The organism is Rathayibacter sp. VKM Ac-2928 (assembly GCF_022815545.1).
GTDB classification, from domain to species: domain Bacteria; phylum Actinomycetota; class Actinomycetes; order Actinomycetales; family Microbacteriaceae; genus Rathayibacter; species Rathayibacter festucae.
The window spans coordinates 283,093-330,123 of the sequence record NZ_JALGRU010000004.1 but is presented as its reverse complement, the minus strand read 5'-3'; the positions used below and the strand labels follow the sequence as shown (position 1 = coordinate 330,123).

The window sequence follows — 47,031 nt, the reverse complement described above, 5'->3', positions numbered from 1 at the left end:
CGGCCCCGGCGGCCCCGCGGACCCGACCGATTGGCCCGTCCTTGAGTGAGCCTCTGCGCACACCCGCCCGCTTCCTGGTCGTCGTCGACGCCGACTCCACGCTGCTGCAGGACGAGGTGATCGAGCTGCTCGCCGCGCACGCGGGCTCCGAGGAGCGCGTCGCCGCGATCACCGAGCGCGCGATGCACGGCGAGATCGACTTCGGCGAGAGCCTGCGCGAGCGCGTCGCCACCCTCGCCGGCGTGCTCGACGACGTCTGCGCCGGAGTGAGCGGCCGCGTCAGGGTCACCCCGGGAGTGGAGGAGCTGATCGCCGGCATCCACGCCGCCGGTGGCCGGATCGGCGTCGTCTCGGGCGGCTTCCACGAGGTGCTCGATCCGGTCGCCGGGGCGCTCGGCCTCGACTTCGTCCGCGCCAACCGGCTCGGCAGCCGCGACGGCCGCCTGACCGGCGCGGTCGAGGGCCCGGTCATCGACGCCGCTGCGAAGGCCGCGGCCCTCTGCGAGTGGGCGGCGGAGTCCGGCGTCCCGCTCCGGCGCGCGATCGCGGTCGGCGACGGCGCGAACGACCTCGAGATGATGCGGGTGGCCGGCCTCTCGGTCGCCTTCAACGCGAAGCCCGTGGTCCGCGAGCGCGCCGACCTCGTCATCGACGGCCTCGATCTCAGCCAGCTGCTGCCGGTCCTCGGCCTGCGCGGCTGACGCCGGTGGGGCGGCGCCTCAGCCGCCCGCCGTCGCGATCAGCGCCGCCGCGCTCAGGGCCAGCGCCCAGCTGACCAGCGAGCCGACCAGGAAGTACTCGGCCTTCGAGCCGCCCTCGCCGTCGCGGGAGATCTCCGGGAAGCGCACGATGCCCTTCGCCGCGAAGACGGCGCCGGCCAGCCCGATCGCTCCGGCGAGGGTGAGCCCGGTCACGAGCAGGCGCTCGAGCGGCCCGATGGCGCGACCGCCGCGGAGATCCGGAACGCGCACCTCCTGGGGTGCCGGCCGGGCGAATCGAGCACGGAGCGAGAAGCGGCTGCGGGCGGCGACCGGCTGCGGCAGCTCGCGGTAGAGCGCGGCGCGCACGACGACGTTGGCGCTCTCGAGGAGGAAGAGCGCGGCGCCCCCGGCGAGCAGCACCTGGGCGATCGGCGGCACCGGCCCGGATCGCCCGAGCTCCGCGTAGGCGTCGACCAGGAGGCCGGCGGCGGGCCCGGCCGCACGATCCAGCACCGAGAGCAGGAGGACCGCGACGACGAGGCCGACGGCGGGTCGGAGCCCACCGGGCGGTCGAGTGCCCGCCGCGGTCGTCGTGAGCAGCAGCCAGGCTCCGGAGAGGACCGCGACGATCGCGACCCCGAGCGGCGGAGCCCCGAGGCCCAGCACTGCGGAGAGCACCGCTCCCACCCAGAGCACGACGATAGCCCCGGCAGCGACCGGCCTGCCGAGGTGCGTCCGAGCGAGGTCGGCCAGCCCGACGAGCGCGAGCAGCAGCGCGGTCAGCACGCGTCCGCCAGCAGCCGCGCGCCGGTGAGCAGGGCGCCCGCGCCCGCGCGCTTCAGCGCCTGCGACACCGCCGACTGCGTGATCGACTCCTGCTCGGCCAGGACCTTCTGCGGCAGCCCGCGCGCGGTGCCGAGCACGAGCCGCCGGTCGCGGTCGCTCATCTCGCCGACGAGGGCGTCGCGGGCGAGGAGGTAGGCGTTCACCGCGGCCTCCTGCGCGTCCGGGGCGTCCGAGGCGATGAACCAGCCCCGGGCGGTCGGCACGGCTCCGTCCTCGAGGGCGTGCGCCCGCTCGATGGCCGCTCGCGCGCGCCACCAGCCGGGCCCGTCCTGCAGGTCGCCGGCGACTCCGGAGCCGACCACCCGGACCTCGCCGCGTCCGAGACCGACCCGGCAGTCCACCCCGGGCGGCAGCGCCAGGCGCGCCTGGAGCGTCGCCCCGAGGGCCGCGGAGACGGAGGCGTAGACCGCCTGGAACTCGTCCCCGACCGTCGGGTGCAGCGGTTCGAGTGCCGGGACCGCCGCGTCGACCGCCGCGAAGCCGCGCTCGATCTCGCGCTGCACGGAGGACCGCGCGGTGATCTCCCGGGAGTCGACCAGGTCGAGCAGCACCGCGACGACGGGGGGTTCGGTCATCGCATAAGCCTACAGCTGATATCCATCGGATATAAGCTCCCAGCTGATACGGTCAGTGACCCATCCCGAGGCCGCCGTCGACGGGGATGACGGCGCCGGAGATGTAGTCCGCCTCGTCGCTCGCCAGCCAGCGGGTGACCTTCGCGACCTCGGCGGCCGTGCCGTAGCGGGCCAGCGGGATGCTCTTGCGGTACTCCGCCTGCTGCTCCGCCGGGAGCTCCGCCGTCATGTCGGTCTCGATGAACCCGGGTGCGACGACGTTCGCCGTGATGTTGCGGGCACCGAGCTCGCGGGTCAGCGACCGGGCGAAGCCGACCAGCGCGGCCTTGGACGAGGAGTAGTTGATCTGGCCCGGTCCGCCGTAGAGGCCGACGACGCTCGAGATCAGGACGATGCGGCCGAACCTCTGCTTCAGCATCGCCTTCGACGCCCGCTTGACGACCCGGAAGGCGCCGGTGAGGTTGGTGTCGATGACGGAGGTGAAGTCCTCCTCCGACATGCGCAGCAGCAGCATGTCGCGGGTGATGCCGGCGTTCGCGACGACGACCTCGACCGGCCCGAGCTCGGCCTCGATCTGCGAGAAGGCCGCGTCGATCGAGGCGGAGTCGGTCACGTCGGCGACGACGGTGAAGGAGCCCTCGGGACCCGAGCCGGAGCGCGCGGTGACCGCGACCCGGTGACCGGCCGCCACGAACTCCTCGGCGATGGCGAAGCCGATCCCCCGGTTGCCCCCCGTGACGAGGACGGTGCGCGGCGTGGTCATGGTGTCCCTCTCCGCCGGCGCGCGGGCGGCTCCGGACGACCCGTACATCTTAGAGGCGCTCGGCGCAACACATCCGCGGATAGGGCAGTCCGAGCCTTCGGTCAGCGCGCACGACGTAGTCTGATGGGGCTGTGAAATCACGCGAATCGCTCACCTCCCTCCCGCCGTCGCCCAGTGCCGCGCGTCGCTCCCGCGCGATCAAGTACTCCATCGCCATGGGCATCAGGATGGTCTGCGTGATCTGCCTGATCTTCGCCCAGGGCTGGTGGCTGCTCTTCTTCGCCCTCGGCGCGATCGTGCTCCCCTACTTCGCCGTCGTGCTCGCCAACGTCGGCAGCGCCGGTGAGAGCGGAACGGTCGAGCGTCCCGGTGCGATCGTGCTGTCCCGGCCGGTGCCGCCCTACCTGCCGCCCACGGCGGACGACGCGGCGCCCTCCGCCGACGCGCCCGAGGGCGGCGACCCGACCGAGGGACGACGGTGATCCCGCTCGGCGGCGTGCCCGATCAGCACGCCTGCTCGCGCGCCGGCTGCGCGCTGACCGCGACCTGGGCGATCGAATGGCGGAATCCGCGCATCCACACGGCGGACCGTCGGAAGACCTGGCTCGCCTGCGGGGAGCACCTCGACTACCTGCGCGAGTTCCTCGCGGCGCGGGAGTTCCCGCTCGAGGTGAAGCCGCTGCTGACGGTGGACCGCGGAGCCGCTCTGTGAGCGCGACGGCGACGCGGCCGTCCTGGCGCTTCGCCTTCTCGCGCCGCTGGTTCGGCTACCTGGCCCTCACGATCGTCTTCGCCGTCGCCTGCGTGCTGCTCTCGCGCTGGCAGGTCGCGCGGCTCGACGAGGCGGCGAGCACCAACCGGCTCGTCACCGCCAACTGGAACGCGGACCCCGTCGCACTCGACGGGCTGCTCCCCGAGGGAGCGAGCTGGGACGACGCGCTCGAGTACCGGCCCGTCAAGGTCAGCGGCGTCTACGAGACCGACGGCGAGACGCTCGTCCGCAACCGGCCGTACAACGGCAATCCCGGCTTCGAGATCCTCACCCCGCTGCGCCTCGCGGACGGCAGCGTCTTCGTCGTCGATCGCGGCTGGGTCCCGGTCGGCTCCACCCAGGACTCCCCCGACGTCGTCCCGGCCCCGCCCGAGGGCGAGGTCACGGTGACGGTGCGGCTCAAGCCCGGCGAGGGCCGCATCGAGGGCCGCGGCGCCCCCGCCGGCCAGATCGCCACGATCCAGCTCGACGACCTCTCCGCCCAGCTCGACGAGCCGCTGCGCACCGCCGGCTACGGGCTGCTGGTCCAGGAGGACCCGGCTCCGATCGAGGAGCGGCCGCTCGCCGCGATCAAGCCGGTCGCCGACGAGGGCCTGCACATCAGCTACGCGATCCAGTGGGTGCTCTTCGCGATCATGGGCTTCGGCGGTCTCGCCTGGGCGATCCGGCACGAGTACCGGATCCGCAACGCCGACGACCCCGAGGTCATCGCCGCCGAGGAGCGCCGCGAGCAGCGCCGCCTCCGCCGCGGCCGCACCGACGCCGAGATCGAGGACGAGCTGCTCGACGCCCGCTGACCGAGCGGGATCCACTGGGAGGACACGCCCGCACACATGCTGGTCGAGTAGCCCCGCAGGGGCGTATCGAGACCCGCCGTCACCAGCAGGGCGGGTCTGCCGACTCGAGCTCTGATGACGGTGGATCTCGATACGCCCGCTTCGCGGGCTACTCGATCAGCATGAGCGCAGTCCCGAGACCTCGAAGGCCGCGGATCAGGCCAGCATGATCAGGTCGAGGTAGTCCGCGGTCCAGTGGTCCTCGGTGCCCTCGGGCATGATCAGCACGCGCTCGGGGTTGAGCGCCTCCACCGCCCCCTCGTCGTGGCTGACCAGGACGACCGCGCCCTCGTAGTGCGCGAGCGCGTCGAGGATCTCCTCGCGGCTGGCCGGGTCGAGGTTGTTGGTGGGCTCGTCGAGCAGCAGCACGTTGGCGCCCGAGACGACGATCATCGCCAGGGCGAGGCGGGTCTTCTCGCCGCCGGAGAGGACTCCGGCCTGCTTGTGCGAGTCGTCGCCGGTGAAGAGGAACGAGCCCAGCACGCGGCGGGCCTCGGTCTCGGTGAGGTTCGGGCTCGAGGAGACCATGTTCTCCAGCACCGAGCGCTTGACGTCGATCGTCTCGTGCTCCTGGGCGTAGTAGCCGATGCGCAGGCCGTGGCCGGCCTCGATCACGCCGGTGTCCGGCGCGTCCACACCGCCCAGAATGCGCAGCAGCGTCGTCTTCCCCGCACCGTTCAGCCCGAGGATGACCACCTTCGAGCCGCGGTCGATCGCGAGGTCGACGGAGGTGAAGATCTCGAGCGAGCCGTAGCTCTTCGAGAGGTTCTGCGCCTGCAGCGGGGTCCGGCCGCAGGCGGACGGGGTCGGGAAGCGGAGCTTCGCGACCCGGTCCACGGCGCGGACCTCCTCGAGGCCGCTGAGCATCCGCTCGGCGCGCGCGACCATCTGGTGCGCGGCCGCGGCCTTCGACGCCTTCGCGCCGAAGCGCGCGGCCTGCAGCTGCAGTGCCCCGGCCTTCTTCTCGACGTTGACGCGCTCCTTCTTGCGGCGCTCCTCGTCGGCCGCGCGCTGGCGGAGGTAGTTCTTCCAGTTCATGTTGTAGACGTCGATGACCTGGCGGTTGGCGTCCAGGTAGAAGACGCGGTTCACGGTCTCGCCGACCAGCTCGATGTCGTGGCTGATCACGATGAAGCCGCCGCGGTAGTTCTTCAGGAACTCGCGGAGCCAGACCACGGAGTCGGCGTCGAGGTGGTTGGTCGGCTCGTCGAGGATGAGCGTCTGCGCGTCGGAGAAGAGGATGCGGGCGAGCTCGATGCGGCGGCGCTGACCACCCGAGAGCGTCTTCAGCGGCTGGTCGAGGATCCGGTCCGGCAGGTTCAGGTTGCTCGCGATCGACGCCGCCTCGGCCTCCGCCGCGTAGCCGCCGAGCGAGAGGAAGCGGTCGGTCAGGTTGCCGTACTTCTTCATCCCGGCCTCGCTGACGGCCGTGTCGCTGCTCGACATCGCGACGGTGGCCTCCTGCATGCCCAGCACCAGCTGGCCGAGGCCGCGGGCGTCGAGGATGCGCGTGCGCGCCAGCTCCTCGGGATCGCCGGAGCGCGGGTCCTGCGGCAGGTAGCCGATCTCGCCGCCGCGGTCGACCGATCCCTTCGCGGCGATGAGGTCGCCGGCGAGGACCTTGGTCAGCGTCGTCTTGCCCGCGCCGTTGCGGCCGACGAGGCCGACCTTGTCGCCGTCGCCGACTCTGAAGGACACGTTCTCCATCAGGAGTCGGGCGCCGACTCGGAGTTCGAGGTCGTGCACGCTGAGCACTGTGCTGTCCGTTCCCGCCAAGAAATGGCGTTCGGTTCGGGAGGTGTGGGGCAAGAGGCCGCGGAGCGGCAGCCCCCTAGTATATTTCCTGAGCCGCGGGGCGGATCCACGTCCGCTCACCGCGGACGCGCTCGCTCCTCGCTCTCGGGCGACACGGTCTTTGGAGAACAGACATGTCCAGCTACTCTCTCGCCCCGTCGCGACCGGTCCTGGCGGACCGGCTGCTCACCCGCTCGCTGGTCACCGATCTGGTGCTCGTCCTCGCCGCCGCCGCGTTCACGGCCGGCATGGCGCAGCTGTACATCCCGATGTGGCCGGTCCCGATCACGGGCCAGACCTTCGCCGTCCTGCTCGTCGGCACCACGCTCGGCGCCCTCCGCGGCGCGCTCTCGATGGGCGTCTACGCGCTCGTCGGCGCCCTCGGCGCCCCGATCTTCACCGAGGGCTCGAGCGGCTGGGCCGTCCTGGCCGGCCCGACCGGCGGCTACATCGTCGGCTTCGTCCTCGCCTCGATCGTCACCGGCTGGCTCGCGCAGCGCCAGTGGGACCGCCGCGTCGTCGGCACCGCCGTGACCTTCCTCGCGGGCACCGCCACGATCTACCTGGTCGGACTCCCCTGGCTCGCCACCGCGCTCGGCTCGATGGGCTACCCGGCCGACCTCGGCTCGGTGCTGACCGCCGGCCTCGTGCCCTTCCTCGTCGGCGACACCCTCAAGATCCTGCTCGCCGCCGCGCTCCTGCCCACCACGTGGGCGCTGCTCGGCCGCCGCAAGGGCTGACCCGCCCCGCACGCACGACGAAGGGCCCGGAGGATGATCCTCCGGGCCCTTCCCCGTACCTGACGCCGATCGAGCGGCGCGGCTCTAGATCGAGAAGCCGAGGGCGCGCATCATGTCGCGGCCGTCCTCGGTGATCCGGTCCGGACCCCACGGCGGCATCCAGACCCAGTTGATCCGGAACGCCTCCACGACGCCGTCGAGCGACTCCGCGGTCTGCTCCTCGAGCACGTCCGTCAGCGGGCAGCCCGCCGACGTCAGCGTCATGTGGATGACCAGGGCGTCGTTCTCGTCGTCCCAGCCCAGGTCGTAGATGAGACCGAGGTCAACGACGTTGACGCCGAGCTCGGGGTCCATGACGTCCTTGAGCGCCTCCTCGACCTGGTCGAAGAGCTTCGGGTCGAGCGTGGTGACCGCCATGATCAGGCCGTCGCCGGGGCGAGGAAGCGGTCGTAGCCCTCGTCCTCGAGACGGGTCGCGAGCTCCTTGCCGCCCTGCTCGGCGATCCGGCCGGCGACGAAGACGTGCACGAAGTCGGGCTGGATGTAGCGCAGGATCCGCGTGTAGTGCGTGATCAGCAGGACGCCGAGACCGGTCGAGGCGTGGGCGCGGTTGACGCCCTCCGAGACGATCTTGAGCGCGTCGACGTCGAGGCCGGAGTCGGTCTCGTCGAGGACGGCGAACTGCGGGGCGAGCAGCTCGAGCTGCAGGATCTCGTTGCGCTTCTTCTCGCCGCCGGAGAAGCCCTCGTTGACGTTGCGCGCCGCGAAGGACGGGTCCATCCGCAGGTCGGCCATGGCCTTCTTGACGTCCTTGGTCCAGGTGCGGATCGCCGGCGCCTCGCCCGCGATCGCGGTCTTGGCCGTGCGGAGGAAGTTGGTGTTGGTCACGCCGGGGATCTCGACCGGGTACTGCATGGCGAGGAAGAGGCCGGCGCGAGCGCGCTCGTCGACGGTCATGTCGAGGACCTCGACGCCGTCGAGGGTGATCGAGCCGCCGTCGACGTGGTACTTCGGGTGGCCCGCGATCGTGTACGCGAGGGTGGACTTGCCGGACCCGTTCGGGCCCATCACGGCGTGGATCTCACCCTGGTTGATGGTGAGGTCGACACCGCGGAGGATCTGCTTGGTCCCCTGCTCGGTCTCGACACTGACGTGGAGATCGCTGATCTGGAGAACGGACATTCAGACTTCCTTCGTGACGGTCGGGTCGATGTAGACGTCGCCGTCGATGACCTCGACGACGAAGACGGGAACCGGCTCGAAGGCCGGCAGGTTCAGGGGGGCGCCGGTGCGCAGCGAGAACGCCGAGCCGTGGGCCCAGCACTCGAGGGTGTCGTCCTCGACGAAGCCCTCGGCGAGGGAGACCTCGCCGTGCGTGCAGGTGTCGCCGATGGCGTGGATCTCGCCGGCCGTGTCCTGCACGATCGCGATGGCGATGCCGTCGACGACGTAGCGGACGGCCTGATTGGGGATCAGCTCCGAGGCGGCGCAGATCTTCGCGGCGTCGCTCATGCGGACACCTCCGGCGTGTACGCGCCGGTCTGCCCGGCGCTGCCGGCCAGCTCGGCCTCGATCGCGAGCTGGAGGCGGTCCTCGAGCTCGGTCACGCCGATCTGCTGCACGATCTCGCTGAGGAAGCCGCGAACGACCAGGCGGCGCGCCTCATCCTCGCGGATGCCGCGCGACTGCAGGTAGAAGAGCTGCTCGTCGTCGAAGCGGCCGGTCGCCGAGGCGTGGCCCGCTCCGGCGATGTCGCCGGTCTCGATCTCGAGGTTCGGGATCGAGTCGGCCCGCGTGCCGTCCGAGAGGACCAGGTTGCGGTTCTGCTCGTAGCTGTCGGTGCCGTTCGCGCTCTGGCGGATCAGCACGTCGCCGATCCAGACCGTCCGCGCGCCCTGACCCTGCAGCGCGCCCTTGTAGGTGACGCGGCTGCGGGTGTCGGGGGCGTCGTGGTCGACGTAGACCTGCTGCTCGAGGTGCTGGCCGCCGTCGGCGAAGTACAGGCCGAGGAGCTCGCCGTCGGCGCCGCGCTCGACGAGGTGCGCCGAGGGGTTCACCCGGACGATCGAGCCGCCGAGGGTGACGACGATGTGCTTGACCTTCGCGTCGCGGCCGACGCGGAGGAAGTGGTTCGCGAGGTGGCGGGCGTCGTCGGCCCACTCCTGCAGCGTCACGATGGTCAGCTGCGCGCCCTCGCCGACGAGGACCTCGACGTTCTCGGCGAGAGTCGCCTCGCCCTCGTTCTGCAGCACGACGACGCCGCGCGCGTACGGCGCGGCCTCGATGATCGTGTGCGCGGCACGGGGAGCGGAGCCGAGACCGGTGCGCACGAGCGTCGCGACCTTCTCGTCCTCGCCGGTCACCCGGATCGAGAGCGCCTGCTCGAACTGCGACCAGGCGTTCGCGGCGGCGCGGTCCTCGGGGAGGCCGGCGGTGCCGATCCGCGCGTCGTCGCGACCGACCCAGGAGACGTCGACGCCCTCGACCGCCGTCGACTCCAGTGGAGTCGGCGAGCCGTTGAGGGGGCCGTCGATCAGGTCGCCGAGGCGGGCGACCGGGGTCAGCTTCCAGGCGATCTCGCGACCGGTGACCGTCTCGAAGGCGTCGACGTCGGTGGACGCGAAGCGCTCGGAGCGGGTCTGCACGGGCGTGAACGCCCCGTCGGAGTGCGCGGCGATGCCCAGGCGCGCGGCGGCGTCCGCGCCGTCGATCGCAGGGGACGTCGGGGCGCTCGTGGGGACCGTCATCAGGCGGTGGTTCCTTTCGAAGGGTGCTGGCCGCCCGACTCGGGCGGCCTCGGGGCCGGTGGGGCGAGCGTCAGCCGACGCTGCCCTCCATCCCCATCTCGATGAGCTTGTTGAGCTCGAGGGCGTACTCCATCGGCAGCTCGCGCGCGATCGGCTCGATGAAGCCGCGGACGATCATGGCCATGGCCTCGTCCTCCGGCATGCCGCGGGACATCAGGTAGAAGAGCTGCTCCTCGCTGACCTTCGAGACCGTGGCCTCGTGGCCGAGCTGGACGTCGTCCACGCGGATGTCGATCGCCGGGTAGGTGTCCGAGCGCGAGATCGTGTCGACCAGGAGCGCGTCGCAGCGCACCGTGTTCGCGGAGTGGTGCGCGTTGGCGTCCACCCGGACCTCGCCGCGGTAGCCGGCTCGGCCACCGCCGCGGGCGATCGACTTGGAGACGATCGACGACTGCGTGTACGGAGCCATGTGGATCATCTTCGCGCCGGCGTCCTGGTGCTGGCCGGGGCCCGCGAACGCGACGGAGAGGGTCTCGCCCTTGGCGTGCTCGCCGACCAGGAAGATCGACGGGTACTTCATGGTGACCTTGGAGCCGATGTTGCCGTCGATCCACTCCATCGTCGCGCCCTCGTGAGCGATCGCGCGCTTGGTGACGAGGTTGTAGACGTTGTTCGACCAGTTCTGGATCGTCGTGTAGCGCACGCGGGCGTTCTTCTTCACGATGATCTCGACGACGGCCGAGTGCAGCGAGTCCGACTTGTAGATCGGCGCCGTGCAGCCCTCGATGTAGTGGACGTAGCTGCCCTCGTCCGCGATGATCAGCGTCCGCTCGAACTGGCCCATGTTCTCGGTGTTGATCCGGAAGTAGGCCTGCAGCGGGATGTCGACGCGCACGCCCTTGGGGACGTACACGAACGAGCCGCCGGACCAGACCGCCGTGTTCAGCGCGGCGAACTTGTTGTCGCCGGCCGGGATGACCGTGCCGAAGTACTCCTCGAAGATCTCGGGGTGCTCGCGGAGGGCGGTGTCGGTGTCCATGAAGATGACGCCCTGCTCCTCCAGGTCCTCGCGGATCTGGTGGTAGACGACCTCGGACTCGTACTGCGCGGCCACGCCGCCGACGAGGCGCTGGCGCTCCGCCTCGGGGATGCCGAGCTTCTCGTACGTGTTCTTGATGTCGTCCGGGAGGTCCTCCCAGGTCTGCGCCTGCTTCTCGGTGGAGCGGACGAAGTACTTGATGTTGTCGAAGTCGATGTCCGACAGGTCGGCGCCCCAGGTGGGCATCGGCTTGCGCTCGAAGAGGGCGAGCGCCTTCATGCGCCGCTCGCGCATCCAGGCCGGCTCGTTCTTGAGCGCGGAGATGTCGGAGACGACCTCGGGCGAGATGCCGCGGCGCGCTGAGGCGCCGGCGGAGTCCGAGTCGGACCAGCCGAACTCGTAGACGCCCAGGCTCGCGAGCTCGGGGCGGTCGATCAGGATGTCTGACATAAGTACCTCGTTTCCTACCCACTGGTAACCGGTCGGGTTCCGGAGTCATTCCCCGAGGGGGATCCGAGGAGCGCATCCGGGCCGATCACGCCATCGAGTCGATGGGCGGAGCGGAGCGGTGCGTCCCGGGAAGTCCTGAGGCTTGCGGTGGCGCTCCATCGGGCCGAGGTCCGGGTCTCGCCGTCACGGCGACCGACGCGTCCCGCGTCGAACCTGAACCAACTACTCATTCTACGGAAGCCGTGCTCCCAGTGGAACCTCTGCACCTGGGTGTCGCCCGGGCACCGGAGCCCGCGCCGCCAGACCCGCATGACCACACCCGTGTCGGTGGTCCGTGCTGGAGTGTCCGTATGACGAACGACGACAGCATCCCGACCCTCCCCCGCCTCCTCCTCGCGCTCGCGCGCACCGGCCTGGAGCCGAGGCTCGCCCGCGACTTCGGCTCGCTGGCCGAGCCGCTCGCGCGGTGCCTCCCGCTGCCGCGGCTCGCGCTCGCACTGGTCCGGCTGCGCCGGCACCTGCGGTCGGGCGGGAAGGGCCCCCGAGCCGACCACCGTCCGAGTCAGAGCGCGGGCGCGAGCTCCTCGACGGCCTGCCGACGCTGAGCGCGCACCGTGAAGAGCTGCGGATTCACGTCGAGCAGGACCCGCAGCGCACCGACCCACACGAACGCGGAGCCTAGGAGGTGGACGGCGACGAGCGCCTCCGGCAGGGCGAGGAGCGACTGGGCGACGCCCACCAGCGCCTGCAGCCCCACCACGACGAGGAAGGTGATCACGCGGCGCCGTGCCAGCTCGGAGCCCGGCACGCGCGCCAGCAGCACCAGCAGCACGAGGCCGAGCACGAGCGTGCCCGTCCCGAGGACCCCGTGCACGACGGTGACGCTCTCCCAGTGGAACCGCATCCGCGGAACCTCGGCCGAGTCGCCCGCGTGCGGACCGGTGCCGGTCACCAGGGTGCCGACGGCGATCACGGCCAGCGTCACCGCGACGAGCGCGATGCTCACGCCGCGCGTCAGCGCGTCCGGCTCGAACGCGACGGACTGCGAGCGGTGCGCGCGGTGCCAGGTCAGCGCCGTGGTCGTCAGCAGGGCGATCGCGAGCATGAAGTGACCAGCGACGATGTAGGGGTTGAGGCCCGAGTGCACGGTCGCTCCGCCCGCGAGCGCGTTCGCCACCACGAGCCAGAACTGCGACCAGGCCAGGCGGGTCATCGTGCGGTCGCGCGGCTTCTGCAGCCGGGCCGCAGTGATGGCCCAGCCGACCGCGACGATCAGCACGCCGGTGAAGGCGCGGTTGGTGAACTCGATGAAGCCGTGGATCCCGAGCTCGGGCGTCGAGGTCAGCGAGCCCGCGTCGCAGGCGGGCCAGGTCGGGCAGCCGAGGCCCGAGCCGGTCAGGCGCACGACGCCGCCGAAGAAGATGATCAGGATGCTCGCGACGAGGGCGGCCGTCGTCCCCCAGCGCAGGGCGCGGGGACTCAGGGTGACCCGCTCGGCGAGGAACGAGAACGGCGTCACCATCAGAACGGCAGCAGCGGGTCGATGCCGACGGCGAGGAACAGCAGCGTGAGGTATCCGATCGAGCCGTGGAAGACGCGCATCGGCGAGACGTGCTCGTGACGGATCGCGAGGCTGTAGAGGCGGTGCGTCTCGGCGATGAACCAGACACCGCTGGCGAGGGCGACGACCGTGTAGACGACGCCCATGCCGGCGACGGGGATGAGCAGCAGGGAGCACGCGACGGTGGCCCACGCGTAGAGGATGACCTGGAGACCGACGATGCTGCGCCCGCGGACGACGGCGAGCATCGGCACGCCGGCGGCGCGGTAGTCCTCGCGGTACTTCATCGAGAGCGGCCAGTAGTGCGGCGGCGTCCAGAGGAAGATGACCGAGAACAGGATGATCGGCGCCCAGTCGAGCGAGTTCGTGACCGCGGCCCAGCCGATCAGCACGGGCATGCAGCCCGCGATGCCGCCCCAGACGATGTTCTGCGGCGTGCGGCGCTTGAGGAACAGCGTGTAGAAGAGCACGTAGATGAGGATCGCGGCGAGCGAGAGCGACGCGGCCAGCCAGTTGGCGGTCAGGCCGAGCCAGACGATCGACAGCACGCCGATCGTGGTCGCGAAGACCAGCGCCTCCCGGTCGGAGACCTCGCCGGTGACGAGCGGGCGGTTGCGGGTCCGCTTCATCACGCGGTCGATGTCGCGGTCGATGTAGCAGTTGAACGCGCCGGCCGACCCGGCGCTGAGCGCCCCGCCGATGAGGACGTTGAGGACCAGCAGCAGGTTCGGGATCCCGTTCTGCGCCAGGATCATCGTGGGCGCGGTGACCACGAGCAGCAGCTCGATCACCCGCGGCTTCGTCAGCGCGACGTACGCCCTCACCTTGCGCGACAGGGGCGACCGGACGGGCCCTCCCCGCTCGATCGCGGTGGTCTCTGCGACTACGTCCATTGCTCCTCTAACGATCGATGATCCCGAACGAGTGTAATGCGCGCCGGACGGGGTCGGGCCCGGAGTGCACGCTTGTCCAATCGGACGCCGACATATGCGAGGCGCAACCCCCGATCCCCGGCGCACCCCCCTCCGTATACTCGGAACTGCTCGCCAGAGCGCCCGGCCCGCACCCGAGTTCCGCCCGACTGATCAGTCGCGCGAGGCCGAACGGGGCGTCGTCGGAAGCATCGTGTCGAAGTCGTCATGCGCGCTCCACCATGCGAGAGGGCGGACGGTCCCCGTCTGCCCCACGTCTCGAGAAGGGTCAGTACCTAGTGTCAGAACTGCAATGGGATTCCATTGACGAGAAGGCAGTCGACACGGCGAGGGTTCTCGCCGCGGACGCGGTCGAGAAGGTCGGCAACGGCCACCCCGGCACCGCCATGAGCCTCGCGCCGGCCGCGTACCTCCTGTTCCAGAAGGTCATGCGCCGCGATCCGTCCGACGCCACCTGGATCGGCCGCGACCGCTTCATCCTGTCGGTCGGCCACTCCTCGCTGACGCAGTACGTCCAGTTCTACCTGGGCGGCTACGGCCTCGAGCTCGACGACCTCAAGGCGCTGCGCACCTGGGGCTCGAAGACCCCGGGCCACCCCGAGTACGGCCACACCGACGGCGTCGAGATCACCACCGGCCCGCTCGGCCAGGGTCTCGCCTCGGCCGTCGGCTTCGCCTACGCGGCGCGCTTCGAGCGCGACCTGTTCGACCCCGAGGCCGCCGCGGGCACCTCGCCGTTCGACCACTTCGTCTACGTCATCGCCGGCGACGGCGACCTGCAGGAGGGCATCACCAGCGAGGCCTCCTCGCTCGCCGGCCACCAGCAGCTCGGCAACCTCGTCGTCATCTACGACTCCAACCAGATCTCGATCGAGGACGACACCAACATCGCCTTCACCGAGGACGTCAAGGCGCGCTACGAGGCCTACGACTGGCAGGTCCAGGTCGTCGACTGGAAGAAGACCGGCGAGTACCACGAGGACGTCGCCGAGCTGCACGCCGCGATCGAGGCCGCCAAGGGCGAGACCGACAAGCCGTCGCTCATCATCCTGCGCACGATCATCGGCTGGCCCTCGCCGAAGAAGCAGAACACCGGCAAGATCCACGGCTCCGCCCTCGGCGCCGACGAGCTCCGCGGCCTCAAGGAGGTGCTCGGCTTCGACCCCGAGAAGACCTTCGACGTCGCCGACGAGGTCATCGAGCACACCCGCAAGGCCGTCGAGCGCGGCCAGGCGCAGCACGCCGAGTGGAACGAGCAGCTCGAGGCGTGGGCGACCGCGAACCCCGAGAAGAAGGTCCTGCTCGACCGCGTCCTGAGCGGCGACCTCCCCGAGGGCGTCCAGGAGGCCCTCCCGGTCTTCGAGCCCGGCAAGGAGGTGTCGACCCGCGCCGCGTCCGGCAAGGTCATCAACGCCCTCGCCGGCGTCGTGCCCGAGCTCTGGGGCGGCTCCGCCGACCTCGCCGAGTCGAACAACACGACCATCGAGGGCGCCGGCTCCTTCGTGCCGAGCGAGTTCTCGACCCACGAGTGGACCGGCAAGAAGGGCGGCCGCGTGCTGCACTTCGGCATCCGCGAGCACGCCATGGGCGCGATCCTCAACGGCATCGTCCTGCACGGCAACACCCGCCCCTTCGGCGGCACCTTCCTGATCTTCTCCGACTACATGCGCCCGGCGGTCCGTCTCGCCGCGCTCATGAAGGCGCCGGCCATCTATGTCTGGACCCACGACTCCGTGGCGCTCGGCGAGGACGGCCCGACGCACCAGCCGGTCGAGCAGCTGGCGGCCCTCCGCGCGATCCCGGGACTGGACATCGTCCGCCCCGGCGACGCCAACGAGGTCGCCTACGCCTGGAAGACGATCCTGGAGCGCCGCGAGGGCCCGGCCGGCCTCGCGCTGACCCGCCAGAACATCCCCGTCTTCGAGCGCGGAGAGGGCGACGCCACCGGCGAGACCTTCGCCCACGCGTCGAACGTCGCCCGCGGCGCGTACATCCTCGCCGAGGCGCCGAACGGCACCCCGGACGTGATCCTCATCGCCACCGGCTCCGAGGTGCAGATCGCCGTCGAGGCGCGCGAGCTGCTCAAGGGCGAGGGCGTCAACGCCCGCGTCGTCTCGGCCCCGTCGCTCGAGTGGTTCGAGGAGCAGGACGCCGAGTACCGCGAGAAGGTGCTGCCCTCCGCCGTGAAGGCGCGCGTCTCGATCGAGGCCGGCCTCAGCCTCGGCTGGCAGAAGTACGTCGGCGACGCCGGCCGCTCGGTCTCCATCGAGCACTTCGGCGCCTCCGCCGACTACAAGACCCTGTTCCGCGAGTTCGGGATCACCACCGAGGCGGCCATCACCGCCGCCAAGGAGTCGCTCGCGGCGTCCTGACCACGAAGGCCGCGTCCACCCGGGCGCGGCCTTCGCCGTCGGCCCCACGACTCCCCACCGACCCGCACCATCTAGCGAGAAGAAGAGACATGACCGAGAACACCCCCACCGCAGACCTCTCCGCCGCCGGCGTCAGCATCTGGCTCGACGACCTGTCGCGCTCGCGCATCTCGAGCGGCGGGCTGCAGAAGCTCATCGACGAGAAGAACGTCGTCGGAGTCACGACCAACCCCACGATCTTCGCCGCGGCCCTCGCCAAGGGCGAGTCCTACGACGAGCAGGTCGAGGAGCTCGCCGCCGCCGACACCTCGGTGACCGACGCGGTCTTCGCGATCACCACCGACGACGTCGCCGCCGCCTCCGACGTCTTCCGCCCGATCTACGACGCGACCAACGGCTACGACGGCCGCGTCTCGATCGAGGTCGAGCCGGGCCTCGCGCACGACGCGCAGGGCACCATCGAGCAGGCCAAGGCCCTCTGGGCCAAGGTCGACCGCCCGAACGCGATGATCAAGATCCCCGCGACCGTCGAGGGCCTCGAGGCCATCACCGAGGCCATCGGCTCCGGCATCTCGGTCAACGTCACGCTGATCTTCTCGCTCGCCCGCTACCGCGCCGTCATCAACGCGTACCTCGCCGGCCTCGAGAAGGCCAAGGACGCCGGCATCGACCTGTCGACGATCCACTCCGTCGCCTCGTTCTTCGTGTCGCGCGTCGACACCGAGATCGACAAGCGCCTCGAGGCCGTCGGCACCGACGAGGCCCTCGCGCTGAAGAGCAAGGCCGGCGTCGCCAACGCGCAGCTCGCCTACGAGGTCTTCGTCGAGGCGTTCGCCACCGAGCGCGCGCTGCTCCTGCAGGAGTCCGGCGCCAACCGCCAGCGGCCGCTGTGGGCCTCGACCGGCGTCAAGTCGACCGATCTGCCCGACACCCTCTACGTGACCGAGCTGGTCGCCGCGGGCGTCGTCAACACCATGCCCGAGAAGACCCTCGAGGCGACCTTCGACCACGGCGTCATCGCCGGCGACACGGTGACCGGCTCCTACGCCGACGCCAACGCCGTCCTCGACGCCGTCGCCGCGCAGGGCGTCTCCTACGCCGAGGTCACCGAGCTGCTCGAGAAGGAGGGCGTCGAGAAGTTCGTCGTCTCCTGGAACGAGCTGCTCGACACCGTCACCGCCGCGCTCGAGGGCGCGAAGGCGAAGGCCTGATCATGGCGATCCAGATCCACCTCAGCGGTGACGCCGAGAAGGCCGCCGACCGCGTCGTGCCCGAGCTCGTCGCCGACGAGGTCGCCTCGGGCATCACCGCCCAGGTCCCCACCCTCTGGGGTGCGGCGGCCGAGGAGGAGTCCGCGAAGCGCCTCGGCTGGACCGAGTCGACCACGGTCTCCCGCCCGCTGATCCCCGAGATCCTGGCGCTCCGCGAGGAGTTCCAGGCCAAGGGCATCGATCACATCGTGCTCGGCGGCATGGGCGGCTCCTCGCTCGCGCCCGAGGTCATCACCCGGACCGCCGGCGTCGAGCTCACCGTGCTCGACTCCACCGCGCCCGGGCAGGTCCTCGCCGCCCTGAACGACCGCCTCGCGTCGACCGCGGTCGTCATCTCGTCCAAGTCCGGCTCGACGGTCGAGACCGCCAGCCAGAAGAAGGCCTACGAGAAGGCGTTCACCGAGGCGGGCATCGACCCGCTCGACCGCATCGTCATCGTGACCGACCCCGGCTCGCCGCTCGACTCGTCCTCGCGCGAGGCCGGCTACCGGGTCTTCAACGCCGACCCGAACATCGGCGGCCGCTTCTCGGCGCTCTCCGCGTTCGGCCTCGTGCCGTCCGGACTCGCCGGCGCCGACATCGAGGCCCTCCTCGACGAGGCGGCGGAGGCCTCCCTCGGCCTGGCCGTGGACACCCCGGAGAACCCGGGTCTGCTCCTCGGCGCCGCGATCGCCGCCACCAGCCCCCGTCGCGACAAGCTCGCGATCGTGGCCGACGGCACGCACATCGTGGGCTTCGCCGACTGGGCCGAGCAGCTCATAGCCGAGTCCACCGGCAAGGACGGCACGGGCATCCTCCCCGTCGTCCTCGGCACCCTCGCCCCCGAGCTGTCGGAGGACCTCGCCGACGTGCAGGTCGTCCGCCTGGTCGAGGACGCGAGCGCGCTGCACCTGTTCCCGCGCGACCGGCACGAGGGCGAGATCCTCCTGTCCGGCTCGCTCGGCGCGCAGATGCTGACCTGGGAGTACGCGGTCGCGGTCGCCGGGCGCCTGCTCGGGATCAACCCGTTCGACCAGCCCGATGTCGAGTCGGCGAAGGTCGCGACCCGGGCCCTGCTCGAGAAGCGTCCCGAGCCCGCCGCACCGGCGTTCACCGACGCGGGCATCGAGGTCACCGGCACGTCGGAGGTGACCGAGGGCGTCTCGACCGTCGCGGCCGCCGTCGACCGCCTCCTCGCCCAGCTGGGCGAGGGCGGCTACGTGTCGATCCAGGCCTACGTCGACCGCCTCGCGCTGCCGCAGCTGGAGGGCGTCCGCGACCTCCTCGCCGCGCAGTCGAAGCGTCCGGTGACCTTCGGCTGGGGCCCGCGCTTCCTGCACTCGACCGGTCAGTACCACAAGGGCGGAGCGCCGACCGGCGTCTTCCTCCAGATCGCCGAGCGCGCGAGCACGGATCTCGAGATCCCCGAGAGCCCGTTCACCTTCGGCCAGCTGATCCAGGCCCAGGCCGCGGGCGACGCGAGCGTGCTCGCCGAGCACGGCCGCCCGGTCCTGACGCTGACGCTGACGGACCCCGAGGCCGACCTCGAGGCCCTCTTCGAGGCGCTCAACACCTGATCCGCCGGGCGCGGCGTCCCGTCCTCCTCGCGGAGGCGGGGCGCCGCGCCCGCGGTCGTCCGCGCGGTCCGCCCCGGCCGCGCTCGCAAGCCCTCAGCGGAGCGGGCAGGCGTCACCACTCCCCCTCCGTCACCGATAGCAGTGCGCCGAGGCGCCGGCTCCGCCGGCCCGCGGCACACAGAAGGACACTGCACATGTCTGTGGACATCACTCCCGAGTTCAATCCGCTGCGGTTGAGCTTCGACCGCCGGCTGAACCGGATCGCGGGGCCGAGCGGCCTCGTCATCTTCGGCGTCACCGGCGATCTCTCCCGCAAGAAGCTCATGCCGGCGGTCTACGACCTCGCCAACCGCGGCCTGCTTCCTCCCGGCTTCGCGCTCGTCGGCTTCGCCCGCCGCGACTGGGACGACCAGGACTTCGAGAAGGTCGTGCACGACTCGGTCAAGAAGCACGCCCGCACCGAGTTCCACGAGGAGGTCTGGACGCAGCTCGCGCAGGGCATCCGCTTCGTGCAGGGCGAGTTCGACGACCCCGAGGCCTTCAGCCGCCTGAAGACGACCGTCGACGAGCTCGACCGCGAGCGCGGCACGAACGGCAACTTCGCCTTCTACCTCTCGATCCCGCCGAAGTCCTTCCCCCAGGTCACCGAGCAGCTCCGCAACTCGGGCCTCGCGGAGCAGAAGGACGGCCAGTGGCGCCGCGTCGTCATCGAGAAGCCCTTCGGCAGCGACCTGAAGACCGCCCGCGAGCTCAACGCCGTCGTCGAGTCGGTCTTCCCGCCGGACTCCGTCTTCCGCATCGACCACTACCTCGGCAAGGAGACGGTCCAGAACATCCTGGCGCTGCGCTTCGCCAACATGATGTACGAGCCCCTCTGGAACTCGAACTACGTCGACCACGTGCAGATCACCATGGCCGAGGACATCGGAGTGGGCGGCCGGGCCGGCTACTACGACGGCATCGGCGCCGCGCGCGACGTCATCCAGAACCACCTGCTCCAGCTGCTCGCCCTCACGGCGATGGAGGAGCCGATCTCGTTCGACGCCGCGGACCTCCGCGCCGAGAAGGAGAAGGTCCTCGCGGCCGTCCGCCTGCCGAAGGACCTGTCGACCGTCACCGCCCGCGGGCAGTACTCCGGCGGCTGGCAGGGCGGCGAGAAGGTGCTCGGCTTCCTCGAGGAGGACGGCATGAGCCCCACCTCGACGACCGAGACCTTCGCCGCGATGCGCCTGGACATCGGCACCCGCCGCTGGGCCGGAGTGCCGTTCTACCTGCGCGCGGGCAAGCGCCTGGGCCGCCGCGTCACCGAGATCGCCGTGGTCTTCAAGCGCGCGCCGCAGCAGCTCTTCGCCGAGAGCCAGACCACCTCGCTCGGCCAGAACGCCCTGGTCATCCGCGTCCAGCCCGACGAGGGCGTCACCATGCGCTTCGGCTCGAAGGTCCCCGGCGCGGGGATGCAGGTCCGCGACGTCACGATGGACTTCGGCTACGGCCACGCCTTCACCGAGGCGAGCCCCGAGGCCTACGAGCGCCTCATCCTCGACGTCCTCCTCGGCGAGCCGCCGCTCTTCCCGCGGCACGAGGAGGTCGAGCTGTCCTGGAAGATCCTCGACCCGATCGAGGAGTACTGGGCCACGCAGGGCCAGCCCGAGCAGTACCGCCCCGGAACCTGGGGCCCCGATTCCGCCGACGAGCTCCTCGCTCGCGACGGCCGCACCTGGAGGCGCCCGTGATCGTCGATCTGCCCGACACCACGACGAGCGAGGTCTCGAAGACCCTCGTCAAGATCCGCGAGGAGGGCGGCGCCGTCGCCCTCGGCCGCGTGCTCACCCTCATCATCGCGACCTCGCGAGGCCAGGAGGAGGAGGCGATCGACGCTGCCAACGACGCCTCCCGCGAGCACCCGATGCGCGTCATCGTCGTCTCGAAGGACGACGGGCTGACCACGGTCCCCGTCGACGCCACCCCGCGCGTCGACGCGCAGATCCGCGTGGGCGGCGACGCCGGCGCGAGCGAGGTCGTCGTGCTGCGCCCGTTCGGCGACGCGGCGACCGACGAGGAGAGCCTGGTCACCGGGCTCCTGCTCCCGGATGCCCCCGTGGTCGCCTGGTGGCCGAACAGCGCGCCAGACAGCGCCTCGAAGTCGCCGATCGGCCGCATCGCCACGCGCCGGATCACCGACGCCTCCGCGCAGTCCAACCCGGCCGAGGCTCTGCACCATCTCGCCTCGACCTACGCCCCCGGCGACACCGACTTCGCCTGGACCCGCCTCACTCTCTGGCGCGCCCAGCTCGCCGCGGTGCTCGACCAGCCGCCGTACGAGCCGATCACGGCCGTCGAGGTCTCCGGCGCGCCGGACTCCCCCTCGACGATCCTGCTCGCGGCCTGGCTGCAGCTCGAGCTCGACATCCCCGTCGACCACGAGCTCACCATCAGCGCGACCGGGTCCAGCGGGATCCACGGGGTGCGCCTCTTCCGCGAGTCCGGCGTGATCGAGCTCGAGCGCTCGATCCCGAACGTCGCGACGCTGACGCAGCCGGACCAGCCCGTCCACGACATCTCCCTGCCGCGCCGGAGCCTCCGCGACTGCCTGGCGGAGGAGCTGCGCAGGCTCGACCCGGATGACCTGTACGGTGAAGTCATCTCGCGCGGTGTGGACATGCTCACCGAGAAGAACGACGCTCGCAGCGCGTCCTGACACCGCCGCACTCCCCGGCCGCCGCACCCTGCACGTCAGGTGCGGCGGCCGGGGAGACGGCCATCCGCCGATGGCGACCGACCCGAAGGAGACCCCGATGACCACTGACCGCCGTGTGCTCGTCCACCGAGACAAGCAGACCCTCGCAGGCTCGGTCGCCGCGCGCTTCCTGACGAAGACGATCGACATCCTCGACGACCTGGGCACGGCGAACGTGGTCCTCACCGGCGGGACGATGGGGGCGGCGACTCTCAAGGAGATCGGCGGCTCCTCCGCCGCGGGCAACGTCGACTGGACGCGCGTGCACTTCTGGTGGGGCGACGAGCGCTGGGTGCCCCGCGGCCACGAGGACCGCAACGACGTCCAGGCGGGCGACCTCTTCGAGCGCCTCGAGGTGCCGGCCGAGAACGTGCACTCCTACCCTGCGTCCGACGAGGGCCTCGACCTCGACGGCGCGGCCGCGGCCTACGACGCCGAGCTCCGCGCGCACGCGACCGAGGGCCGCGACTATCCGCGCTTCGACATCACCTTCCTCGGGGTCGGCCCCGACGGCCACATCGCCTCGCTCTTCCCGGAGCGCTCGGCCATCCGCCACCCGCAGCCGGGAGTGCTGGCGGTCCGCAACTCCCCCAAGCCGCCGCCCGAGCGCCTCACGCTCACCCTGCCGCTGATCAACCAGTCCGACCGGATCTGGATGGTCCTCGCCGGCGCCGACAAGGCGTCCGCCCTCGGGCTGGCCCTCGCGGGCGCGAGCACGAACGAGGTGCCGGCAGCCGGCGCGTTCGGCCGCAAGCGCACGGTGTTCTTCGTCGACCAGGAGGCCGCGGCCGAGGTGCCCGAGTCGCTGATCGCGCCGAGCTACTGAGCTCTCCCCCGGCTCGTCCGGGAACGACGAAGGGCCCGCCTCCTCTGGAGGACGGGCCCTTCGTCGTTGCACCGGCCCTGCGGCCGGCGGTGCTCAGGAGGGGGTCGCGGTGCCCCGGCGGGCGCGCAGCTGCTGCAGCGCCTCTTCGAGGAGCTGAGCGGCCTCGGCCTCGGTGCGGCGCTCCTTCACGTACGCGAGGTGCGTCTTGTAGGGCTCCGACTTCGCGACCTGGGGCGGGTTCGCCCGGTCGCGCCCGGCGGGGAGACCGGACTGCGGGGAGTCGATCACCTCGGGGATCTCGTCCTCGGGGAGGGCCGCCGAGAAGTGGCGCACCGTCTCGTTGCCGAGGGCGTCCCAGTAGGAGACCGCGACGCGCTCCGCGTGGTAGCCCCGGTCCTGCTCGCCCATGGGTCCCGCGCCGACGCGCGAACCGCGGATTGCACTGCCGCCTGATGCCATTCCGTTTACCCCTATGCTCCGGTGTCGAACTTGGTGATGAGACCGAGCACCACGATGCAGGCCAGCCAGACGAGGCCGAGGATCACGGTGATGCGGTTCAGGTTGCGCTCTGCGACGCCCGAGGCACCGAGGTTCGAGGTGACTCCACCGCCGAACATGTCGGACAGTCCGCCGCCGCGCCCCTTGTGGAGCAGGATCAGCATGGTGAGCAGGAGGCTCGTGATGCCCAGGACGACCTGGAGCACGACCTGGAGGATGTCCACGCGGTACCTTTCGAAGTTCTGGCGCGTTGCACGCCTCGACGAGTATAACGGCGCCTGCGAACCCCCGGGGAATCGCGACGCCCTGTGTTCCGTCCGCTGTATACGCGAGGGCTTCTGGTGAGGGGCGGAGGGGATGGCCTCGTCGCGGCGCCTTCCCGCGCTCCTGCGGAGCGCCCGCCAGACCCGCGCCTGTCGCCGCGACGAGGCCATCCCCTCCGCCCGCGACAGCGCGAGGCCCCCCACCAGCCCTTGGGTGAGAAGTACCGCCGGGTCGGAAGTCCAGTAGACGACCAGCCGTGCGGCGACGAGGGCAACCGGCGATTCGCGTACCAGCGAATCGTCGTGGCTGGACGCAGGACGCTCTACGGGACGCGACCACTTCGAAGAGCCGACTGCGCCACGCCGCGCAGGGAGCGGCGTGGACGATCACGTGCTGTCGGAACCGCTCCCGGACGTCTGCCGCCGGAACGACTGAAGGGGTGGGCCCTTGGGCCCACCCCTTCAGATGCAGAGCGTCAGACGCCTACGTGGTTCCGATAGCGCGCGATCGCAGCGAATTCCTCGACCTGGAGGCTGGCGCCTCCGACGAGGGCGCCGTCGACGTCGGGCTCGCGCATGAAGCCGGCGATGTTGCCGGACTTGACGGAGCCGCCGTAGAGGATGCGCGTCTTCGCCGCGGTGTCGGCGCCGAGGATGTCGGCGACGACGTCGCGGAGGGCCTTGCAGACCTGCTGGGCCTGCTCGGGCGTGGCGGCCTGGCCGGAGCCGATGGCCCAGACCGGCTCGTACGCGACGACGAGGTCGGCGTCCGCGGGGAGGCCGGTGAGGGCCTCCTTCAGCTGCGCGACCGGCACCGCGGACGGGCCGTGCTTCTCGAGGTCCTCGGCGGTCTCGCCGACGCAGACGATCGGCGGGACACCGTGCTTGACGGCCGCGGCCGTCTTCGCAGCGATGTCCGCGTCGGTCTCGCCGTGGAGCGTGCGACGCTCCGAGTGGCCAACGATGACGTAGTCGCAGTCGAGCTGCTTGAGGAACTGGCCGGAGATCTCACCGGTGTAGGCCCCGCTGTCGAACTTCGACAGATCCTGCGCGCCGTACTTGAGCGGCAGCTTGTCGGAGTCGACGAGGATCTGCACGGGACGCAGATCGGTGAACGGCGGGAACACCGCGACCTCGACGCCGTCGAAGTCGTGGTCGGCGTCCTTGAGGCTCCACGCGAGCTTCTGCACGAAGGCGATGGCCTGGAGGTGGTCCAGGTTCATCTTCCAGTTGCCGGCGATGAGCGGGATGCGGGATGTCACTGCCATCCGAGGACCTCCAGTCCGGGGAGGCGCTTCCCCTCGAGGAATTCGAGGCTGGCTCCGCCTCCCGTCGAGATGTGGCCGAACTGCCCGTCCTCGAAGCCGAGGGCGCGCACCGCGGCGGCCGAGTCTCCACCGCCGACGACGCTGAGTCCGTCGACCTCGGTGAGGGCCTGGGCGACGGCCTTCGTGCCGGCCGCGAACGGCTCGAGCTCGAAGACGCCCATCGGGCCGTTCCAGAACACGGTCTTCGAGGCCGCGACGACCTCGGCGAACCGCTTCGCGGTGTCGGGCCCGATGTCGAGACCGAGGCCGTCCGCGCCGAAGGCGGTGTCCTCGATCGCGTCGGCGGGGGCCGTCACGTACTCGGCGTCGGCTCCGAACTTCGAGGCGACGACGACGTCCGTGGGGACGACGATCTCCACCCCGAGCTCCTTCGCCTTCGCGAGGTAGCCGAGGACGGTGTCGATCTGGTCGGCCTCGAGCAGGCTCTTGCCGACCTCGTGGCCCTGGGCCTTGAGGAAGGTGAAGAGCATGCCGCCGCCGATGAGGATCGAGTCGACCCGCGGGAGCAGGTGGTCGATGACGCCGAGCTTGTCCGAGACCTTCGAGCCGCCGAGGACGACCGTGTAGGGGCGCTCCGGCTTCTCGGTCAGGCGGTCCAGGACCTCGAGCTCGGCCGCGATCAGGGTTCCGGCGGCGCTGGGCAGCAGCTGGGCGAGCTCGTAGACGCTCGCCTGCTTGCGGTGCACGACGCCGAAGCCGTCCGAGACGAACGCGTCGCCGAAGGCGGCGAGCTTCTCGGCGAAGGCGCGGCGCTCGTCCGCGTCCTTGCTGGTCTCCCCCGGGTTGAAGCGGAGGTTCTCGAGCACGACGACCTGGCCGTCCTCGAGGGCGTCGACCGCGGCGGAGGCCGCCTCGCCGACGGTGTCCTCGGCGAACGAGACGGGGGCGTCGAGCAGCTCGCCGAGGCGCTCCGCCACCGGCGCGAGGCTGTACTTCGAGTCGGGGGCGCCGTCGGGGCGGCCGAGGTGGCTCACGACCACGACTCGGGCGCCCTCGGCGACGAGCCGCTGGAGCGTGGGCACCGACGCGCGCACGCGGCCGTCGTCCGTGATCGTTCCGTCCTTCAGGGGGACGTTCAGATCGCAGCGGACGACGACGCGCGTGCCGGCGAGGGAGCCCAGTGAGTCCAGAGTGCGGAGCGTCACGGTGTCACTCGTCACGGAGTCGTGACTCAGAGCTTGCCGGCGACGAGCTCGGCGACGTCGACGAGGCGGTTGGAGTAGCCCCACTCGTTGTCGTACCAGGAGGCGACCTTGACCTGGTTGCCGATGACCTTGGTCAGGCCGGCGTCGAAGATCGAGGAGTGCGGGTCGGTGACGATGTCGCTCGAGACGATCGGGTCCTCGGTGTACTTGAGGATGCCCTTGAGGTCGCCCTCGGCGGCGGCCTTGTAGGCCGCGTTGATCTCCTCGACCGTGGCCGACTTCGACAGCTCGACCGTGAGGTCGGTGATCGAGCCGGTCGGGACCGGGACGCGCAGCGCGTAGCCGTCGAGCTTGCCGACGAGCTCGGGGATGACGAGGCCGAGGGCCTTGGCGGCACCGGTCGACGTCGGGATGATGTTGACCGCGGCGGCGCGCGCGCGACGCAGGTCGCTGTGCGGGCCGTCCTGCAGGTTCTGGTCGGCGGTGTAGGCGTGGACCGTGGTCATCAGACCGCGCTCGATGCCGAAGTTGTCGAGCAGGACCTTGGCGAGCGGCGCGAGGCAGTTCGTGGTGCACGACGCGTTCGAGACGATGTCGTGGACCTGGGGGTCGTAGGTGCCCTCGTTGACGCCGAGGACGATGGTCGCGACGTCGTCGCCGGTGGCGGGAGCCGAGACGATGACCTTCTTGGCGCCGGCGGTGATGTGCTTGCGCGCATCCTCCGACTTGGTGAAGCGACCGGTCGACTCGATGACGACGTCGACGCCCAGCTCGCCCCAGGGGAGGTTCGCGGGGTCGCGCTCCTCGAGCACGATGATCGGCTTGCCGTTGACGACGATCTTGTCGCCGTCCAGCTCCACGGTCGCGTCGAGGCGGCCGGTGATGGAGTCGTACTTCAGGAGGTGCGCGAGCGCCTTGTTGTCGGTGAGGTCGTTGACCGCGACGATCTCGAGGTCGCTGCCCTTGGCGAGGGCCGCACGGAGGAAGTTACGGCCGATACGGCCGAAGCCGTTGATGCCGATCTTGACGGACACAGATATCTCCTGGAGAGGAAGGGCACCTCGACGGTGCAGTGGAGGGTGTGGATCGCTGCGAGAGCGGCGTCCCGGATCGGGACCCGGGACGCCGGAATCGCTACGACAGTAGCAGGAGGCCGGAAGTGTTCTGGCGGGCCTTCTCGAAGCGCGCGGAGACGTCCGCCCAGTTCACGATGTTCCAGAACGCCTTGACGTAGTCGGCCTTCACGTTGACGTAGTCGAGGTAGAAGGCGTGCTCCCACATGTCCAGCAGCAGGACCGGCACGGTCGCGGCGGCGTGGTTGCTCTGGTGGTCGTAGAGCTGCTCGATGAGCAGCTTCTGGCCGAGGGAGTCCCAGGCCAGGATCGACCAGCCGGAGCCCTGGATGCCGAGGGCCGAGGCGGTGAAGTGCGCCTTGAACTTGTCGAAGGAGCCGAAGTTCTCGTCGATCGCCGCGGCGAGCTCGCCGGTCGGCTTGTCGCCGCCGTCGGGCGAGAGGTTGTTCCAGAACACGGTGTGGTTCACGTGACCGGCGAGGTTGAACGCCAGGTCCTTCTGGAGCTTGTTGACGTTCGCGAGGTTCTCGCTGTCGCGAGCCTCCTGCAGCGCGGCGAGGGCGGTGTTCGCCCCGGTCACGTACGTCGCGTGGTGCTTGTCGTGGTGGAGCTCCATGATCCGTCCACTGATGTGCGGCTCGAGAGCCGAGTAGTCGTAGGGCAGTTCGGCGAGCGTGTAGTCAGCCATGTGCGATCTCCTGTTCGTGGTCGTCGACCTCAGTGATCCGCCGGGTCTCACGGCCCCTCACCGCTGTGCGGGAGGGTGTGCCGGGGTGTCCTGAGCGACCTTTCCAGTCTAGTGAGAGCCGCCCTCCGCACTCGGAGCGTTTCCTCCGTTCAACCAGGAGACACTCAGCGTTCGCGCGTCTGACGGCCCTTCGGATCGCGCGGGGCTCAGAGGTCCTGGAGCTCGGCGGGGAGGTTCGCGTCGGTGCCGGGGATGTCGAGGTCGGTGGCGCGCTTGTCGGCCATCGCGAGCAGGCGGCGGATGCGGCCGGCGACCGCGTCCTTCGTCATCGGCGGGTCGGCGTGGTGGCCGAGCTCGTCGAGGCTGGCGTCGCGGTGGGCGAGCCGGAGCCGGCCGGCGTAGCGGAGGTGCTCGGGGATGTCCTCGCCGAGGATCTCCATCGCGCGCTCGACCCGGGAGCAGGCGGCGACGGCGGCCTGGGCGGAGCGGCGGAGGTTCGCGTCGTCGAAGTTGACCAGGCGGTTGGCGGTCGCCCGCACCTCGCGGCGCTGGCGCAGCTCCTCCCAGCTCGCGACGGTGGAGGTCGCGCCCATCAGGGTGAGCATCGCGCTGATGCTCTCGCCGTCGCGGACGACCACGCGGTGCACGCCGCGCACCTCGCGTGACTTGGCCTGGACGCCGAGGCGGCCCGCCGCTCCGACGATCGCCATCGCCGCCTCGTTGCCGGGGCAGATCACCTCGAGGGCGGCCGAGCGGCCGGGATCGGTGAGCGAGCCCTGCGCGAGGAAGGCCCCGCGCCAGACGGCGGCGAGCTCCTCGCGGGTGCCGGTGGTCAGCCGGTTCGGCAGTCCGCGGACGGGACGGCCGCGCTGATCGAGCAGACCGGTCTGGCGGGCGAGGGTGTCGCCGCCCTCGACGACCCGGACGAGCCAGCTGGTGGTGCGGCGCGAGCCGCCGGCGGACACGATGCTGCCCTCGCTGCGGACGCCGTAGAGCTCGGCGAGGTCGCGGCGGACGCGGGTGGCCAGGGGGGCGGAGTCGAGCTCGACCTCGACCGCGAGGCGGTTCGAGATGATGTGCAGTCCTCCGGAGAAGCGGAGGATGGTCGCCAGTTCAGCGGCACGGACGGTGTTCTTGCGCGAGACGATCGCGACCAGTTCGCCCTTGACATCTGCAGTGAGGGCCACGGAGTCTTCTTTCCTTACGTCGGGTGCGCGGCGGAGCGCGCGGGGATCATTCTCGGCCGAGGTCGCGGTGCGCCACGTTGACGGCGACACCCGGCAGCTCGGCCAGTCGGGCCGCGACGCGGCCGGCGACGGCGACCGAGCGGTGCTTGCCGCCGGTGCAGCCGATGGCGATGGTCGCGTGGCGCTTGTTCTCGCGCTGGTAGCCGTCGAGCACCGGCCGGAGGGCGCGCGAGTAGGAGTCGATGAACTCCTCCGCGCCCTGCTGGGCCAGCACGTAGTCTCTCACCTCTTCGTCGAGACCGGTGTGCGGGCGGAGCTCCGGGATCCAGTACGGGTTGGGCAGGAAGCGCGCATCCGCGACCATGTCGGCGTCGGTCGGCAGGCCGTACTTGAAGCCGAAGCTCATCACGGTGATCTGCAGCCCCGCGCGGCCGGCTTCGGCGAACCGCGTGGTGATCGTGGTCGCGAGCTGATGCGGATTGAGGTCGGAGGTGTCGATCACGATGTCGGCCGACTCGCGCAGCTGCGCCAGGCGGGTCCGCTCGGCGGAGATGCCGTCGAGGAGCGTGCCGCGCCCCTGCAGCGGGTGCGGGCGGCGGACCTGCTCGAAGCGGCGGACGAGAGCGGCGTCGGCGGCCTCGAGGAAGACGACGCGCAGATCGACGCCGACGCGCAGCTCGCGCACGATCTCGCCGAGGTCGGCGAAGAAGTCCCGCCCGCGGACGTCGACGACGGCCGCGACCTTGGGCACGGTGTCACCCGCGCGCTGGGCGAGGTCCACCAGCGGGCGCAGCATCTGCGGCGGGAGGTTGTCGACCACGTACCAGCCGAGGTCCTCCAGCGCGTTGGCAGCGGTGGATCGTCCGGCTCCGGACATCCCGGTGACGATCAGCACGTTCTGCTGCTCGCTCTCGGTGCTCATGGGGTCTCCGTGCTCGTGTGGGGTGGTCGCGGACCCTCCTTCGGGGAGGGCGGGCCTCCAGCCTAGGGTGTGGCCCTGAGCGGAGCACCCGGCGGAGGGGGGATCTCGATGCGCCCGCTGCGCGGGCTGCTCGATCAGCATGGAGCGGCCGCGTGCCCTCCACGCGAGCACCCCTGCCGGTCGAGCGAGCACTTCATACTGGTCGAGTAGGCCCGCAGGGCCGTATCGAGACCCGCCCACCGCAGGACCGTGGTGCCTCAGGGATGCAGGTGCCCGTGGATCGCGGCGGCGAGCGTCGGCCCGATGCCCTTGACCTCCGCGATCTCGGCGTCGCTCGCCTCGCGCAGCCTGGTGACCGAGCCGAAGTGCTTCAGCAGATCGCGCACCCGCGTCCCGCCCAGCCCCGGGATCTCCGCCAGCTGCGACGAGATGTCGCGCTTGCGCCGCTGACGCTGGTGGGTGATCGCGAAGCGGTGCGCCTCGTCACGGATCCGCTGGAACAGGAAGAGCGCGTCGCTGTTGCGCGGCAGGATCACCGGGAAGTCGGAGTCGGGCAGCCAGATCTCCTCCAGCCGCTTGGCGATCCCGCAGAGCGTGATCCCGGTGACGCCGGACTCGTCCAGCGCGCGCTGGGCCGCGGCGACCTGCGGCTGCCCGCCGTCGACGATCAGCAGGTTCGGCGGGTAGGAGAACTTGCGCCGCTTGGCCTCCCCCGTCTCGGGATCGACCTCGGCGGGCTCGGTCGGCTCCTTGAGGTAGGCGAGGCGCCGGGTGAGCACCTGGTGGAGGGACTCGGTGTCGTCCGTGGACTCCGCGATGCTGAAGCGTCGGTACTGGTCCTTGCGCACCAGGCCGTCCTCGAAGACGACCATCGACGCGACGATGTTCGTGCCGCTGAGGTGCGAGACGTCGTAGCACTCCATCCGCAGCGGGGCCTCGGCCATGCCGAGCGCGTCGCGGATGTCCTCCAGGGCCTGTGTGCGCGCGGTGAAGTCGGCGGAGCGCCGGGTCTTGTAGAGCATCAGCGAGTGCTTGGCGTTCTGCGTCGCGGTCTCGAGGAGGGCCGCCTTGTCGCCCCGCTGCGCGGCGCGCAGACGGACGTTGGCACCGCGGAGGGAGCCCAGCCACTCCTCGAGCGCCTCGGAGTCGTCGGGCAGCTCGGGCACGACGACCTCGCGCGGCGGGATGTCGCCGCCCTCGTAGGCCGCCTGCAGGGCCGTGTCGACGAGCTCGGCGGTGCTCATGTCGAGCTCCTTGTCGACGACCCAGCCGCGCTCACCGCGGATCCGGCCGCCGCGCACGCGGAACTGCTGCACCGAGGCGGCCAGCTCGTCGTGCACGATCGCGTACAGGTCGACGTCGACGTTGTCCTTCAGCACGACCGCGCTCTTGGCGAGCACGGCGTCGAGCGCCGCGGCCTGGTCGCGCAGCTTGCCGGCGCGCTCGTACTGCATCGCCTCGGCGGCCTCGCGCATCTCGCGCTCGAGCTCGCCGATCATCTTGCGGTCGTGGCTGCCCATGAACGCGACGAAGCGGTCGACGATCGCCCGGTGCTCCGCGAAGGTGACCCGGTGCGAGCACGGACCGCCGCAGCGGCCGATCTGCGAGGCGAAGCAGGGCTTCCCGCTCTGCATCGCCCGCTTGTAGTTGGAGTCGTTGCAGGTCCTGATCGGGAACGCCTTGATCATCAGCTCGATCGTCTCGTGGATCGCCCAGATCTTCGGGTACGGGCCGAAGTACCGCGCCCCGCGGATCTTCGAATTGCGGGTCACCATCACCCGCGGCGCCTCGTCGCCGAGGGTCACCGCCATGTACGGGTACGACTTGTCGTCGCGGAACTTGACGTTGAAGGGGGGATCGAACTCGTTGATCCAGGTGAACTCGAGCTGCAGCGCCTCGACGTCGGTGCCGACCACGGTCCACTCGACGCCGGACGCCGAGGTGACCATCCGCCGGGTGCGCTCGTGCAGGCTCGGCAGCGGAGCGAAGTAGTTGCTGAGCCGGGCGCGGAGGTTCTTCGCCTTGCCCACGTAGAGGACCCGGCCCCGAGCGTCCTTGAAGCGGTAGACGCCCGGGAGGGTCGGGATCTCGCCCGGCTTCGGCCGGAAGTCGACGGTCTGCGTCATGCCCGCGCCCCCGCTCCCCCGGCCCTCCGGGGACGACCGGCGAGGCGGAGCCGCGTCACGGCAGGATCTCGGCGAGGAAGGTGCCGGTGTGGCTCTCCTTGACCTTCGCGACGTGCTCGGGGGTGCCGATGGCGACGACCTGGCCGCCGCCCGCGCCGCCCTCGGGACCCATGTCGATCAGCCAGTCGGCCGACTTGATGACGTCGAGGTTGTGCTCGATCGTGATGACGGTGTTGCCCTTGTCGACGAGGCCGTTGAGCACCAGCAGGAGCTTGCGGACGTCCTCGAAGTGCAGACCGGTGGTCGGCTCGTCGAGCACGTAGACGCTGCGCCCGTTCGAGCGGCGCTGCAGCTCGGTGGCGAGCTTCACGCGCTGCGCCTCGCCGCCGGAGAGCGTGGTCGCGCTCTGCCCGAGCCGGACGTAGCCGAGGCCGACCTCGACCAGGGTCTTGAGGAACCGGTGGATCGAGGTGATCGGCTCGAAGAACTCGGCCGCCTCGGCGATCGGCATGTCGAGCACCTCGGCGATGTTCTTGCCCTTGTAGTGCACGGTCAGGGTGTCGCGGTTGTAGCGCGCTCCCCCGCAGACCTCGCACGCGACGTAGACGTCGGGCAGGAAGTTCATCTCGATCTTGATCGTGCCGTCGCCCGAGCAGGCCTCGCAGCGCCCGCCCTTGACGTTGAAGCTGAACCGGCCGGGCAGGTAGCCGCGGGCCTTCGCCTCGGTGGTCTCGGCGAAGAGGTTGCGGATGCGGTCGAACACGCCGGTGTAGGTCGCCGGGTTGGAGCGCGGGGTGCGCCCGATCGGGTTCTGGTCGACGTGCACGACCTTGTCGAGGTTCTCGAGTCCGGTGACGCGGGTGTGCTTGCCCGGCACCTTGCGGGCGCCGTTGAGCTGGTTGGCGAGCACCCGGTAGAGGATGTCGTTCACGAGCGTCGACTTGCCCGAGCCGGAGACTCCGGTGACCGCGACGAAGGTGCCGAGCGGGAACTCGACGTCGACCTTCTGCAGGTTGTTCGCGTTGGCTCCGACGACCTTGATCACACGCTTGCGGTCGATCTTGCGGCGCTTCTTCGGCAGCTCGATCGAGCGGCGGCCGGCGATGTAGTCGCCGGTGAGCGAGTGGGTGTTCTCGAGCAGGGACTCGTAGGAGCCGGAGTGCACGACCCGGCCGCCGTTGACGCCGGCGCCGGGGCCGATGTCGACGATCCAGTCGGCGGTGCGGATGGTGTCCTCGTCGTGCTCGACGACGATCAGGGTGTTGCCGAGGTCGCGCAGCTTGATCAGGGTGTCGATCAGCCGGCGGTTGTCGCGCTGGTGCAGACCGATGCTCGGCTCGTCGAGGACGTAGAGCACGCCGGTGAGACCGGAGCCGATCTGGGTCGCGAGCCGGATGCGCTGGGCCTCGCCGCCGGAGAGCGAGCCGGCCGCACGGGAGAGGTTGAGGTAGTTGAGCCCGACCTCGATCAGGAAGTCGAGGCGCGCGCGGATCTCGCGGAGCACCTGCGCGGCGATGGTGGCCTCGCGCGGGGTGAGCTGCAGCTCGCTCATGAACGACTGGGCGTCGCCGAGGCTGAGGTCGGCGACGTCGGCGATGCTCGCGCCGTGCACGAGCACGGCGAGCACCTCGGGCTTGAGGCGCGAGCCCTTGCAGACGGGGCAGGCGACCTCGCGGAGGAACTCGGCCCAGCGCGAGCGCTGCACGTCGGTCTCGGCCTGCACGTACTGCCGCTCGATGTAGGGCACGACGCCCTCGAAGCCGGAGGTGTAGCTCATCTCCCGGCCGTAGCGGTTCTTCCACTTGACCTTGACCTCGAAGTTGTCGCCGTGCAGCACGGCCTGCTGCACCTCCGAGCTGAGGCGCTTCCAGGGGGTGGTCAGCTTGAAGCCGAGGTCGCGGGAGAGGCCGTCGAGCAGCTTCTCGTAGTACTGGAAGAGGCCCTTGCCCTGGGTGGTCCACGGGATGATGACGCCCTCGGCGATGCTGAGGTCGGGGTCGCCGAGCAGCAGCTCGTCGTCGACCGACATCCGCGTGCCGAGGCCGGAGCACTCGGGGCAGGCGCCGAAAGGGGCGTTGAAGGAGAAGGTGCGCGGCTCGATCTCGGTGAGCGAGATCGGGTGGTTGTTGGGGCAGGACAGCTTCTCGGAGTACGTCGTCCACGCGCCGTCGCCCTCGCCGTCGACGAAGTTGATCTGCACGATGCCGTCGGTGAGGCGCAGCGCCGTCTCGAGCGAGTCGGTCAGGCGGCCGAGGATGTCCGGGCCGGCGACGAGGCGGTCGACGACGACGGAGATGTCGTGCTTGTACTGCTTCTTCAGCACCGGCGGCTCGCTCAGCTGGATGAGCTTGCCGTCGACCATGGCGCGGGAGTAGCCGCCCGCGGTCAGCTCCTTGAAGAGGTCGACGAACTCGCCCTTCTTCTGCGAGACGACCGGGCTGAGGATCTGGTAGCGGGTGCCCTCCTCCAGCTCCATCAGCTGATCGGCGATCTGCTGCACTGTCTGCGCCGAGATCGGCTCGCTGCAGACGGGGCAGTGCGGGATCCCGATGCGGGCCCAGAGCAGGCGCATGTAGTCGAAGATCTCGGTGATCGTGCCGACGGTGGAGCGCGGGTTGCGGTTGGTCGACTTCTGGTCGATCGACACCGCCGGGCTGAGGCCCTCGATGAAGTCGACGTCCGGCCGGTCGACCTGGCCGAGGAACTGCCGCGCGTAGGCGGAGAGCGACTCGACGTAGCGGCGCTGGCCCTCGGCGAAGATCGTGTCGAAGGCGAGCGACGACTTGCCCGACCCGGACAGTCCGGTGAAGACGACCATCGAGTCACGGGGGATCTCGAGGTCGACATCGCGCAGGTTGTGCACTCTGGCCCCGCTCACCACCAGCTTCGACACCGATTCGTCCAGCGAGGAGACGAAGCGGTGGAAGGAGGGTGAGGGGGTGGTGGAAGGGTCCGTAACGGCGTTCAGGATCGACACCTCGAAAGTGTATGCGGAGCCACCGACATCGCCCGGGGCGTTCGCTGGCCGCTGATCCCGCACCCCGCGACTTGCGCTCGTCGACGCCGCCCGCACCGGTGGGCCGGCCCGCGTGGGCCGGCCCGGATCGGTCAGGACAGGTGCCCGGCCTTCTCCATCTGCCGCAGCTCGCGCTTGAGCTCGGAGACCTCGTCGCGCAGGCGCGCGGCGAGCTCGAACTTCAGCTCGCCGGCGGCCTGCAGCATCTGGCCGTTGAGGTCGGCGATGATCGCCTCGAGGTCGTTGCCGCCGTTCGCGGCGAGACCCTGGCGGCGCAGGTTCGGCGTCGGGCTCTTCTTCTTGGCGTCGCGGCCGGCCAGGAGCTTCGCGGTGTCGGCTCCCTCGCGGGCGAGCGCGTCGGTGATGTCGGCGATCTTCTTGCGCAGCGGCGTCGGGTCGATGCCGTGGTCGAGGTTGTAGGCGACCTGCTTCTCGCGCCGGCGGTCGGTCTCGTCGATCGCGAGCTTCATCGAGTCGGTCATCTTGTCCGCGTACATGTGCACCTCGCCCGAGACGTTGCGCGCGGCGCGGCCGATGGTCTGGATGAGCGAGGTCGACGAGCGGAGGAAGCCCTCCTTGTCGGCGTCGAGGATCGCGACGAGCGACACCTCGGGCAGGTCGAGGCCCTCGCGGAGGAGGTTGATGCCGACGAGGACGTCGTAGACGCCCGCGCGCAGCTCGGAGAGCAGCTCGACCCGTCGCAGCGTGTCGACGTCGGAGTGCAGGTAGCGCACCCGGACTCCGGCCTCGGTGAGGAAGTCCGTGAGCTCCTCCGCCATCCGCTTCGTGAGGGTGGTGACCAGCACGCGCTCGTCGCGCTCGGTGCGGAGCTTGATCTCCTCGAGCAGGTCGTCGATCTGGCCCTTGGTCGGCTTGACGACGATCTCGGGGTCGATCAGGCCGGTCGGGCGGATGATCTGCTCGACGATGCCGTCGGCGATCCCCATCTCGTAGCGGCCGGGGGTCGCCGAGAGGTAGACGGTCTGGCCGACGCGGCCCTTGAACTCCTCCCACTTCAGCGGGCGGTTGTCCATCGCCGAGGGCAGCCGGAAGCCGTGCTCGACCAGGGTGCGCTTGCGCGAGGCGTCGCCCTCGTACATCGCGCCGATCTGCGGCACGGTGACGTGCGACTCGTCGATGACGACGAGGAAGTCGTCGGGGAAGTAGTCGAGCAGGCAATGCGGCGCCTCGCCGGACTCGCGTCCGTCGATGTGGCGCGAGTAGTTCTCGATGCCGGAGCAGAAGCCGATCTGCTGCATCATCTCGAGGTCGAAGGTGGTCCGCATCCGGAGGCGCTGCGCCTCGAGGAGCTTGTTCTGCTTCTCGAGGTCGGCGAGGCGGACCTCGAGCTCCTGCTGGATCGTGTCGATGGCGCGGTGCATGACGTCCTGGCTGGCGACGTAGTGCGAGCCGGGGAAGACGGAGACGGACTCGAGCTTCTTCACGACGTTCCCGGTGAGCGGGTGCAGCGTGTAGAGCGCCTCGATCTCGTCGCCGAACATCTCGATGCGGATCGCGAGCTCCTCGTACATCGGGATGATCTCGATCGTGTCGCCGCGGACCCGGAAGGTGCCGCGGGCGAAGTCCACGTCGTTGCGGGCGTACTGCATCGAGACGAACTTGCGGATCAGGCGGTCGCGGTCGACCCGCTGGCCGACCTGGAGCGCGACCATCGCCTCGAGGTACTGCTCCGGCTGGCCGAGGCCGTAGATGCAGGAGACGGTCGAGACGACGATGACGTCGCGCCGGCTGAGCAGCGAGTTGGTCGTCGAGTGCCGCAGGCGCTCGACCTCGGCGTTGACCGAGCTGTCCTTCTCGATGAAGGTGTCCGTCTGCGGGACGTAGGCCTCGGGCTGGTAGTAGTCGTAGTAGGAGACGAAGTACTCGACCGCGTTGTTGGGGAAGAGCTCGCGGAACTCGTTGGCGAGCTGCGCGGCGAGCGTCTTGTTGTGCGCGAGGACGAGGGTCGGCCGCTGGACGGCCTCGACGAGCCAGGCGGTGGTCGCCGACTTGCCGGTACCGGTGGCGCCGAGCAGGACGACGTCGGTCTCGCCGGCGTTGATCCGGGCGCTCAGATCGGCGATGGCTCCGGGCTGGTCACCGCTCGGCTGGTATTCGCTGATGACCTCGAAGGGGTGCACGGCACGGGTTGGCTCCATGCTCGAAGCGTAACCGCGACCACCGACATCGGGGCGGCCCTGCGCCGACGGCGAACGGGGCTCGCGCCGACCCCGGCCGCAGACTGCCCTGCGGGGGCCGCCGGGTCTCGATACGCCCCTGCGGGGCTGCTCGACCAGCATGGACCTGCCACTTGCATGCTGATCGAGTAGCGCGCGCAGCGCGCGTACCGAGATCCACCGGCGCCGGAAGCCGAGTCTGCAGACAGACCATCAGGAGGGCGCCCGATCAGAGGCGGGAGACGCGCAGGTCGCGCAGGTGGAGGCGGTCGCCCGCGGCCATGCCGTCGGTGCGCACGCGGAGCACCGCGCAGACCGCCCACTCCGGCGCGGGGAGGGAGTAGGCGTCGTCGAGGCGGACGCCGGCGAAGGAGTCCCGGGCCGAGACGTCGGTCGCCGAGTACCAGTCCCGACCCAGGCCGTCGGCCCGTCGCGCGGTCGAGAAGCCCAGATCGATCGCGACGGATCCGGAGCCCTCGTAGAGCGCGTCCAGCGACGCGAGCACCCGCGCTCCGGCGGCGATCGGCACGAAGAGGTGGACCGCGCCGGAGCCCGACCCGTCCTCGACTGCGAGCGCACGGAGCCCCGCGACCGGGGAGTCCCCCGGCGCGACGGACGCCCCGCCCTCGGCCGTCCAGTCGTCGGCGAGCACCGAGCGCGAGCCGTGCGGATCGAGCACACCGCGGATCCGCTCGGCCGCGTGGAACCGCAGCGCGGTCGAGGGCAGCGCCGAGGTGTCCGAGATCGTCAGGACGCCGTCGCCGCGCGCCAGGAAGGGCAGCCGCGAGTTGCCGCCCTGGAACTGCCCGCCCCGGACGACGGCCCGCTGGCCTCCTGCCCCGGAGAACTGGATCAGTCCGCGCTCGGCGTCACCGTCGACCTCCTTCCGAGCCCTGACGAGGAAGCGGCAGTCGGTGAGCGAGAGCAGGGCGCCCCAGCCGTCCAGCTCGAACCAGCCGTGGTTGTCGGGGATCTGCATCTCGAAGTGGCAGTGCGAGAAGTGGGCCTGTCCACGCGAGATCGTGACCGCCCGGCCCTGGTTCGTCGAGAAGGTGTCGAACGAGCACTGGTCGACGAAGAACTCCTGGTCGCCGTGGATCTGGAGCGCGCTCTCGGTGTTGCTGGTCAGGTCGCAGCCCTGGAACGCGATGCGCTCGCCCGAATCGACGGCGTCCTCGACCGCCACGACTCCCACGCGGTTCCCCTGGAACGAGCACGAGCGGAACTCGAGCAGATAGGCGTGCGACCCGAGCTCGACCGCCGTGTCGAAGCTGCGCGCGACGACGTTCGCGAACGAGAGGTAGGCGGGCTTCGGCCCGGGTTCGCGCAGGTGGGACGGTGCGCTCACGGCGATGCCCGTGTTCGAGCCGTCGCCGATCAGGTGCAGATCGCTCAGCACGGTCTGGTGCTGGCGGGTGTAGCCGGCGGCGGAGGACTGCAGCACGGGTCCGACGGTCTGCAGGGCGGGGCCGGAGCCGGTGTAGCGGATCTCGCAGTGGCCGTCGATGCTGACCCGGGCGTCCCAGTCGAGCGTCTCGTCGACGACGAAGCTCCCGCCGGGTGCGGTGACGACGGCGTGGTGCTCGGCCGGGTCGACCCCGTCCTCCGGCACGGCGGCGGCGGCCAGCGCCGCCTGCCAGGCAGCGGTGTCGCGAGCGGCACCCGCGGGGAGCGACTCGTCGAGGTGGTCGTGCACGTCGACGATGCGGGACGTCCCGGCGGGACGGCTGATCACTTGGACCGGAGCCGGTCCGGTCCGGCCGGTGAGCGCCCCCGCGGCCGCTCCCGCGCCCGCACCGAGCAGGACGCCCGCCCCGGAGGCGAGCAGGAGGCGCCGGGAGTCGGAGGCGGGCGGGCGTGCTCCGGAAGCGCTCATGCGTCGTACCCCTCCGCTCGGCGATCGTGCTGGGGCCGTCCCCCGTGCTGCGGCCCTCCCACTGTAGGAGCAGGGCCTGACCGTCTCCCGCCGCCGGATGCGCTCAGACTGAGGGGCGGCGCAGCCGCTCCCAGAGCGCGTCGACCTGGCTCAGGGTCTCCTCCAGCGTTCCGGAGGCGTCGATCACGGCGTCCGCGAGGGCCAGGCGGTCCTCGTCGCTCGCCTGCGCGCCGACGCGAGCGCGGGCGTCGGCCTCGGTCATGCCGCGCAGGTCGATGAGGCGCTCGATGCGCGTCTCCTGCGGGGCGTGGACGACGATCACCTCGTCGAACTCCCCCGCGCCGCGCGACTCGGCCAGAAGCGGGACGTCGTAGACGACGATCGCCGCGGGGTCGGCGGCGGCCGCCGCGGCGAACAGCTCCTGCGAGCGGAGCGACACCGCCGGGTGGGTGATCGCGTTGAGGTCCTCGCGGGCGGCGGAGTCGGCGAAGACGATCGCGCCGAGCGCCGCTCGGTCGAGCGAGCCGTCGGCGCGCAGGGTCTCCGGGCCGAACCGCTCGACGATCGCGGCCAGCGCGGGCTCCCCCGGCTCGACCACCTCGCGGGCGAGCCTATCGGCGTCGACGACGACGGCTCCGAGCTCGGCGAGACGGCGGGCGACGGTGGACTTGCCCGAGGCGATGCCTCCGGTGAGGGCTGCGAGATGCACCCGTCAAGCCTAACGAGCGGCGCTGCACACCGGGCGGGGGCGGATCTCGATACGCCCGCTCCGCGGCCTGCTCGATCAGCATGCAGGGAGACCTCGCTCCGGCTGCAACGCCGAACGGCCGGCCCCCGAGGGGACCGGCCGTTCGTCGTGGTGGTGATGCGATCAGTTGTTCGAGGACAGCTTCTCGCGCAGTGCGGCGAGCGACTCGTCGTCGGCGAGGGTTCCGCCGCCGGCAGCCGACTCGGTGTTCGTGAAGCCGCCGCCGACCGAGACGCCCTCGGAGACCGTGGCGGCCTCCTCCTGCGACTTGGCGACCTGGGCCTTGTGGGCCTCCCAGCGAGCCTGAGCAGCGGCGTACTCCTGCTCCCAGGCCTCGCGCTGGGACTCGAAGCCCTCGCGCCACTCGTTGGTCTCCGGGTCGAAGCCGTCGGGGTACTTGTAGTTCCCCTGGTCGTCGTACTCGGTGGCCATGCCGTAGAGCGCCGGGTCGAACTCGGTGCCCTCGGGGTCGACGTTCTCGTTCGCCTGCTTGAGCGAGAGCGAGATGCGACGGCGGTCGAGGTCGATGTCGATGACCTTGACGAAGACCTCTTCACCGACCGACACGACCTGCTCGGCGAGCTCGACGTGCTTGCCCGAGAGCTCGGAGATGTGGACGAGGCCCTCGATGCCGTCCGCGACGCGGACGAAGGCACCGAACGGGACCAGCTTCGTGACCTTGCCCGGGGCGACCTGACCGATCGCGTGGGTGCGGGCGAAGACCTGCCACGGGTCCTCCTGCGTCGCCTTGAGCGAGAGCGACACGCGCTCGCGGTCGAGGTCGACCTCGAGGATCTCGACGGTGACCTCCTGGCCCACCTCGACGACCTCGGAGGCGTGCTCGATGTGCTTCCAGGAGAGCTCGGAGACGTGGACGAGACCGTCGACGCCGCCGAGGTCGACGAACGCACCGAAGTTGACGATCGAGGACACGACGCCCTTGCGGACCTGACCCTTGTGCAGGTTGTTCAGGAACGTGGTGCGGCTCTCGGACTGCGTCTGCTCGAGGAGCGCGCGACGCGACAGGACCACGTTGTTGCGGTTCTTGTCGAGCTCGAGGATCTTCGCCTCGATCTCCTGGCCGAGGTACGGCGTGAGGTCGCGGACGCGGCGCAGCTCGATGAGCGAGGCCGGGAGGAAGCCGCGGAGGCCGATGTCGACGATGAGCCCGCCCTTGACGACCTCGATCACCGAACCGGTGACGACACCGTCGGACTCCTTGATCTTCTCGACGTCGCCCCACGCACGCTCGTACTGCGCGCGCTTCTTGGAGAGGATCAGGCGACCCTCCTTGTCCTCCTTCTGCAGGACGAGGGCTTCGACGCTGTCGCCCACGTTGACGACCTCGGAGGGGTCGACGTCGTGCTTGATGGAGAGCTCACGCGAGGGGATGACGCCCTCGGTCTTGTAACCGACGTCGAGGAGGACCTCGTCGCGGTCGATCTTCACGACGGTGCCTTCGATGAGGTCTCCGTCGTTGAAGAACTTCAGAGTCTTTTCGACCGCGGCAAGAAAGTCTTCAGCAGACCCGATGTCGTTGATCGCGACCTGCTTGGTTGCCTTTTCGGTCGTTGCGGTTGTCATTAAGGGATGCTCCAGGATGGATGGGTATCGGGCGGCGGGCACCGACACGCCCGAGGGCGTGACGCGGTGGTGACCACTGCGGAGGTGATGGGGATGCCGTGACCGGGAGGAGCTCGAGAGCCCGGACCGTGGTCCCGGATCTCCAGCGCACCGTGGGCACGGCGGCGCCACGAAGGTGACGTTCCAGACTATCGAACCGACCGGGGTGAGAGCAATCTCGAAGGGCCCCGTTCCGCGTGTCCTGGCGGATTCCATCGGTCGGCCTCCGCCCCGCGGAGGTCAGGCCCCGGCGCTGAGGCTCGCGCGGAGGGTGTCGAGCCCGACACCGCCGAGATCGAGGGCGCGACGGTGGAACGACGCGAGCGAGAAGTCCGCCCCGTCGCGCGCGCTCGCCTCGTCCCGCAGCTCCTCCCAGATCCGCTGGCCGATCTTGTAGGAGGGCGCCTGGCCGGGCCAGCCGAGGTAGCGGTTGACCTCGAAGCGGACGAAGGCGTCGTCCATGTTGACGTTCGCGCGCAGGAAGGCGAGGGCGGACTCGGCCGTCCAGACGTCGGACGAGCCGGGCATCCGCTTCTGCAGGTGCACGCCGATGTCGATGACGACGCGGGCGGCGCGCATCCGCTGCCCGTCGAGCATCCCGAGGCGGTCGGCCGGGTCGTCCAGGTAGCCGAAGCGCTCCATCAGCCGCTCGGCGTAGAGGGCCCAACCCTCGGCGTGCCCGGAGCTGCCGGCGAGCTGGCGGCGCCAGGTGTTGAGGCTCGCGCGGTTGTAGACGGCCTGACCCACCTGCAGGTGGTGACCGGGGACGCCCTCGTGGTAGACGGTCGTCAGCTCGCGCCAGGTGGCGAACTCGGTGACGCCCGGCGGGACGGACCACCACATCCGGCCCGGGCGGGAGAAGTCGTCGCTCGGGCCGGTGTAGTAGATGCCGCCCTCCTGGGTCGGCGCGATGCGGCACTCGAGGCGGCGGAGCTCGTCCGGGATGTCGAAGGCGGTGCCCGCGAGCTCGCTCACGGCCCGGTCGCTGGTCTCCTGCATCCAGCGCTGCAGCGCGTCGACGCCGTGCAGGGTGCGGGCGGGATCGGTGTCGAGGTGCGCGATCGCCTCGGCGACACTCGCGCCGGGCAGGATCTCGCGGGCGATCGCCTCCTGCTCGGCGGTCATCCGCGCGAGCTCCTCGATCCCCCACTCGTAGGTCTCGTCGAGGTCGACCACCGCGCCGAGGAAGCGGCGCGACTGCAGCGCGTAGTGCTCGCGGCCCACCGCGTCCTGCTCCGTCGCGGCCGGGGCGAGCTCGGTGCGGAGGAACCGGGCCAGGCCGCCGTAGGCCGCGGAGGCGCGACGGGCGCCCTCCTCGAGCCGCAGCGAGAGGGATGCGGGCAGCGATCCGGTGGCCGGAGCCGCGTCGGCGGCCAGGGCGGCGAAGAACCCCCGTGGGCCGGCGATCGTCTCGGCCTGCTCGGCGACGAGGCCGACCTGGCGGCGCGCCGGCGTCACTCCCGCGCCGATGCCCGCGCGGAGGGTCTCCGCGTAGCCGGCGAGCGCGGCCGGGACCGCGAGGAGCCGCGCCGCCACGTCCTCCCAGTCGCTCACGGAGTCGGTCGGCATCAGGTCGAAGACGTCGCGCAGCTCCTGCGCGGGCGAGGCGATCACGTTCAGATCGCGCAGCGGCAGCTGCGCCGCGTGCGCCTCGAGCGACAGCCGCAGGTCGGCGCCGAGGTCGGCGACCGTGACGGCGTCGACGGCGTCGACCGGCACGGCGGACTCGAGCTCGGCCAGCGCGGCGGCCGTCGCCGTCCGCGCCCGCTCCACGCCCTCCGGCGACAGGTCGCCGAGTCGGCGGTTCGCCTCGGCGCGGCCGATCGAGGTGCCGAGGGTGGGCTCGAGCTCGACGAGGGTGTCGACCCACCGCTCGGCGACGAGGTCGACGGCGGTGGGCGCGCGGGAGATGTCGGAGGTCATGCCTTCGAGCCTAGCCAGCGGCCCGGAACGTCCCGATCGGGCGGGCGCCGCGCGACGTCAGTGCGCCGCGACGTCCCAGTCGGAGCCGTGGCCGACCTGCACCTCGAGCGGGACGGAGAGATCGACCGCGCCGGCCATCCGCGCGCGGACGACCTCCTCGAGCACGTCCTCCTCGCCGGGGACCACGTCGAAGATGAGCTCGTCGTGCACCTGCAGCAGCATCCGCGACTCCAGGCCCTTCTCGCCGATGTCGGCCTGGACCCCGATCATCGCGATCTTCATGATGTCGGCGGCCGAGCCCTGGATCGGGGAGTTCAGCGCGGCGCGCTCCGCGTTGTCGCGGAGGACGCGGTTGCCGCTCTGGAGGTCGGGGAAGGGACGGCGGCGACCGAAGATCGTCTCGGTGTAGCCGGTCTCCCGCGCCTGCTCGACGACCGTGCGGAGGTAGTCGCGGACCGCGCCGAAGCGAACGAAGTAGTCGGTCATCAGCTGCTTCGCCTCGTTGCTGGAGATGCGCAGCTGCTTGGAGAGGCCGAAGGCGCTCAGTCCGTAGGCGAGCCCGTAGGACATCGCCTTGACCTTGTTGCGCATCGCCGAGGTGACGTCCGACGGCTCGACGCCGAAGATCCGCGCGCCGACGAAGCGGTGCAGGTCCTCGCCGCTGTGGAAGGCCTCGATCAGGCCGGCGTCGCCGGAGAGGTGCGCCATGATCCGCATCTCGATCTGCGAGTAGTCGGCGGTGATCAGGGTGCTCGCCTGCTCGCCGTGCACGAACGCGGTGCGGATGCGGCGGCCGACCTCGCTGCGGACCGGGATGTTCTGCAGGTTCGGGTCGTTCGACGAGATCCGCCCGGTCGCGGTGCCGGTCTGGTCGTAGCTGGTGTGGATCCTGCCGTCGGCGGTGACCGACTTCTCCAGCGTCTCGATGATCTGCTTGAGCTTGGTCGCGTCGCGGTGCTCGAGCAGGAGACCGAGGAACGGGTGCGGGTGCGACTCCTGCAGGTCCGCCAGGGCGGACGCGTCGGTCGTGTAGCCGGTCTTCGTCGCGCGGGTGCGCGGCATCGCCAGCTCCTCGAAGAGGACCTGCTGCAGCTGCTTGGGCGAGCCGAGGTTCATCTCGTGCCCGATCTCGGCGAAGGCGCGGTTCGCGAGGTCGACGGAGGTGGCGGTGAGCTCGCCGCGGAGGCGCGCGAGCACCTCGGCGTCGATCGCGACGCCGGTGAGCTCCATCGTCGCGAGGACCTGCACGATCGGCAGCTCGATGTCGACGAGCACCGAGAGCATGCCCTCGCCGAGCAGCTCGGTCTGCACGCCGACCAGGCGGTGCGCGTACCAGGCCTCGGTCGCGGGGCCGATCGGCGGGGCGGTCGGGACGAGCTGGTTCGGGTCGCCCTGGATCATCGCCTCGTCGAGGTACTGCTGGACCTGGGCCGGCAGCGTCGCCGCGTGACCGGTGGGCTGCAGGAGCCATGCCGCGATACGGGTGTCGAAGGCGAGTCCGGCCACCGGGAGCCCGGCCCGGCGCAGCGCCTTGACCTGCGGCTTGGCGTCGGCGAAGTACTTGGGGGCGTCGCTCGCGAGCCACTCCTCGAGCGCGGTGTAGTCGGGCCGGCCGGCCGCCCAGGGCACGAAGGCCGACTCCGCCTCGACCGACAGGCCGATGCCCTCGAGGCCGCCCTCGCCGAGCTGCACCTGCACGGCGACGGGCACGGTGCCGTTCGCAGAGACGCGGGCGAGCCAGTGCGCGAGCTCCTCGTCGACCAGGTTCCGCACGGCCGGAGCCGCGGTGACGACGGTGTCGCCGGCGAGCGCCTCCGCCGCGCCCTCGACGCCCTCGTCGGCGGCGATCGTGAGCACGCGCTCCTGCAGCGTCCTGAACTCGAGCCGGCTGAAGATCTCGCGGACCGCGTCCGGGTCGATCGGACGGCGGTCGAGGTCGTTCGGGCCGAGCGGCAGCTCGACGTCGGTGATCAGGCGGTTGAGCCGGCGGTTGCGGAGCGCGTTCTCCTTCTGCTCACGCAGCTTCTCGCCGACGACGCCCTTGATCTCGTCGGCGTGGGCGATGATGTCGGCGACGGTGCCGTACTGGTTGACCCACTTGGCGGCCGTCTTCGGGCCGACCTTGTCGACGCCGGGCAGATTGTCGCTCGTCTCGCCGACGAGCGCCGCGATCTCGGGGTACTGGTGCGGCTCGACGCCGTACTTCTCGAAGACCTTGTCGCGGTCGTAGCGGGTGAGCTGCGAGACGCCCTGGGTCGACGGGTAGAGCAGGGTGACGTCGGGAGTGACCAGCTGGATGGTGTCGCGGTCTCCCGAGACCACCAGCACGCGGAAGCCCGCCTCGGCGCCCTGGCGGGCGAGCGTGGCGAGGATGTCGTCGGCCTCGAAGTCCTCCTTCGAGACGGTGCGGATGTTCATCGCGTGCAGCGCCTCCTCGAGGAGGGGGACCTGGCCCTTGAACTCGGGCGGGGTCTCGCCGCGGGTGCCCTTGTACTCCGGGTACTCGCGGGTGCGGAACGAGTAGCGGGAGATGTCGAAGGCGACGCCGAGATGCGTCGGCTTCTCGTTCTTCAGCAGCAGGATCAGCATCGACAGGAAGCCGTGGATGGCGTTCGTGTGCTGCCCGTCGCGGGTCTGGAAGCTGTCGACCGGGAGGGCGTAGAACGCCCGGAACGCGAGCGAATGACCGTCGATGAGCAGGAGGGTAGGCTGTTCCGGATCTGACACAGGGCAAGACTACACAGCGCCTCCGACACCGGTTCGGGCCCGGTCCCGCCCGTCGGCGGAGGGCCTCCGGGAGGCCCAGCACGAGGAGCACCGTGACCGAATCCGCCCCCGCCGCCGCGACCGCCGCCCCCTGGGTCCGCCCGCCCGCCCTCGACCTCGAGGCGCACATCGGGCGCGGCATGGGCGAGCTCGCCGAGCGGATGGGCATCGTCTGGCACGAGCTCACCCCCGAGCACTCGGTCGCGTCGATGCCCGTCGAGGGCAACCGCCAGCCGGTCGGCATCCTGCACGGCGGCGCGCACGTCGTCCTCGCCGAGTCGATGGGCTCGATCGCCGCGAACGTGCACGCCGGCGCGGGACGCCTCGCGATGGGCATCGAGCTGAACGCGAGCCACAGCCGCTCGATCACCCACGGCCACGTGATCGCCACCTGCGACGCCATCCACCTCGGCTCCACCCTCACCACCCATGAGATCGTCGTCCGCGACGAGCAGGGCCGCCGCCTCAGCACCGTCCGCATCACGAACATCCTCCGCGACGCGCGCTGACCGCTCCGCTCAGTCCGCACCGGGGACGACGGCGACGACGACGGAGCCGAGCACGAGGACCGTGCCCGCCGTCGCGACGAGGGGCTTCGGCGAGTCCACGGCGACCGCCAGGAGCGCCCCCGCGAGAGCGACCGTCACCTCCGCCGAGCACGCGACGACCATCGGTCGCGCCGCCGTGCGCTCCAGCAGCCACGAGTCCTCGACGGCCGGGAAGGCTCGGGGCAGGAGCGCGAGGAGGGAGACGACGACCGGGAGGACCACCAGCGGCGGTGTCCGCCCCAGCTCCGGCAGGCAGGCGCCCAGCATGAGCTCGAGCACGACGGTCGCCGTGACGAGCAGCAGTCCGAGCCTGGACCGGGACGCGCGCCGGGTCGACTCCCGTGATCGGTTCGCAGGGCGCAACGAAAGACTCCCCCGTCTGAGGACGGGTCCTGCACCCGTGCCTCGTCCGTTCTAGCGGCGGCCCGCCTCGGCCGTACCGCCCTGTCGTCGGACGTGAGCTGAATGGCGCGGGCCGCCCGCGGGCCGGCGGACGACGGGCTCCGCTAGGGCGTGCCCGCACCGCCGACCCCGGCCGCGCAAGCGCGACGGGCGACCCGGGCGCTTGCGGGCGACCTCACACGCTGGCCGTTCCGTTCAGGGCGCG

General features: G+C 70.8%; 42 protein-coding genes (1 of these 42 only partly in view). 13 read left to right on the top strand and 29 right to left on the bottom strand.

Annotated features, from left to right (window positions below; all coding sequences use genetic code 11):
- Window positions 1-41: 41 nt before the first annotated feature.
- On the top strand, window positions 42-701 hold the full coding sequence (gene serB / locus MT350_RS16055; RefSeq protein WP_243599987.1) for a phosphoserine phosphatase SerB: 660 nt from the start codon (window positions 42-44) through the stop codon (window positions 699-701).
- Between the two features lie 18 nt (window positions 702-719).
- Here the strand turns inward: serB and MT350_RS16050 are convergent, their stop codons facing one another.
- The 3 genes from MT350_RS16050 to MT350_RS16040 are packed head-to-tail and all read right to left on the bottom strand — an operon-like array spanning window position 720 to window position 2,885.
- Window positions 720-1,487 carry a hypothetical protein gene (locus MT350_RS16050; protein ID WP_243599986.1) on the bottom strand — a complete coding sequence of 256 codons (768 nt, stop codon included), beginning with the start codon at window positions 1,485-1,487 and terminating at the stop codon, window positions 720-722.
- Entirely contained in the window at window positions 1,481-2,122 is a 642-nt protein-coding gene (locus MT350_RS16045; RefSeq protein ID WP_243599985.1) for a SatD family protein, read from the bottom strand. The genes MT350_RS16050 and MT350_RS16045 overlap by 7 nt, the downstream gene beginning before the upstream one ends.
- A gap of 52 nt (window positions 2,123-2,174) precedes the next feature.
- The gene (locus MT350_RS16040; protein ID WP_243599984.1) at window positions 2,175-2,885 is read right to left on the bottom strand and encodes a beta-ketoacyl-ACP reductase; all 711 of its coding nucleotides are present in this window, start codon (window positions 2,883-2,885) and stop codon (window positions 2,175-2,177) included.
- A 131-nt stretch (window positions 2,886-3,016) separates the two neighbouring features.
- On the opposite strand from MT350_RS16040, the gene MT350_RS16035 reads away from it, so the two are divergent.
- From MT350_RS16035 to MT350_RS16025, 3 genes are read left to right on the top strand one after another with little or no spacing between them, the layout of a single operon-like run.
- The gene (locus MT350_RS16035; RefSeq protein WP_243599983.1) at window positions 3,017-3,367 is read left to right on the top strand and encodes a DUF3099 domain-containing protein; all 351 of its coding nucleotides are present in this window, start codon (window positions 3,017-3,019) and stop codon (window positions 3,365-3,367) included.
- Window positions 3,364-3,597, top strand: coding sequence for a hypothetical protein (locus tag MT350_RS16030; RefSeq protein WP_243582970.1), 234 nt, complete (start codon window positions 3,364-3,366; stop codon window positions 3,595-3,597). Before MT350_RS16035 ends, MT350_RS16030 begins: the two co-directional genes overlap by 4 nt.
- Window positions 3,594-4,454 (top strand): SURF1 family protein, encoded by an 861-nt coding sequence (locus MT350_RS16025; protein WP_243599982.1) that lies wholly within the window; start codon window positions 3,594-3,596, stop codon window positions 4,452-4,454. Before MT350_RS16030 ends, MT350_RS16025 begins: the two co-directional genes overlap by 4 nt.
- Window positions 4,455-4,649: 195 nt before the next feature.
- Here MT350_RS16025 and MT350_RS16020 read toward each other — a convergent pair whose 3' ends face one another.
- Window positions 4,650-6,248, bottom strand: coding sequence for an ABC-F family ATP-binding cassette domain-containing protein (locus MT350_RS16020; protein WP_243599981.1), 1,599 nt, complete (start codon window positions 6,246-6,248; stop codon window positions 4,650-4,652).
- Window positions 6,249-6,421: 173 nt separating this feature from the next.
- Here MT350_RS16020 and MT350_RS16015 point away from each other — a divergent pair, with 173 nt between their 5' ends.
- Window positions 6,422-7,027: a biotin transporter BioY gene (locus tag MT350_RS16015; RefSeq protein ID WP_243599980.1), complete on the top strand. Its 606-nt coding sequence runs from the start codon at window positions 6,422-6,424 to the stop codon at window positions 7,025-7,027.
- Window positions 7,028-7,111: 84 nt separating this feature from the next.
- On the opposite strand, the gene MT350_RS16010 is transcribed toward MT350_RS16015, so the two are convergent.
- The 5 genes from MT350_RS16010 to sufB all read right to left on the bottom strand — a co-directional run bounded on the left by MT350_RS16010 (window position 7,112) and on the right by sufB (window position 11,262).
- Window positions 7,112-7,444, bottom strand: a complete 333-nt coding sequence (locus MT350_RS16010) for a metal-sulfur cluster assembly factor (protein WP_123446284.1) — start codon at window positions 7,442-7,444, stop codon at window positions 7,112-7,114.
- A gap of 2 nt (window positions 7,445-7,446) precedes the next feature.
- Window positions 7,447-8,208, bottom strand: a complete 762-nt coding sequence (sufC, locus tag MT350_RS16005; protein WP_123446283.1) for a Fe-S cluster assembly ATPase SufC — start codon at window positions 8,206-8,208, stop codon at window positions 7,447-7,449.
- Window positions 8,209-8,538, bottom strand: a complete 330-nt coding sequence (locus tag MT350_RS16000) for a non-heme iron oxygenase ferredoxin subunit (RefSeq protein ID WP_123735785.1) — start codon at window positions 8,536-8,538, stop codon at window positions 8,209-8,211.
- Window positions 8,535-9,773, bottom strand: a complete 1,239-nt coding sequence (gene sufD / locus MT350_RS15995; protein WP_243599979.1) for a Fe-S cluster assembly protein SufD — start codon at window positions 9,771-9,773, stop codon at window positions 8,535-8,537. The genes MT350_RS16000 and sufD overlap by 4 nt, the downstream gene beginning before the upstream one ends.
- Window positions 9,774-9,843: 70 nt before the next feature.
- Complete coding sequence (gene sufB, locus MT350_RS15990) at window positions 9,844-11,262, bottom strand: Fe-S cluster assembly protein SufB (protein ID WP_123446280.1); 1,419 nt, start codon at window positions 11,260-11,262, stop codon at window positions 9,844-9,846.
- Between the two features lie 350 nt (window positions 11,263-11,612).
- On the opposite strand from sufB, the gene MT350_RS15985 reads away from it, so the two are divergent.
- Window positions 11,613-11,867 (top strand): hypothetical protein, encoded by a 255-nt coding sequence (locus MT350_RS15985; RefSeq protein WP_243599978.1) that lies wholly within the window; start codon window positions 11,613-11,615, stop codon window positions 11,865-11,867.
- On the opposite strand, the gene MT350_RS15980 is transcribed toward MT350_RS15985, so the two are convergent.
- Both MT350_RS15980 and MT350_RS15975 read right to left on the bottom strand, forming a co-directional pair.
- Entirely contained in the window at window positions 11,825-12,784 is a 960-nt protein-coding gene (locus tag MT350_RS15980; RefSeq protein WP_243599977.1) for a heme A synthase, read from the bottom strand. The genes MT350_RS15985 and MT350_RS15980 overlap by 43 nt on opposite strands.
- Entirely contained in the window at window positions 12,784-13,716 is a 933-nt protein-coding gene (locus MT350_RS15975) for a heme o synthase (protein ID WP_123735788.1), read from the bottom strand. The genes MT350_RS15980 and MT350_RS15975 overlap by 1 nt, the downstream gene beginning before the upstream one ends.
- A gap of 317 nt (window positions 13,717-14,033) precedes the next feature.
- Between MT350_RS15975 and tkt the strand changes: the two genes are divergently transcribed.
- The 6 genes from tkt to pgl all read left to right on the top strand — a co-directional run bounded on the left by tkt (window position 14,034) and on the right by pgl (window position 22,517).
- Entirely contained in the window at window positions 14,034-16,127 is a 2,094-nt protein-coding gene (gene tkt, locus MT350_RS15970; RefSeq protein WP_243616264.1) for a transketolase, read from the top strand.
- Window positions 16,128-16,216: 89 nt separating this feature from the next.
- On the top strand, window positions 16,217-17,338 hold the full coding sequence (gene tal / locus MT350_RS15965; RefSeq protein ID WP_123446275.1) for a transaldolase: 1,122 nt from the start codon (window positions 16,217-16,219) through the stop codon (window positions 17,336-17,338).
- 2 nt (window positions 17,339-17,340) lie between these two features.
- Window positions 17,341-18,954: a glucose-6-phosphate isomerase gene (locus tag MT350_RS15960; RefSeq protein ID WP_123446274.1), complete on the top strand. Its 1,614-nt coding sequence runs from the start codon at window positions 17,341-17,343 to the stop codon at window positions 18,952-18,954.
- Between the two features lie 194 nt (window positions 18,955-19,148).
- Window positions 19,149-20,687: a glucose-6-phosphate dehydrogenase gene (gene zwf, locus MT350_RS15955; RefSeq protein WP_123704307.1), complete on the top strand. Its 1,539-nt coding sequence runs from the start codon at window positions 19,149-19,151 to the stop codon at window positions 20,685-20,687.
- Complete coding sequence (locus MT350_RS15950) at window positions 20,684-21,652, top strand: glucose-6-phosphate dehydrogenase assembly protein OpcA (RefSeq protein WP_123735792.1); 969 nt, start codon at window positions 20,684-20,686, stop codon at window positions 21,650-21,652. Before zwf ends, MT350_RS15950 begins: the two co-directional genes overlap by 4 nt.
- A gap of 97 nt (window positions 21,653-21,749) precedes the next feature.
- Complete coding sequence (gene pgl / locus MT350_RS15945) at window positions 21,750-22,517, top strand: 6-phosphogluconolactonase (protein WP_123735998.1); 768 nt, start codon at window positions 21,750-21,752, stop codon at window positions 22,515-22,517.
- Window positions 22,518-22,610: 93 nt separating this feature from the next.
- Here the strand turns inward: pgl and MT350_RS15940 are convergent, their stop codons facing one another.
- The 16 genes from MT350_RS15940 to polA form a co-directional block, all read right to left on the bottom strand.
- Entirely contained in the window at window positions 22,611-22,976 is a 366-nt protein-coding gene (locus tag MT350_RS15940) for an RNA polymerase-binding protein RbpA (protein ID WP_123446271.1), read from the bottom strand.
- Between the two features lie 11 nt (window positions 22,977-22,987).
- Window positions 22,988-23,239, bottom strand: a complete 252-nt coding sequence (secG, locus tag MT350_RS15935; RefSeq protein ID WP_123733087.1) for a preprotein translocase subunit SecG — start codon at window positions 23,237-23,239, stop codon at window positions 22,988-22,990.
- A 515-nt stretch (window positions 23,240-23,754) separates the two neighbouring features.
- Window positions 23,755-24,546, bottom strand: a complete 792-nt coding sequence (gene tpiA / locus MT350_RS15930) for a triose-phosphate isomerase (protein WP_243599975.1) — start codon at window positions 24,544-24,546, stop codon at window positions 23,755-23,757.
- Window positions 24,537-25,751, bottom strand: a complete 1,215-nt coding sequence (pgk, locus tag MT350_RS15925) for a phosphoglycerate kinase (protein ID WP_133962530.1) — start codon at window positions 25,749-25,751, stop codon at window positions 24,537-24,539. Before pgk ends, tpiA begins: the two co-directional genes overlap by 10 nt.
- A 26-nt stretch (window positions 25,752-25,777) precedes the next feature.
- Entirely contained in the window at window positions 25,778-26,785 is a 1,008-nt protein-coding gene (gene gap / locus MT350_RS15920; protein WP_123446267.1) for a type I glyceraldehyde-3-phosphate dehydrogenase, read from the bottom strand.
- A gap of 100 nt (window positions 26,786-26,885) precedes the next feature.
- Window positions 26,886-27,512, bottom strand: a complete 627-nt coding sequence (locus MT350_RS15915; protein WP_123446266.1) for a superoxide dismutase — start codon at window positions 27,510-27,512, stop codon at window positions 26,886-26,888.
- 206 nt (window positions 27,513-27,718) lie between these two features.
- A complete protein-coding gene (gene whiA / locus MT350_RS15910; RefSeq protein WP_123446265.1) occupies window positions 27,719-28,699 on the bottom strand; it encodes a DNA-binding protein WhiA in 981 nt (326 codons plus the stop codon).
- 46 nt (window positions 28,700-28,745) lie between these two features.
- On the bottom strand, window positions 28,746-29,621 hold the full coding sequence (rapZ, locus tag MT350_RS15905) for an RNase adapter RapZ (RefSeq protein ID WP_123446264.1): 876 nt from the start codon (window positions 29,619-29,621) through the stop codon (window positions 28,746-28,748).
- A gap of 257 nt (window positions 29,622-29,878) precedes the next feature.
- Window positions 29,879-31,747, bottom strand: a complete 1,869-nt coding sequence (uvrC, locus tag MT350_RS15900) for an excinuclease ABC subunit UvrC (RefSeq protein WP_243599974.1) — start codon at window positions 31,745-31,747, stop codon at window positions 29,879-29,881.
- A gap of 55 nt (window positions 31,748-31,802) precedes the next feature.
- Entirely contained in the window at window positions 31,803-34,652 is a 2,850-nt protein-coding gene (gene uvrA, locus MT350_RS15895; protein WP_160091347.1) for an excinuclease ABC subunit UvrA, read from the bottom strand.
- Between the two features lie 203 nt (window positions 34,653-34,855).
- Window positions 34,856-36,922: an excinuclease ABC subunit UvrB gene (gene uvrB, locus MT350_RS15890; protein ID WP_123446262.1), complete on the bottom strand. Its 2,067-nt coding sequence runs from the start codon at window positions 36,920-36,922 to the stop codon at window positions 34,856-34,858.
- 247 nt (window positions 36,923-37,169) lie between these two features.
- A complete protein-coding gene (locus MT350_RS15885; RefSeq protein ID WP_243599973.1) occupies window positions 37,170-38,816 on the bottom strand; it encodes a hypothetical protein in 1,647 nt (548 codons plus the stop codon).
- Between the two features lie 103 nt (window positions 38,817-38,919).
- Window positions 38,920-39,525, bottom strand: coding sequence for a dephospho-CoA kinase (gene coaE / locus MT350_RS15880; protein ID WP_243616263.1), 606 nt, complete (start codon window positions 39,523-39,525; stop codon window positions 38,920-38,922).
- A gap of 162 nt (window positions 39,526-39,687) precedes the next feature.
- Window positions 39,688-41,148, bottom strand: a complete 1,461-nt coding sequence (gene rpsA / locus MT350_RS15875) for a 30S ribosomal protein S1 (protein ID WP_123446259.1) — start codon at window positions 41,146-41,148, stop codon at window positions 39,688-39,690.
- 279 nt (window positions 41,149-41,427) lie between these two features.
- Window positions 41,428-43,110, bottom strand: a complete 1,683-nt coding sequence (locus tag MT350_RS15870) for a DUF885 domain-containing protein (protein ID WP_243599971.1) — start codon at window positions 43,108-43,110, stop codon at window positions 41,428-41,430.
- Window positions 43,111-43,167: 57 nt separating this feature from the next.
- Complete coding sequence (polA, locus tag MT350_RS15865) at window positions 43,168-45,837, bottom strand: DNA polymerase I (RefSeq protein WP_243599970.1); 2,670 nt, start codon at window positions 45,835-45,837, stop codon at window positions 43,168-43,170.
- A gap of 92 nt (window positions 45,838-45,929) precedes the next feature.
- On the opposite strand from polA, the gene MT350_RS15860 reads away from it, so the two are divergent.
- Window positions 45,930-46,385, top strand: coding sequence for a PaaI family thioesterase (locus MT350_RS15860; RefSeq protein ID WP_374204658.1), 456 nt, complete (start codon window positions 45,930-45,932; stop codon window positions 46,383-46,385).
- 9 nt (window positions 46,386-46,394) lie between these two features.
- Here the strand turns inward: MT350_RS15860 and MT350_RS15855 are convergent, their stop codons facing one another.
- The gene (locus MT350_RS15855; protein ID WP_243599969.1) at window positions 46,395-46,703 is read right to left on the bottom strand and encodes a hypothetical protein; all 309 of its coding nucleotides are present in this window, start codon (window positions 46,701-46,703) and stop codon (window positions 46,395-46,397) included.
- A 318-nt stretch (window positions 46,704-47,021) separates the two neighbouring features.
- Window positions 47,022-47,031, bottom strand: partial view of a hypothetical protein gene (locus tag MT350_RS15850; protein WP_243599968.1) — the final stretch only. The gene runs 383 nt beyond the window's last position; only the last 10 of its 393 coding nucleotides appear in the window; its start codon lies off the right edge, out of view — the gene reads right to left on this strand; its stop codon occupies window positions 47,022-47,024.

What these genes read in the sequence shown, in the direction of transcription:
- MT350_RS16045 (WP_243599985.1), bottom strand. Translation starts at nt 2,122, where the DNA reads ATGACCGAACCCCCCGTCGTCGCGGTGCTGCTCGACCTGGTCGACTCC.
- MT350_RS16040 (WP_243599984.1), bottom strand. Translation starts at nt 2,885, where the DNA reads ATGACCACGCCGCGCACCGTCCTCGTCACGGGGGGCAACCGGGGGATC.
- MT350_RS16015 (WP_243599980.1), top strand. Translation starts at nt 6,422, where the DNA reads ATGTCCAGCTACTCTCTCGCCCCGTCGCGACCGGTCCTGGCGGACCGG.
- MT350_RS16010 (WP_123446284.1), bottom strand. Translation starts at nt 7,444, where the DNA reads ATGGCGGTCACCACGCTCGACCCGAAGCTCTTCGACCAGGTCGAGGAG.
- sufC (WP_123446283.1), bottom strand. Translation starts at nt 8,208, where the DNA reads ATGTCCGTTCTCCAGATCAGCGATCTCCACGTCAGTGTCGAGACCGAG.
- MT350_RS16000 (WP_123735785.1), bottom strand. Translation starts at nt 8,538, where the DNA reads ATGAGCGACGCCGCGAAGATCTGCGCCGCCTCGGAGCTGATCCCCAAT.
- sufD (WP_243599979.1), bottom strand. Translation starts at nt 9,773, where the DNA reads ATGACGGTCCCCACGAGCGCCCCGACGTCCCCTGCGATCGACGGCGCG.
- sufB (WP_123446280.1), bottom strand. Translation starts at nt 11,262, where the DNA reads ATGTCAGACATCCTGATCGACCGCCCCGAGCTCGCGAGCCTGGGCGTC.
- MT350_RS15985 (WP_243599978.1), top strand. Translation starts at nt 11,613, where the DNA reads ATGACGAACGACGACAGCATCCCGACCCTCCCCCGCCTCCTCCTCGCG.
- MT350_RS15980 (WP_243599977.1), bottom strand. Translation starts at nt 12,784, where the DNA reads ATGGTGACGCCGTTCTCGTTCCTCGCCGAGCGGGTCACCCTGAGTCCC.
- MT350_RS15975 (WP_123735788.1), bottom strand. Translation starts at nt 13,716, where the DNA reads ATGGACGTAGTCGCAGAGACCACCGCGATCGAGCGGGGAGGGCCCGTC.
- tal (WP_123446275.1), top strand. Translation starts at nt 16,217, where the DNA reads ATGACCGAGAACACCCCCACCGCAGACCTCTCCGCCGCCGGCGTCAGC.
- MT350_RS15960 (WP_123446274.1), top strand. Translation starts at nt 17,341, where the DNA reads ATGGCGATCCAGATCCACCTCAGCGGTGACGCCGAGAAGGCCGCCGAC.
- zwf (WP_123704307.1), top strand. Translation starts at nt 19,149, where the DNA reads ATGTCTGTGGACATCACTCCCGAGTTCAATCCGCTGCGGTTGAGCTTC.
- pgl (WP_123735998.1), top strand. Translation starts at nt 21,750, where the DNA reads ATGACCACTGACCGCCGTGTGCTCGTCCACCGAGACAAGCAGACCCTC.
- MT350_RS15940 (WP_123446271.1), bottom strand. Translation starts at nt 22,976, where the DNA reads ATGGCATCAGGCGGCAGTGCAATCCGCGGTTCGCGCGTCGGCGCGGGA.
- tpiA (WP_243599975.1), bottom strand. Translation starts at nt 24,546, where the DNA reads ATGGCAGTGACATCCCGCATCCCGCTCATCGCCGGCAACTGGAAGATG.
- MT350_RS15915 (WP_123446266.1), bottom strand. Translation starts at nt 27,512, where the DNA reads ATGGCTGACTACACGCTCGCCGAACTGCCCTACGACTACTCGGCTCTC.
- rapZ (WP_123446264.1), bottom strand. Translation starts at nt 29,621, where the DNA reads ATGAGCACCGAGAGCGAGCAGCAGAACGTGCTGATCGTCACCGGGATG.
- uvrC (WP_243599974.1), bottom strand. Translation starts at nt 31,747, where the DNA reads ATGACGCAGACCGTCGACTTCCGGCCGAAGCCGGGCGAGATCCCGACC.
- uvrB (WP_123446262.1), bottom strand. Translation starts at nt 36,922, where the DNA reads ATGGAGCCAACCCGTGCCGTGCACCCCTTCGAGGTCATCAGCGAATAC.
- MT350_RS15885 (WP_243599973.1), bottom strand. Translation starts at nt 38,816, where the DNA reads ATGAGCGCTTCCGGAGCACGCCCGCCCGCCTCCGACTCCCGGCGCCTC.
- rpsA (WP_123446259.1), bottom strand. Translation starts at nt 41,148, where the DNA reads ATGACAACCGCAACGACCGAAAAGGCAACCAAGCAGGTCGCGATCAAC.
- MT350_RS15870 (WP_243599971.1), bottom strand. Translation starts at nt 43,110, where the DNA reads ATGACCTCCGACATCTCCCGCGCGCCCACCGCCGTCGACCTCGTCGCC.